Genomic DNA, 53,846 nt, shown 5'->3' with positions numbered 1-53,846 from the left:
CACAGTCAGACTTTGCGACCAATCCACGAATACAATAACGTCTTCGCCTCCTCCGGGTGATGCGTCCTTCGGCGGTAGCTGGCGAACATCGTTGAAGTGCAGTAGGTACACACCTCACTCACCTCGATCTGTTCCCGTCCAACCCCGACCGCTTGCAGCAGCATGAGCCCATATCGGCTCAAGTCAAACCAGGCACTTCGTGCTTGCCGCGCATGCGGTGGGGGGATCTGCGGTGACAACAACGGCTGGGGTTGCGCAACGCTCCATGGCGCTTCGCCGTTACGCCACACGTGCCCTTGATCCACCTGGAACTCGGAGATAAACCCTTCGCTCACTTCATAGCAGCAGGGCTTGATCGACGGCCCGATTGCGACGTGCAGCTGGTCGGCCGCAACCCCCAAATCGGCAAAACGTTGCAGCGCATTCGCCACGATCCCGCGTTGCAGTCCCTTCCAGCCGCCATGAATCGCCGCCACATGCTGACCGTCTTGCGATGCGAGCAGAATGGGCAGGCAATCTGCGGTAATCACTGCGATCGGCTGATGCGTGTGCGTAAGCACCCCATCGGCTTCGACCGTATTGGCCACCAGCCCTGCCTGCCACTCAATCACTGCGGCACTGTGCACCTGCTTGCAAATGAACAGGTCATCCGGACGCAGCGGATCGTTGATCGAACAGAAACCGTGATCGACGCCTGCAATGGCGCCGAGATTTTTTGCCTGGTGCAAGGGATTGCCTCCGCTCGATAACCTCAGTCGCCGACCGCTTCGCCTTCACGTCGTGGGTCGGCACCACCGCTCAACGATACTTTCCCCAGCGCATCCTGCGTACGAACAATCGCCTGGATACCGCTGGTCATCTCAATTTCGCTCATTGCGTGGCCTTTATCCTTGAGCGCCTGTTTCAACCCTGGGCTGAACAAACCGGCCTCCAGCTCCGTAGCCCCATTGCGGCTGCCGAAGTTGGGCAGGCTGATAGCGGCTTGTGGGTCGAGGTGCCAGTCGAGCATCGCCACCAGGGATTTGCTCACGTACTCGATGATCTGGGAGCCGCCGGGCGAGCCGACTGTCGCCAGCAATTCACCGCTCTGACGGTCGAACACCAGGGTCGGCGCCATGGCCGAGCGCGGGCGTTTGCCGGGTTGGACACGGTTGGCCACGGGTTGGCCGTTTTCTTCAGGGATGAACGAAAAGTCGGTCATCTGGTTGTTCAGCAAGAAACCCTGGACCATTACATGGGCGCCAAATGCAGCTTCCACCGTGGTGGTCATCGACACGGCGCCACCCTGGTCATCCACCGCCACCACTTGCGAGGTGGAGATGCGCAGTGGCGAACGGTCCGGCGCATACGCCACTTGGATGCCGGCCGGCTGGCCGGGTTTGGCAATGCCCATGCTGCGCTCGCCAATCAAGGTGGCTCGCTGGGCCAGGTAATCCGGCGCGACCAGACCGGCGACCGGCACTGGCGTGAAGTCCGAATCGGCCACATACAGCGCACGGTCGGCGAAGGCCAGGCGACCGGCTTCGGCAATCAGATGCACCGCTTCGGGGGTAGGTTCCAGCCCGGCTGGGGAGGCGTTCTTCAGCGGTGTCATTGGCGCAATGGCCAGGCGTGGGTCGCGGGCTTCCAGCGCCTGCAACGTCCCCAGGATCTGCGCCACCGCAATCCCACCCGACGACGGCGGCGGCATGCCGCAGACTTTCCACTGTTTGTAATCGGTGCACAGCGGCGCGCGCTCCTTGGCGACGTAGCCCTTGAGGTCCGCCTGGGACAGGCTGCCCGTATTGCGGTGGCCCTGCACTTTGCGGGCGATCTCATCGGCAATCGCACCCTGGTACAGCGCGTCCGGACCTTCCTTGGCGATGCGCTTGAACACGGCGGCCAGCGCCGGGTTTTTCAACAGGGTACCGGTGGCCTTGGGCGTGCCATCGGCCTTCAGGAAGTAGGCGGCCATCTCTGGCGACTGTGCGATATAACGGTCTGCGGCGATCAAGCTGTGCAGGCGCGGGGAGATCGCAAAGCCCTGCTCGGACAAGCGAATCGCCGGCTCGAACAGCGTGGCCCATTGCAGGCGGCCGGTCTTCCTGTGCGCCATTTCCAACGCGCGCAACACCCCGGGCGTGCCCACCGAGCGCCCGCCAATCTGCGCATCGCTGAAGGCCATCGGCGTGCCGTCGGCGTTCAGGAACAACCGCTCAGTCGCCCCGGCCGGGGCCGTTTCGCGGCCGTCATAAGCGTGCACTTGGTTCCCATCCCACAGCATGATGAACGCGCCGCCGCCGATGCCGGAGGACTGCGGCTCCACCAGCGTCAACACCGCTTGCATCGCAATGGCCGCATCGATCGCCGACCCGCCTTGGCGCAACATCTCACGCCCGGCTTCGGCTGCCAGCGGGTTTGCGGCGGCGCCATATGGCGTGTGGCGTGCTGGGTGGTCAGATCGGTGCGATAGCCTGAGCCCAGCTCCGGTGCCGGTGGCTGTTTGTTGACCGGGGTGTGGCAGGCGGCAAGGGCCAGGGCTGTGGCAGCGATGGACAAGTGACGGCGGGAAATCGAAAACACGCGCTGAACTCCGTTCATTTTTAGAATGATCTGTTGTCCTTGGGGAGCTGCTTTTACAGGTATATCTGGCCTTGCAGATACAGCACGGCCTTGCCGGAAATGATCACGCGGTCGCCCTTGAGCTCGCAGCGCAACTGGCCACGCCGTTTGCCGCCTTGCTCGGCCGTGAGTGTTGTCTTGCCCAGGCGTTCGGCCCAGAACGGCGCCAGCGAGGTGTGTGCCGAACCGGTGACCGGGTCTTCATCGATGCCCACATTCGGCCCGAACCAGCGCGAAACAAAATCAAACTGTGTGCCTTTGGTTGTCACCGCAATGCCGCGTTTAGGCAGGCCTTTGAGGCGCGAAAAATCCGGCTTCAGCGCCGCAAGCCGGGCTTCGCTGTCCACCACCACAAGGTAGTCATCGGTGCCGAACACTTCGGCGTGTTCAATCCCCAGGGCGTCGAGCATCCCGGCCGGCGGCTCGCAGCGCTCGGGCTGCCTGGCCGGGAAATCCATCGCCAGTTCATCGCCATCGCGCGTGACCCGCAGCTCACCGCTGCGCGTGGCGAAACGCAGCACTTCAGGCGCATTCTGCAACCGGTGAATCAACACCCACGCTGCCGCCAAGGTGGCATGACCGCACAGATCGACCTCGACTTGCGGGGTAAACCAGCGCAACTCATAGAACCCGTCACGAGGCACGAAGTAAGCGGTTTCGGAGAGGTTGTTTTCAGCGGCGATGTTTTGCAGCTGATCGTCGGGCAGCCACTCGGTAAGCGGGCACACCGCCGCGGGGTTGCCGCCGAAGGGGTGTTGGCTGAAGGCGTCGACTTGGTAGATGTCCAGGTTCACCGTGGTGCACTCCGTGTGTGGGGAGGCTGGACACTAACAGCGGGGTCAAGCGAGCGTCAAAATACAGATGGGCGGTTTTTTTGAGCGCTTCTGTCACATTGAGGTTCATGCGGGCGTAGGGCGTGAGTCGATGGTGGTGGGGCGTAACGATGCGAGTATGTCCCAGCCTTTTCTGCGGGCATAAAAAAACGGCCTACCTTTCGGTAAGCCGTTTTTAGTACTTGGTGGCTACACAGGGACTTGAACCCCGGACCCCAGCATTATGAATGCTATGCTCTAACCAACTGAGCTATGTAGCCAAGTGGCGCGCATTATTCGCTTCGGGCGCCGATGCGTCAAGTGTTTTGTTGAGAATTTTTTCTACGCTTTCAATTGTTTAACCCAAACCTGGCTAAACGGCGACGAGAGGCGGGGTGGACGTCGGTTCCATAGGGGTATCGATTGATGTCGGCGCGATGGAGCCTGATCGAGTTGGGCAGATATCCCTGCCGCCCAACACGTGGCTTGCCTTACGAATGCAGCGAGGTGTGAGTGACGCGCTTGAGCTGTTCACGCGCCCGAGACAGGCGTGAGCGAACCGTGCCGATAGGAATGTCCAGTACGTCGGCCGTGTCCTGGTAACTGCCGTCGGTTTCCAGCGAGGCATACAGCGTTTTGCGCATCTCCATCGGCAGATGGTCGATGGCGCTCAGGGTTTTTTCCAGGCGGCGGTTTATCTCGAACTCCCAGTCGAGGTTGCGGTTGTCTTCCTGGCCATGCCACAGCGACTCGTCAAACTCGCAATGCACCGGCTTGGCGTACATGCGCCGGAAGTGATTGCGGATCAGATTCTGCGCAATACCGCACATCCAGGTGCTGAGGGTGGCAGTGCCGCTGAAACGCTCGCGGTTGCGCCAGGCTTCAAGGTAGGTCAATTGCAGAAGATCGTCCGCATCTTCCGGGTTGAGAACACGCTTGTGAATGAAGCGTCGTAGTTTTTTTTGCTGGTCGTCTGTCAGGTGAAGCATGAATTGAGGCGAGCTGCCAACCAGGTGCGCTAAAGCTTCAATAGGGATATTCATGATTTTTTCCTTAGGGTAGACGCAGTCGAAATGGTTTCGACGGAAAGCCCTTTTGCACTGGTTGTGCCAAATGAAAAAATCATTCAACTTATTGATTTATAAAGTTAAATATCTTGAATTGAGCATTTTTTGCGCAACGCTTTGCAAAGTTTGCCGTGAGTTTGTGCGGGTATTTTCACAGGCGGTGAATTTGTTGATTTCGATGGAACCGCATGGGCACGGCTTGCCACACAGAGACACACTCTTCCTGTTCTGGCTTAACCATGAAAGTCGAATCCAGCAACGATATGGAGCGGATCCAGCGCCTGGACCCGTCTCGTGTCGGCCCTGTCGAAGCGCCAACTTCTGCGAAGGGGAGCGAGGACATTGCGCTGAGCTTCAGTCAGGACGTGGCGGTCGACGCTAATGCTTTACCCAAGCGGTTCACGCCGGTACGGGTCCCTCCCGTTGAGCAACTCGCGCAGCTCTATGACATGCTCGGACATCCGGCCCAGGCGAGCCTGGCGGCGGTTGCTCGGCGCATGCGCATTCAATTACTGCAACAACCGGCCCTGGACAAGTTGCTGGACCTTGGCGGGAGCGATCCGGCGCGTACCTTCGTGGTACTCAAGCAGGTGGCCGCGCAGGCGCAGGACGAAACCCGCAGTGCGCAAGCGGCACTGGCGCGGGATGCCATTGCCAGGCTGGAGATGCGTTTCAAACGGGAAATCCAGGCCGGCCTGAACATTGCCGCGGCGCTGCAACTGGCCACTGATGACCCACAGGAACGCCAGGCCTTACGCACGTTGTATTACGCCAGTGTGGTCACTCGCCAATCCCTATCGACCATGCTGCACGCGCTGCTGGGCATGTATGGAGGCGAGCGGTTCGTCGACGGCCTCAACTTGATGCGCCGCGCCCTGGCCGATGACGTCGCGGCACATACACCGTCGGTGCCTAACGCGCGCTTGCGTGCGCTTCTCAGAGGGCTGCAGAGCTGCGGTCAGTTGGGTGCGGTGTTGGCCAATTGCCGGGCACTGCTCCTGCGCCTGGGCGCGCAGGAGGAAGCGGTCGGTTTGCTGCAGCGCCTGCTGGGCTACGCCGGCAGCGGTATCGAGTCAGCTGAAGTGCAGCGTCTGGCCTACGACCTGGGCGGCGCTTTGCCGGTCGATCAACTGGTTTGCCTCAACAGCCTGTACCCGGTCATCCAACGGTTGCCCCTGGCGTTGTGGGACGATAGCCGCATTCGTCAGGAGGCTCTGCATAGCTTTCTGCTGGTGATGGACGAGTTTGCCCGCGTCGAGCGTGGCCGCCTGCAATTTGTCGACAAGACGAGGGTCGACGGGTGAGTGCGTTGGCCGCCGTCAACGGTGTGCTGCTCAAGATAGCGCGGCGTGCCGAGGTGCTGGGTGCCGTGGTGGTCATGGCCATCGTGTTCATCTTTATCGTGCCGCTGCCCACCTGGCTGGTGGATATCCTGATTGCGCTGAACATCTGTATTTCCTGCCTGTTGATCGTGCTGGCGCTCTACCTGCCCGGGCCGTTGGCGTTTTCTTCCTTCCCCTCGATTCTGCTGCTGACCACCATGTTTCGCCTGGCACTGTCGATCGCGACCACGCGTCTTATTCTGCTGGAGCAGGACGCCGGTGACATCGTCGAAGCCTTCGGCAACTTTGTGGTCGGGGGCAACCTGGCGGTGGGGATGGTGATCTTCCTGATCCTGACCCTGGTCAATTTCCTGGTGATTACCAAGGGCTCGGAGCGGGTCGCCGAAGTGGCGGCGCGTTTCAGCCTGGATGCGATGCCGGGCAAGCAGATGTCCATCGACAGCGACCTGCGCGCCGGGCTGATCGACGGCGCGCAAGCGCGGGACAAGCGTGAGCAGTTGTCGCGTGAAAGCCAGTTATTCGGGGCCATGGACGGCGCCATGAAGTTCGTCAAGGGCGATGCCATTGCCGGTTTGATCATCGTGGTGGTCAACCTGTTGGGCGGTTTCTCCACTGGCATGTTCCAGCATGGTTTGAGCGCCGGTGAGTCCATGGCGCTGTATTCGGTGCTGACCATCGGTGACGGCCTGATTGCACAGATACCCGCGCTGCTGATCTCCCTGACCGCCGGCATGATCATCACCCGTGTGGCGCCGGACGGGCGCAAAGGCATCAGTAACATGGGGGCTGAAATTGCCCGGCAAATGACCAGCGAACCCAAGAGCTGGATAATTGCCTCGGTGGGGATGCTCGCGTTTGCGGCCGTGCCCGGCATGCCGACAACGGTGTTCATTTTTATCTCAATGATGACCGGAGGCCTGGGTTACTACCTGGCCCGGCAGCGTGAGCGCCAGGAAAATCCGTCAGCCGAAGCCCCTGCTGCGGTGCGGCCGGAGGAGAACGGTGAAGAAGACCTGCGTGGCTTTGATCCGTCGCGGCCGTATGTGTTGCAGTTTCATCCTTCTGCGTATGCAACGCCTCAGGTCATTGAGATCGTCCAAAAAATTCGCCAGGCGCGCAATACGCTGGTAGCCAATATCGGCTTGACGTTGCCACCGTTTGAAGCCGAGTTCATCGAGTTGCTGGCGCCGGACGAGATGCGTTTTTGCGTCCATGAGGTACCGGTGATGCAAGCCACCTTGAGCGACCGCATCGCCGTAGCGCACGACGCGTTGGCGTCACCGCCCGACGATGCCGTGCACGGGCTGGCTGAGCGCGATGAGAAAGACTGGCTATGGCTGGCGCCCGAACATCCCTTGCTTGACGATCCGCAGGTGGAGCGCTTCACCGCGCAAAGCCTGGTCGTCGAGCGAATGACACGCGCGATGATGCTCAGCGGGCCGCGTTTTCTCGGGATACAGGAGAGCAAGGCCATTCTCAGTTGGCTGGAGCACAACCAGCCGGAACTGGTGCAGGAGCTGCAGCGGATCATGCCGCTTTCGCGGTTTTCGGCGGTGCTGCAGCGCTTGGCCGGTGAAGGGGTGCCGTTGCGTGCCGTACGCTTGATTGTCGAGTCGTTGATCGAATACGGCCAGCATGAGCGCGAGCCTGAGGCCTTGGCTGACTACGCGCGCATCGCGCTCAAGTCGCAGATCTACCACCAGTACAGCGAAGCCGATGGACTGCATGCCTGGCTGCTCTCGCCGCAAACCGAAAGTATCCTGCGCGATGCATTGCGCCAGACCCAGACCGGGGTGTTCTTTGCCCTCGATAATGATCACAGCGCGGCGTTGGCCAACTTGCTCAACCAGGCGTTCACCGCGCGCCCCAAAAGCAGGAGCGTGATATTGGTTGCGCAGGATCTACGCAGCCCCTTGCGCACCTTATTGGTGGACGAATTCAACCATGTGCCGGTGTTGTCCTTTGCCGAATTGGGCAGCAGTTCCAAGGTCAAGGTGCTGGGGCGCATTGACCTTGACCAGGATGAACCGATGCGGGGTACGGCGGCATGAGCCGTCGGGTATCGCGTGTGCCTGGGAGCGGATGATGATGTTCGAACTACGAGTCTTGAGCGGCTTGCACCAGGGCGCCGCATTGCCCTTGTTTGGTGAACAATGGAGCATTGGCTCGCAGGCGGATGCGGATCTGTTGCTGAGCGATCCGGGCATTGCCGAGCATCATGCGCAACTGCGGCTCGATGGCGCTAACTGGTCGGTGCAGGCCGAAGCCGGACTCTTGCACGGCGCAGAAGGCCAGGCGCTGGCCCAGATCCCGAGCTTGCCCATGGGTGTGGTGTTTTCGATAGGAAGTGTTCGCTTGTGCGTCGCCCTGGCGGATCAGCCTTGGCTCCAGGTGCCTGCGCCTGAACCCGCCTCTGTGGCGCCCGTGCATGAGCCGTTGCCGACGTTGGTGTTGTCGTCTATCTCGCATTCACAGCAAAAACGCCTGATCAGTGTGGTGCTGGTCGTTGCGGTGGTGATTGTGTTGATCGGCATGGTCTCCAGCGGAGAGCCTGAGGCGCAGGCGTCCTTGAGGCCTCCCGAGGTACGCAAGCACGAACTGGCTTCGCCTTATGAGGTCCGCCAGCAGTTGTTGAAGATGCTTACTGAGCGTGAGTTGACCCAGAGGGTCAGCGTGCAGGTCGTCAACAACCAGGTGGCCCTCAGCGGCGACGTGTCCCCGGATGAGGTGGAATTGGTGGCGCGCATGCTCAGCCGGTTTGGCGAGCGGTTCGACAGCGAAGTGCCGGTGATCAGCCGAGTCCGCGCGCGGGACAGTGCGTTGCCGTTCAAGATTGTGCAGATTGTCGGCGGGCCGAACGGACATGTTGTGCTGGAGGAGGGCAGCCGCTTGTTCCTGGGCGACGAGGTGGATGGTCTGCGTCTGGTACTGATCGATAACAGCAAGGTGGTTTTTGATGGCGAGCGCCGCTACGAGGTGCGCTGGTGACCGCGGACCTTCAGGCGCGCTTGGAGGCCTGGCAGGCCCGGCAGACGCAGGCGCTGATGAATTTTGCGCCGGTAACGATGCGTGGGCGTATCCAACGTGTCAACGGCATGCTGTTGCAATGCAGGCTGCCCCAGGCGCGTATCGGCGACCTGTGCCAGGTGGAAAAAACACCGGGCGATAGCATGCTCGCCGAGATCATCGGCTTTGACCAGCAGGATGCGGTGCTCAGTGCGTTGGGCAACCTGGAGGGCGTGCGTGTCGGTGCCAGTGTGGAGCGCCTGGGAGTGCCGCACCGAGTGCAGGTCAGTGACGAACTGCTGGGCCAGGTGCTGGATGGGTTTGGGCGTCCGATTGCGGGCGACGGCCCCAGTGCGTTTGCCGATTCACAGGACTGCGATGCAACCCCAGTGCTGTGCGAGGCGCCTTTACCCACGGAGCGGCCGCGAATCAACCGCGCGTTGGCCACCGGTGTCCGTTCGATCGATGGCCTGATCACGTTGGGGGAGGGTCAGCGCGTCGGGCTGTTTGCCGGCGCCGGTTGTGGCAAGACCACCTTGCTGGCCGAGATCGCGCGTAACGTGGAGTGCGATGTGATCGTGTTCGGCCTGATTGGTGAACGGGGCCGGGAGTTACGCGAGTTTCTTGATCACGAACTGGATGATCAGCTGCGTGCCAAAGCCGTGCTGGTGTGCGCCACCTCCGATCGCTCGAGCATGGAGCGGGCGCGCGCCGCGTTCACGGCAACGGCCTTGGCCGAAGGTTTCCGGCGCAAGGGCCAGCGAGTGTTGTTGCTGATCGACTCCTTGACCCGTTTTGCCAGGGCCCAGCGCGAAATCGGCCTGGCCGCCGGTGAGCCCCTGGGGCGCGGCGGCTTGCCGCCTTCGGTCTACAGCCTGTTGCCGCGGTTGGTGGAACGTGCCGGATTGACGCGTGAAGGCGTAATCACGGCGATCTATACGGTGCTGATTGAGCAGGACTCGATGAACGACCCGGTGGCCGATGAAGTTCGTTCGCTGCTTGACGGTCATATCGTGCTGTCGCGCAAGCTGGCCGAGCGTGGGCACTACCCGGCCGTGGATGTACTGGCGAGCCTTTCACGGATCTTGAGCAACGTCGCGCAATCGGCCGACATCCAGGCGGGTACGGCGCTGCGACGTTTGTTGTCGGCGTATCAGCAGATCGAGCTGATGCTCAAGCTGGGGGAGTATCAGCCTGGCAGCGATGCCTTGACCGACCTGGCGGTGGACAGCCGTCAGGCGGTCGATGGTTTCCTGCGCCAGGACTTGCGTGAGCCGTCGCCGATGGTGGCGACGCTGGACCAGCTCAAGGCGCTGACTGCCCATGTCCCATTCTGAAGAACTACTGGGGGAGATCGAGACCCTGCGACGTTTGCGCCGGCATCGCGCGGATCGTGCCGAGCGTGCCTTGCGCGAGGCCAAGCGCGCCCAGCAGACGCTGGTCGTCCATATCCAGCAGGCCGAGCAAGCGCTGGACGAAGCCCGGCAGGAAGAAATTCGACAAAGTGCCCAACTGCTCGATCAGTACCAGGGTCAGGTCCTGAGCCTGCAGGCCCTCAAATCCTGGGGGGCGCAGGAGCGCTCGTTATCGGCCAGTACCCAGCGAGACCAGGGCCAGCTGGAGGCGTTGCAACGCCAGCAGGTGGAAAAACAGGCCCAGGTGGGCAGTGCGCAAAAACAGGCTACCGAATGCCTGCGACAAGTGGAAAAACTTCAGGAGTTGTCCCTGATGCTGGCTGAGGAGCCCGTATGACTCAGGTTTCAAATAAACCTACTGAACGAGCACGTCTGCGTGACTTGCACGACGAGCGCGAGCCGGGCGCCCGGGTCAGGTGCCTTGGGAGCAGGGACGATTGTTCGCGCAGCTGTTTACCCTTGGCGATGAAGGCGCAGGCACCCAGTCCTTTGCGTCGGGAGAGATGGCTTCGGCCAGTATCGCGATGATTGAGGCGCTCACCGAGCAATTGGCGCCGCGCGTGCTGGCAGGTGCTCAGTGGCCGCTTCACGCGGTGTTGTACCTGCCGCGGTTGGGGCGAATCAACAGCGTTGTGCGGCGTGAGCAAGGCGCATGGTCCATCGACCTGGACGCCGAACTCGAGGCAACGTCGCGCTGGCTCAGCGGTGTGCGGCAACCGTGCCAGGAGCGATTGGCCGCAGCGCTGGGGCAGTCGGTCAGTCTGCATGTGCCTGTCTTCGGCTCGGCATGATGATGCCGCCGCTGACAGTACCCCGGGTCAGGGAAGACCGGGTCGCCGCGCTTCGTCGACTGGGGCGCGGTTTGTGCCTGCCCTTTCGCGTGGCCGGGCAAGCAGGAGAGATGCGTCTGGAACCCGGCCGTGCGCCGACAGGGACCGAGGTGATGTGTTTCGAAACGGCGTGCGGTGTGCTCGCGTTGGCGGAGGCCGGGCCATTACTCAGTCTGATGGGGGAATGCCCGGTGACGTTGGCCCAGGCCGGTAACGATCCGAATTCCTGGTTCTGGGCGTTATTCCAGCACTATCTGAGCCCCGAGGTGCGAACCCTGTTCGGTTATTTGCGCCTGTTGGAGACCGATTGCCCGGCAGGGTTTGGTTGCCGGCTCAGCGTGAGTCTGGATGCCTCTCGGGTCATGGGTTACGTGTGGCTGACGCCCGAGAGCTTCCTGGCGGTGTGCGAGGCCGCTGCGTGGCGCTCCATTGCCGCTCCCCTGCCGGCGCAATTTCAATTGGCAATTGCCGTAACGCTGGGGCACCTGCGACTGACGATTGCACAGGTATTCAGCCTGCGCCCAGGTGATGTGCTGGTGCTGGAACAGGCGCTTTTCCAGGTGCAGGGCCGCGGTCATGTGCAAGTTGGCAGGCGTCGGCTGCATGGCGACATTGACGATGACACCGGCACGGCGTGCCTGACCCTTACTTCTATAGAGGAAACGTTTGTGGACGAGCATTTTACGGCGCCCGATTACTCGGAGCCTGTGGAGGATGAACCCGTGGCCGATGTATTCGGGCACGAGCCGTTCGACGAGTTGAGCATGGCGCTGACGGTTCGCTGTGGAACACTGAACCTTACCCTGGGCGAGTTACGCAACCTGGGGCCTGGTTCGGTACTGGGCATCACGGGCTACGCGCCCGGCGTGGCCGGTCTTTATTACGGCGACCGGCCCATTGGTCAGGGGCAGTTGGTTGAAGTCGACGGCCGCCTGGGGTTGCAGGTGTCCCGCGTGTTGTTCAGTCGATGATACTTCAGGGGCTTGATCCCCTTGTTCTCGCGATGTTTCTGGGGGCACTCTCGTTGATGCCCATGCTGTTGATCATCTGCACATCGTTCCTGAAAATTGTGATTGTGCTGATGATTACGCGTAATGCCATCGGTGTGCAGCAGGTGCCGCCCAGCATGGCCATCAACGGCATCGCGTTGGCGGCGACGCTGTTTATCATGGCGCCGGTGGGCTATGAAATCGCCGAGAGCATCAAGATTTCGCCGCTCGACCTGAGCAATGTGCAAACGGTGTTGCAAACGGGGGGCGAAGCCATCATGCCGCTGCGCGCATTCATGCTGCGCAATGTCGACCCGGATGTGCTGACGCATCTGCTGGAGAACACTGCGCGTCTTTGGCCGGCGCAAATGGCCGAGGAAGTTCAGCGCGAAGACCTGATCCTGCTGATTCCTGCTTTTGTACTGTCGCAACTGCAGGCAGGGTTCGAGATCGGTTTCCTGATCTACATCCCGTTCATCGTGATCGACTTGATCGTCTCCAACCTGCTGCTGGCGCTGGGCATGCAGATGGTCTCGCCGATGACCATTTCCCTGCCGCTCAAATTGCTCCTGTTCGTTCTGGTGTCCGGGTGGTCGCGGTTGCTCGACAGCCTGTTCCTTTCCTATCTCTGAGTGGCTTATGGAACCGATCGTGCTGTTCAAGCAGGGCATGTTGCTGGTGGTTGTACTGTCGGCGCCGCCGCTGATCGTGGCCGTGGTGGTCGGCGTGCTGACCTCGCTGGTGCAGGCGCTGATGCAGGTGCAGGACCAGACGCTGCCCTTTGGCATCAAGCTGGTGGCGGTGGGCGTCACGCTGATCATGACCGGTCGCTGGATTGGCGTGGAGTTGATTCAACTGATCAACCTGACCTTCGAAATGATCGGCCGCTCGGGCCTGAACTGAGGGCTTGCCTGTGCTGTTGTATCTTGAGTTCCTGCCTAGCCTGGTCATTGGCATGGCGCGTATCTATCCCTGCGCCTTTCTGGTGGCCGCGTTTTGTTTTCAGCATATACGCGGCATGCCCAGGCATACGATTGTGATGGTCATGGCGCTAATGCCCGCCCCCGGAATCCACACGGCGCTGGAAGGCCTGGACTACTCGGCACTGATGCTCAGTGCCCTGGTGCTCAAGGAGATAGCCCTGGGCTTGCTGCTGGGGGTGCTGCTGTCGATGCCGTTCTGGATGTTCGAGTCGGTGGGGGCATTGCTGGATAACCAGCGCGGAGCCTTGGCCGGCGGGCAGCTTAATCCCTCACTGGGGCCGGACGCGACACCGGTCGGGCACTTGTTCAAGCAGTTGGCGATCTTTCTGTTGATGGTCACCCTGGGCTTGGGGGCGTTGACCCAAGTGATCTGGGACAGCTACCGGATATGGCCGCCCACGGTGTGGTTTCCGCTTCCGGCGGCCAATGGAATGAGCCTGTTTGTCGACCTGCTGGGTGACACCTTCACGCATATGATGCTCTACGCAGCGCCCTTCATCGCGGTCCTGCTGTTGCTGGAGTTCGGCATTGCGCTGCTGGGGGTCTACAGCCAACAGTTACAGGTGAGTACGCTGGCGCCACCGGTCAAGTGCCTGGCGGGCATCGGGATTCTATTGCTCTACTTTGCGCTGCTGCAGGATTTGATCGTCGGCAGGATGAGCCAACTGAGCGACCTTAAACACTCACTGGGACTGTTGTTCCGGGCGGCGATGCCATGAGTGACTCCGGCGAGAAAAAACACCCGGCGTCTGCCAAGAAGCTGCGTGACCAACGCAAGAAAGGCCAAGTCGCTCAAAGCCAGGATGTGGGCAAGTTGTTGGTGCTCACGGCCATCAGCGAAATTGCGTTATTCACCGCCGAGACGAGTTTGCAGCGTTTCCAGCAACTGATAGTGCTACCGATGTCGCGCCTGACTCAGCCCTTTGTAAGAACGCTGGAAGAAGTGCTGTTGGAGGGCCTGCTGGTATTTTTCTCATTTGCGCTGCTGATGGTGGGGGTGGCGATCACGGTTAAGCTGATCAGCAGTTGGATGCAGTTCGGAATCTTATTTGCCCCAGAGACCTTGAAGCTCGATTTCAAACGCCTTAATCCGCTCAGCCAACTCAAGCAAATGTTCTCTGCCCAGTCGCTGATGAACCTGCTGATGAGCATCTTCAAAGCGTTTCTGCTGGGGTTGGTTGTTTACCTGGTGGTCTGGCCTTCCTTGGGAGCGCTGATCAACCTGGCGACCAGCGATCTGCAAAGCTACCTGTTGGCGCTGATCGTGCTGTTCCGCTATCTGCTGCATGCCTGCCTTGGGCTGTTACTGGTGCTGGCGCTGATCGACCTGGCGTTGCAGAAACATTTCTTCGCCAAGCGCATGCGCATGACCCAAGTCGAGGTCATCAAAGAGTACAAGGACATGGAGGGCGATCCGAACGTGAAAGGCCAGCGCCGCGCGTTGGCTTATCAGTTGGCGCAGGAGGAACCGAAGGTCAAGCTGCCCAAGCTGGAGGAGGCGGACATGCTGGTGGTCAACCCGACGCACTTTGCCGTGGCCTTGTATTACCGCCCCGGTAAAACGCCACTGCCTTTACTGGTGGACAAGGGGACCGACGCCGACGCGCGTCGGTTGATTGCCCGTGCAAAAGCGGCTGACGTGCCCGTGATCCAGTGTGTGTGGCTCGCCCGGACGCTGTATACGAAAAAACTGGGTGCCAACATTCCCCGTGAAACCTTGCAGGCCGTGGCGTTGATCTACCGGACCTTGCGTGAGCTGGATGATGAAGCCAAGCGTGATACCCTCCAATTGCCGGAGCTTGACCAGCGTTAGTCACCCCAAGCAGCAGTCTGCCAGGCACGCGCCTTGGGTGAGCGGCAGCGCCGCCCACCCGGCGTTCTCAACGTTCCAGCGACACCGTCTGATAATCCGCCCGCTCCCCGGCGGGGCCAGGCTCGACGCGCATCTGCGGCGGCCACCAGATCACCAGCTTGTCCTTGTTCGACTGCGGGCGAGAGCAGGAGTCGCCCTTACAGGTCGGTGTACAGCCGGCGGCAAGCAGCGCTGCGCCGATCAGGGTGACGTAAAGCAAACGGTGTTTCATCGTACGGCCTTCTGGGGTGGAGTGATCAGGGAAGGGCGGGGCACGCCGAGGTGTTCATCCTTCGACACCGGACGCATGGCGATAAATACCTCCGCTTCCTCTCCCGGCTTGAGCCAGGCATTTGGCCAGACGGCAACTGCCAGCGTCTGGGAATTGCTGCATTCCTTTTCATCAATACGCACATTGCGCGTGAACTGGTTACGCACTACCACCACCGCTACGTTGTACTGCGGGCCGGCATACCATTGGCCGCGTTCGCTGTTCAGCGCCAGCAAATCGCGGGTGTTGCACAAGGTGCCCAGCGCCAGAGGCATCGGCGAGGCCTTGAAGGCCTTGGGTATTTCGCCACTGACCAGGTGCGCCAGGGTGCTGGTGATATCGCTGCGGTTGATGACCGGCTGGTGCGGCGCCAGGCGCCTGGCCAAGGGCTTGAGCGCTGCCTGCAGCTCGACTTGATCGTCCGCCGGCAAGTAGCGCGAAGGATCGGACTGATCGCCGATGACGCGCGGGGTAAGAATAAACAGCCGTTCGCGTCGGTTGTTCTGGCGTTCGGTCGAGGAGAACAGAGCCTTGCCCAGCAGCGGTATATCTCCCAGCAGCGGGACCTTGTTTTGTTTGTCGGTACTTTCCGTGACGTGGAACCCTCCGACGACCAGCGAGCGCTTTTCCGCCATGACGGCCTGGGTGCTGACCTTGCCTCGACGGACATCCGGGCCCAGGCGGTCCGGATTGGATTCGTCAAAGTTACCGTCCTCGATATCCACCGCCAGATGGATCTGGTGGCCGCCGCGGCTGGTGATGACCCTGGGCACTACCTGAAAACTGGTACCCACGATAATGGGCAAAATGGTTGCGTTCTCGCGGCCAGCCGTCAGGTACTGGGTCCGGTTGAAATCAATGACCGCGGGTTGGTTTTCCAAGGTCAGTACAGAGGGATTGGACACCATGGTTGCCAGCCCGCGGGATTCCAGTGCACGCACGTCGGCGTAGAAACGGTCGCGGTGCTTGATCGACAATTGCGAAGAGGTGCCGGGCTCCATGTTGACGCCGCCACGGAAGCGACTGTTCTGGAAGCCCCACTTGATACCGAATTCGTGCAATTGCGTGCGCTCGATGTCGAGGATGATTGCATCGATTTCCACTAGCTTTCGTGCGATGTCGAGCTGACTGATCAGTTCGCGGTACATGGCCTGGCGTTCCGGCACGTCATAAATCAGCACCGCATTGTTGTGCACATCGGCCTCTACGCGGATTCGGCTGGTGTTGACCTGTGCCCGAGGCGTGATCGCCATGCCGGTGTCGACAGGCGCGGTGCCGGCGTTTGTGCCGAGCATCTGCCCCAGCAACGGGTTGCCCAGGCGTGGAAAAGCGGGCATCACAGGTGCAGGCTGGGACTGGGCGGTGGAACGTTGTGCCAGCCCCGAGAGCGTCGAGCTTGAGCGTGGCTCCAGCAGGCCGCGCAGCATGGTGGCAACGCCTGGGAGGGTGATTTTTTCGCTGCGGTACTCTATTTGACGGTCCGTGGCGTTGGCGAACTTCAGTGGGTAGCTCAGCACGCTTTGTTTTTCATCCGCGGTACGGCGCTGGCTGCTGAATTGCCTGATCTGTTCGATATAGCGCCGCGGGCCGGAGACCAGCACGACACCGTCCTCAGGCAGTTCGCCCCAACCGAAACGACTGTCCAGCAGGCCGATATCGGTCAATGCCTGCTTGAGGTCGGCAAGGGTTTCGGAAGAGACCTCCAGGCGTGCCGATTCTTGCTGGTCCAGGGTGCTGATATACAGAGTGTTGTTGTACAGGTACCACTGAAAACGGTGCTCTACGCCCAGCCGATCGAGCATCGACTGCGGAGTATTGGCGCGTATCTTACCGTTGACGTTACCTTCCAGCAGACCCTCCACCTGCAGTTGCGTGCCAAAGGTCTGGGCAAAGTCTTCAAGCACTTCGCGCAAGGGTTTGTGTTCGGCTTCATAGGCGTAGGCGGTGTTTTTCCATTCGGGTGGGATCGCGGCGAAGCTGCCCGCCGTGGGCGCCAGCAACCAGGGCAGTATCAAGAGGCCGCGCCAGGGTGTTGGTCTGGACAGGTTTATGGGCAAGGGGCGGCACAAGCCCAAATGCTTGTCAGTCTTGTTGTACATGTTGAGTTCTCTGTTTAGAGCGCCACCGAGCATAGCGGCGAGGAGGGGCGTTTCAGGGCTTGAGCGGCCTGGTGCGTCACTGTTGCGCGCCAGATATCACGTTGATTCAGCAACGGTGTGACGCCGTTGGACTGGAGACTCGCGTCTCGTCCGTCCCGCAGGCCGCGAACCCGGCATAATTCGCCAGTGGCCGGGGCCTGGGCGCAAGTGTCCTGAAAAGAGCTGAGGCTGAACTCCCTGGGAGGCCTCCAACCTGCAATCAGCTCATTCAAATTACTGAACGCCATCAAGCGCAGTTTTGAGCAGCATATGTTCCGCACGGACTTGCTCGTTATAAGCAAACAAGGCCATGCGTTGGTTCCTGACCTGTTCAAAAAAAGAGACGTCCCCATCCAGGGTTCTCGGTTCCTCTAAAAGCTTATCCAGCCGGTCCGATTTAAGGGTGGCTTGTCTAAACAGGTGGTTTCTCTGGGCACCGAAATTTTCCATGGATATTTACTCAAGATGTGTGTGTGCTGTGTGGCATATGGATTGCCACCAGTTCCACCTGAGCCCGACTTTTTGAAACGTCGGTCGCGAGAGGCTACGGACTTGACTGCGGTGCTTCACGTATCAACAGCATGTCACGCAGCAAATACCAGTCGATGTGAAAATCACCTTCAGCCGTTTCCAACACCAGCGTCTGCTGTTTGATCCTTTCGTCAGGCCGTAGAGCCCAAAGCGTGATGTCCAGGGCGATAAGGCAGTGTTCCAGGTCATTGCGCTCAGCGGGATGGCACAGCAAGGTGGCCTGGACCACGGGCAGTTGATTGGCTGCCAGTTGCCTGACCAGCGCGGTGAGGCGTGCAGTGGGTGGGACGTCGTCCAACAAACAGCGATACGCTTGGCTGGCGATTGCCGCCGCGTACCGTTCCAGTTGTTCGCACATACTGTTTCGCTGCTGTTCCCATTGTCCCAGCACGAGGTTGGCTCGTTGCCAAAAGGCTATGTGCGCCTGTTCCGCGAGAGCGTCACGGTGCTGCACGGCCTCGCTGACCAATTGATCGGCGTGTGCCTTGGCATGTTCCACCAGTTCGTTGGCTCGCGTACTCTGGTCAAGCAATTCGCGCTTTACCAGCACTTGCGTGGAGTCAGAGGCACCTTCGTATAATTCAATCTTGCGTCGTCTGAGCATGATCGCGCCTTGCTTTATGGGGTTCGGTAGTCTTCGTCAATGGGCGACGTGACCCGCCAGACCAGTGCTTTCCATAACGTATCCAATCGCCCGTGTGTCTCGTGCAGAGCAGGGCGTTGTGCTTCCAGCTGCAATACGCGCTGTGGGGCAAATCGCAGCCGAAGACGCTGCCAAACGGCCGGGTCCACCCAGACCAGCATCAGCTGCAAGGGATCGGCATGGCTGGGTAGCAGGGTGTCGACCGTTATCGCCTTGGAAAGGCGCATGCACCATAAGTGCTGGGCTTCGCTCACAGCCCCATCGAAGGAGCTGTGGCAAATATGTCCCAGCAGTGCCAGCATCTGCTGCAATTGCTCGTTGGAGGCAAGCGCCAGTCGAAGAATCGTGAGATGAGGGGGAGGCGGCGGAGAAGGGGCGATGTTCAAGGCGATGCTTGCCCGAACATGCTCAGCGCGGCACAGGGCATCCACCCGGACCGATTTAAGTTCTTCCCACCCGTCATGGGCGTGGTTCCAAGGGTAAAACCACCAGCGCGCCCATGCCAGTGGCTCACTCATTGGTTACCGCCTGCGTACGCTGCCTGCGTCTGTACCAGAACACCACAGCCAAGACGGTCATTGCGCCGGCGAGGAGGGTCAGTAGTGCAGTGACGCGCCAAAACATGAGGTCCTGCTCGGGAAGCAGGAACGGGCCGAAATAGCTCAGCCGTTGCTGCTCCTGATAAGCCGCTGCCGGAACAAAGATGACTGTCAGTTTTTGTGAGTTTTCGGTTGCGCTCGTCATGCCGGGGATGCTGCTGGCAACCATTCGGCGCACACGTGCCCGGATGTTATCAGGTTCAAGCCTCGGGTCGTGTTTGATAAACACCGAAGCGGACGCGGGTTGGACGGGTTCACCCGGTGCAACACGTTCGGGCAGCACCACGTGCACCCGGGCGACGATAACGCCATCGATATTGGACAGGGTGGCCTCCAACTCTTGAGACAGTGCGTAGATGTAGCGAGCGCGCTCCTCCATTGGTGTGGAAATAACGCCTTCTTTACGAAAGGTATCTCCCATTGTCGTGCGGGCCATCCGAGGAAGTCCCGCAGCTTCCAGCGTGCGAACGGCGCGACTGATGTCAGGTGCATTGACACGAACAACGACACCGTCCTTGGCAGGAACCTTTTGCGCACGTATGTGCTTGTCTGCCAGCTCCGCGATGACCTCATTGGCTTCCTGTTCGGAAAGTTGTCGATGAAGTTCAACACTTTCAGAGCAGCCCGAGAGCCATAACATCAGCGATAAAACCAACCCCGTGGACAAAATGCGAATCATGGTGACCTACTGCAAATTGCTGATTTTTTCGATGAGTTGGGCACCTTTTCCCACGCTCTTGACCAGCATTTGCGTCATCAGCATCGTGTTTGACAGGTGAGATGAATAGCTGAGTCGGTGTTTTTCGCTGAGTTCGGAGTTGAAGGCTTTCAGGCTTTTTTTCATTTCACTCGACGATTTGTCTAAATAGTTCAGGGCGGCAGCCGTGACACCACTTGATGCTGGCGCTGGGTTGATCGGCCTCGTGGAAGGCTCCAGCAGTGAAGCAAAGAAATTCGTGTCTTCGTAATGGGAGGATGACGGGTTCTGATCATTGTGACGTGTAAGGCTGTCTGTATTTTCCTGATGAAGTGGACGTTCTATTTTCATACAGGACCTCAGGCTGGGGATGGAGGGAGGCCGTCCTTGTCTATAAACAAGGACGGCTTTTCACTTAGCGTATGGCGTCGATGTTTTTTTTCTGTTCGCTGATCTTGAAGGCCTCGATACCTTCTTTCAGCGACTTACGAGCCTCCATCTTCCTCTCTTGCTTCAAGTCTTCGTTATTGTCACCGATACCACCGTAGTAGGGTGGTGGAGTATATAGGCTGTTGCTAACTGGACCGGACATAGTGGCTCTCCGTTATTAGAGTTTTGACTTTTTGGCCTGGTGGATGCCTTGTTGCACACCGAAACGCACGGCCTGCGCTAAAGGCCCAAGCTCGTAGTTTGTGTGGTCGTGACGCTCTATGGAGTTCCATGTTTTGTAGCCGATCTGGATATTTAGTTTTTTCGTGGCAGTGCACCCAGAGGTATGCTCAGTTGTTTCATTCGGTAGTAAAGCGTTCTCTTGGCCATGCCCAATTCCTCTGCGGCTTCATCTACGCATTGAGCGTGACGACGCAATGACTCCTCAATCAATGCTTTTTCAAACTGTTGAAGGCGTGTTTTCAAATTCAATTGGGTGTCGGGGTGGGTTGTCACCGAGGCGGAAGATAGCGGCGAAATCCCCAGGGCGAAACGTTTGGCCGTGGAGCGTAGCTCGCGAACGTTACCCATCCAGGGGTGGCAAAGCAGTTGTTGTATCAGCGCTCCGGAAGGGCGTGTGAAGGTGCACTTGAAGTATTCGGCTTCCTCTCGAACCATATTCAGGAACAAGGGAATGATTCGTTCAGGACGGTTGCGCAGTGCGGGCAGATGAATGCTGACGACGTTCAGGCGAAAGTAAAGATCGCGTCTGAAAGCGCCTTGTTCGACCATGTCGTGCAGCGATTGCTGGGCTGAGGCGATGACACGCATGTCTACGGGAATGAAGCGCGTCGAGCCTAGTCGCTCCACGCCTCGGGACTCCAGGACCCGCAGCAGCTTGGCCTGCAGGGTCAGGGGCATACTGTCGATTTCATCCAAGTACAGCGTGCCCAGGTGCGCGGCTTCGATGAAGCCTGCCCGGGATTGTACGGCGCCGGTGTAAGCTCCACTGTTTACACCAAAAAGTTGGCTTTCTGCGAGGCTGTCGGGGATCGCGGCGCAGTTTACGGCGACAAAGTGCCCGCGCCGGCCCGACAACCGATGAATCCGTTGTGCCAGGGTGTCTTTGCCCGTGCCGGTCTCGCCCATTAACAGAACGTCAATATTTCGTGTGGCGGTAGTATTCAGCATTACTTCAATATAAGGGTCTTCAGTGATTGCTATATCCGTTTGGTGTTCATGAGAATAAAAAGCCGACATAGCTACTGTTCCATAATCGCTTGAGGTTACGGGACTCAGGAAGAGGCAGTAAAGCGTATTTTTGAGTTCTTGTCATCGCGAATCGCATATCTAAAGTTGAAGAGTGTTGTACGAAAAGTGAGTGGGGTGTGTGAGTGAGAACCTTAATAGGGTTTTTATTGTGGTTGTACTTTTTTATGTAGGAAAGTGCTTAATTTTTTAGTCTTTATATGGACGTTACTGCATTAGGCAGCGACGCACTGTAAAACCTTCAGCCACAAAAAAGCCGATGCAGAGCATCGGCTTTTTGTTTGCGAACGAGACCGTCAATAAAGCTTAGACGTTAAAGCGGAAATGCATCACATCGCCATCTTTAACAATATATTCCTTACCTTCCAAGCGCCACTTACCGGCTTCCTTGGCACCTGCTTCACCCTTGAACTGGATAAAGTCGTTGTAGGCAATCACCTCGGCACGGATAAAGCCCTTTTCGAAGTCAGTGTGAATCACACCGGCAGCCTGCGGTGCGGTGGCACCCACCTTGACGGTCCAGGCGCGGACTTCTTCGACACCGGCGGTGAAGTAGGTCTGCAGGTTGAGCATTTCGTAACCGGCGCGGATCACGCGGTTCAGCCCAGGTTCTTCCAGGCCCAGGGCCTCGAGGAACATGTCTTTCTCTTCGCCGTCATCGAGTTCGGCGATTTCCGCTTCGATCTTGTTGCACACCGGAACCACGATGGCGCCTTCTTCGTCGGCGATGGCCTTGACCACATCCAACAGTGGGTTGTTCTCAAAGCCGTCTTCAGCGACGTTGGCGATGTACATTACCGGCTTGGTGGTCAGCAGGTGGAAACCTTTGATCACGGCCTTCTCATCAGTGCCCATGTTCTTCATCAAGCTGCGCGCAGGCTTGCCTTCGGTGAAGTGAGCGATCAACTGCTCCAGCAGGCCCTTTTGGACCACTGCATCCTTGTCACCGCCCTTGGCGTTGCGCGCGACTTTCTGCAGTTGTTTTTCGCAGCTGTCGAGGTCGGCGAAGATCAGTTCAAGGTCGATGATTTCGATGTCGCGTTTCGGATCGACGCTGTTGGAGACGTGGATCACGTTCTCGTCTTCAAAGCAGCGGACCACGTGGGCGATGGCATCGGTTTCGCGGATGTTGGCCAGGAATTTGTTGCCCAGGCCTTCACCTTTCGATGCCCCGGCCACCAGGCCGGCGATGTCGACGAATTCCATGGTGGTCGGCAGGATGCGCTTGGGATTGACGATGACCGCCAGCGCGTCAAGGCGCGGGTCCGGCATCGGCACGATACCGCTGTTGGGTTCGATGGTGCAGAAGGGGAAGTTCTCCGCCGCAATACCGGACTTGGTCAAAGCGTTGAACAAGGTGGATTTGCCGACGTTGGGCAGGCCGACGATGCCGCAATTGAATCCCATGGTGTTTCCCCTCGGTAAGAGTCAGGCCTTCTGGCTGTGCAGGTTTTTCATCGCACGGTTCCATTCACCGGCGAAGATATCCGGCAGCACGCCGAGGGCAAAGTCGATGCTGGCATCGAGTTTTTCCTGTTCGGCGCGTGGCGCACGACCCAGGACGAAATTTGAAACCATACTGGCAACGCCTGGGTGGCCAATGCCGAGCCGCAGGCGGTAGAAATTATTCTGATTACCCAACTGCGCGATGATGTCGCGCAGGCCGTTGTGCCCACCGTGCCCGCCGCCCAGCTTGAGCTTGGCAACGCCGGGTGGCAGGTCCAGTTCGTCATGGGCCACCAGGATTTCTTCGGGTTTGATCCGGAAGAAGCCCGCAAGCGCCGCGACAGCCTGGCCACTGCGGTTCATGTAGGTGGTGGGAATCAGCAGACGAACATCCTGACCCTGGTGCGAGAAGCGCCCGGTCAGGCCAAAATACTTGCGATCGGCCACAAGGTTCACGCCTTGTGCGTGGGCGATACGCTCAACAAAAAGGGCCCCCGCGTTATGCCGGGTCTGTTCGTATTCGGCGCCTGGATTTCCCAGGCCAACGATCAGTTTAATGGCAGTCACGACAGGGGCCCTTCCTTTGGAGTTGTGGATAACATCGCCGACCTGGGTGCGGCGAAAGTGGGTGACAGGAGCTCACTTATCCAGAGATAAACTTCGCGTTGTCGCCCGCTTTCTCGCTACGTTCCGGTCCGCGATGTTGCCTCAAGCTCCGGCAAAACAGAGTGAATTACTCTGCAGCGCCTTCTTCAGCTTCTGGTGCAACGCGTGGAGCGTGTACGTTTGCAACAGCTTTGTCGTCACCGTGAGCCAGTGCAACGAACTCAACGCCTTTAGGGGCTTTGAGGTCGGACAGGTGAACGATTGCGCCGATTTCCAGAGCCGACAGGTCGACTTCGATGAACTCAGGCAGATCTTTCGGCAGGCAGGTCACTTCGATTTCGTTCAGGACGTGAGAGATCTCGCCGCCTTTCTTGACCGGAGCTTCTTCACCCACAAAGTGTACTGGAACGATAGCGGTCAGTTTCTGACCTGCTACGACGCGTACGAAGTCAGCGTGCAGTACGTGACCTTTGGACGGGTGACGTTGCAGTGCCTTGATGATGACGTTCTGCTTGGTGCCGCCAACGTTCAGTTCGATAACGTGGCTGTAGGCAGCATCGTTTTCGAGCAGTTTGGCAACTTCTTTGGCCAGCATGCTGATGGATTCAGGGGCTTTTTCGCCACCGTAAACTACAGCTGGAACCAGGCTTGCGAGACGACGCAGGCGGCGGCTCGCACCTTTCCCCAGGTCGGAACGCAGTTCAGCATTCAAAGTAAAATTGTTCATGTTGTATCTCCAAATTAACCACATTCGCCCCAGCGTTTGCGACCAGCGCTAAAGGCGATATGGGCAAAAAAGCCCCGCCCCAACAGAGTGCTGGGGCGAGGCGCTTTTCGTCAGGTTGATGTCGCTAAGGTTTGACCCTTAACGGAACATCGCGCTGATCGATTCTTCATTGCTGATACGGCGAACCGCCTCGGCAACGACCGGTGCGATATCCAGTTGACGGATACGCGCACAGGCTTGAGCGGCGGCGGACAACGGGATGGTGTTAGTCACCACCAGTTCGTCCAGCACGGAATTCTCGATGTTCTCGATCGCTCGGCCCGACAGCACAGGGTGTGTGCAGTAGGCGAAGACTTTAGCCGCACCGTGCTCTTTCAAGGCTTTAGCCGCGTGGCACAGGGTGCCGGCGGTGTCGACCATGTCATCAACCAGAATACAGGTACGCCCTTCGACATCACCGATGATATGCATCACTTCAGAGTGATTGGCTTTCTCGCGGCGTTTGTCGATGATCCCGAGATCCACGCCCAGGGATTTGGCAACGGCCCGTGCACGCACGACGCCACCAATGTCCGGGGACACGATCATCAGGTTTTCAAAGCGCTGATCTTCGATGTCATCCACCAATACGGGGGAGCCGTAGATGTTATCTACCGGAATATCGAAGAACCCCTGGATCTGGTCAGCGTGCAGGTCAACCGTGAGAACACGGTCGATGCCTACCACGGTGAGCATGTCAGCCACGACTTTCGCGCTGATAGCTACACGTGCGGAACGCGGACGGCGATCCTGACGGGCATAACCAAAGTAAGGGATTACAGCTGTGATTCGAGTCGCTGAGGAGCGGCGGAAGGCATCAGCCATCACGACGAGTTCCATCAGGTTATCGTTGGTCGGAGCGCAGGTCGGCTGAATAATGAAGACGTCTTTACCGCGAACGTTTTCATTGATCTCGGCTGTAATTTCGCCATCGGAAAATTTACCGACAGAGATGTCACCGAGAGGGATATGCAGCTGACGTACGACACGTCGAGCCAGATCGGGGTTGGCGTTCCCCGTAAAGACCATCATCTTGGACACGCGCAGTACCTAGAGGCTGAGGGTAACCTGGATGAGTAGAGAAAATGGCAGGGGCGGCTGGATTCGAACCAACGCATGGCAGGATCAAAACCTGCTGCCTTACCGCTTGGCGACGCCCCTGTATCTGTTGCAACGAGTACCCAGTACTCGATTCCTTTTAGAGCAGACTTTGCAGCTTGCGATGCAACATCGAAACGTTGCTTCCCTTTGCTACAAACCCTGTAAGGGTCTCTGTAAGAAGGGCCGAGACTTTATCAGCTTCAGCTTTGCTTGGGAAGCCCCCAAACACACAACTTCCAGTTCCGGTTAATTTTGCTTCGGTAAATTTACCTAACAAATTCAAAGCGTTACGTACTTCTGGATAACGCCTTGCTACAACCGGTAAGCAGTCATTTCGACTGTTTCCCTTGGGAACGGGGCGCACTTTAATGGGAGAAGAGTTACGTGTCAACAACGGATCTGAAAAAATTTCTGCTGTACTTACAGATACTTGCGGGACAAGCACGACATACCACGGCTCTTCGGGGAATTCCGGGGACAGTTTCTCCCCGACGCCCTCGGCAAAAGCCGCGTGTCCGTGCACGAAAACCGGGACGTCGCGCCCAGGGTAAGGCCCAGCGCGGCCAGGCGATCCTGGTCCCAGGCCAGTTGCCACAAGTGATTCAAGCCCAGCAATGTGGTCGCGGCATTCGAACTGCCACCACCGATCCCGCCCCCCATGGGCAGGATTTTATCGATCCAGATGTCGATGCCGAGCGGGCAGCCGGATTGTTCCTGGAGTTTTCTTGCTGCCCGCACGATCAGATTGCTGTCGTGGGGCACGCCTGCGAATTCGGTGTGCAACCGGATCACGCCATCATCGCGCACGGCGAACGTCAGCTCATCGCCATAGTCGAGAAATTGAAACAGCGTCTGCAACTCGTGGTAGCCGTCTTCACGGCGTCCGAGGATGTGCAGCATCAGGTTCAATTTGGCCGGGGAGGGCAGGGTCAGTGCTTCTACGCTCACGTCATTGCCCCAGCTTGCGCGGTTGCCAGTCCTTGATCACCAGCGTGACGTCCAGGTCGGTGCCATGCAATTTGATGCGCTCAGGCAGCCAATAACCGCTTTGCTGCACATAACTGAGGTATTCGACCTGCCAGCCATCCTGTTCCAGAGTGGCCAGGCGGCTGTCGCCATTGAGGCTCAGGCGACTCTTGCTGTCTGGCGCGGGCAGGCCGCGCACCCACCACACCAGGTGCGAGACGGGCAGTTTCCAGCCGATCTGTTCTTCCAGCAGTGCTTCCGGCGAAGTCGCTTCATAGCGGCCCTGATTGGCCACCTCCAGGCTGACTTGCCCCGGGCGACCGGTCAGGCGGGCCGCGCCACGGCCCAGCGGGCCCGATAAGCGAATATCGTAGTAGTCCTGGCGTTGCAGCCAGAACAAGGTGCCGCTGCCGGAGTCCTTGGGGGCGCGAACCCCGACTTTGCCTTCGATCTGCCAGCCGTCGATGCTGGCGAGTTGATCCTTGTGCTGCTTCCATTGCGCCGGGTTGCCCTGGCCTTCAACGGATTCACGGCTGCCGATGCCCGCGCAACCGGCGAGCAGGGCGATAAGGCTGAATACTGCAATGTGGCGAAAGAACATAAGCTTAAAGAGTCTCGGAACCGGTCAGGCGCTTGATGGTGCCGCGCAGGATGGGGCTTTCGGGTTGTTCCTTGAGGAACTTCTCCCAGATTTGGCGTGCTTCGCGCTGCTTGCCATTGGCCCACAGCACTTCGCCCAGGTGAGCGGCGACTTCCTGGTCGGGGAAACGCTCCAGCGCCTGGCGCAGCAAGCGTTCCGCTTCATCCAGGTTACCCAGGCGGTAATTCACCCAGCCCAGGCTGTCGAGCACGGCCGGGTCTTCGGGGTTGAGCTTGTGCGCCTGTTCGATCAGCACCTTGGCTTCGTCGTAGCGCGTGGTGCGGTCGGACAGGGTGTAGCCCAAGGCATTGAGCGCCATGGCGTTGTCCGGGTCGCGCTTGATGATCAGGCGCAGGTCTTTTTCCATCTGCGCCAGGTCATTGCGTTTTTCCGCCTGCATGGCGCGGGTGTACAGCAGGTTCAAATCGTCGGGGAATTGCAGCAAGGCTTGCTGCAGCAGTTTCCAGGCGCGCTCGCCCTGATTGTTGGCCGACAGGGTTTCGGCCTGGATCAGGTACAACTGGATTGCGTAATCCGGCTCGGCGTCGCGGGCCGCGGCCAGGCGTTTTTCGGCCTCGTCGGTGCGGCCGTTGCTCATCAGGATATCGGCCTGGCGCAATTGGGCCGGCAGATAGTCGTTGCCGGGGCCGACCTGAGCGTATTCGAGCAGCGCGGCCTGCGGGTCGTTGCGCTCTTCGGCGATACGGCCGAGGTTCAGGTGCGCCGAGTCCACATGGCTTTCGCGTTCGATCAGCTCTTGCAGGTAACCCTTGGCCTCGTCCCAGGCCTTGGCTTCCAGGCACACCAGCGCCAGGGAGTAACGCAGTTCGTCGTCGTCCGGGTACTGCTGGACCAGATTGGCGAACTGCACTTTGGCGTCCTCCATGCGGTCCTGTTCGACCAGCATGCGCGCATAAGTCAGGCGCAGGCGCTTGTCGTCCGGGTACTTCTTGATGCTTTTTTCCAGCAGCGGAATGGCTTCCTTGCCGCGATTGAGGTTCTGCAGCAGGCGCGCGCGCAGCAGGATCGGTGCGATCTCGCCTTCGTCCGGAGGGTTTTGCTCCAGCAGCTTCAAGGCTGCTTCGGCTTCGTCATCCTGCTGCAGCAGCAGTGCCTTGCCGAAAATCAGCTGGCTGTTCTTCGGATGCTTTTGCAGCAGGCGGTCGAAACTCTTCATCAGCCCGTTGCGGGTGTCTTGGTCGGTGTCGGCGGCCGACAGCGCGAGGAAGTCGAAATGCGTGTCGCCCTTGCCCTGCAGGACCTTCTCCATATAAACCATGGAGTCGTCGTAACGCCCGGCCCGCGCCAGTTGAATGGCCGCCGCGCGCTGCGCTTCCAGATCGTCCGGCGCGTTCTTCGCCCAGATCAGCGAGGTGTCCAGCGCGGCCTGATCGGCGCCCAGGTATTCGGCGATGCGAAACGCCCGCTCGGAAATCCCCGGGTCCTGGGTGTTGATGGCCTGGGTCACGTAGTTGTCCAGCGCAATATCGAAGCGATTGCGCTGGCCAGCCAGTTCCGCACTCAGCAGGCTGAACACCGTTTCTTCAGTAAACGAGGAGTAAACCTTGGGCTTTTCAGGGGCGGGGGTGCTGTCTTCTACCGGCGGCGTACCGTCCGGCGACACGGGGGCCATGGCCTGGCAGCCGCTGAGAAAGACAAAAGCAAGGAGCAACGCGGAAGATCTATTCATATAGGAAGAGGACGACTAACCTGCGGTCGGATCATCATGACACAAGCCTTCGGCCAAACATAACCGAGACTCAGTGGATACCTTTCATAGGCACAAGGTATAGGGACAATAGACGACGGTGGTTGTTCTGAATCTATCGAAGTAGGACAATTGTCGGCTTCCCGACATCATCAGCGATATTGAATGGCCTTCCTCGCACTCGGTATTAACCACAAGACTGCCTCCGTAGACGTGCGCGAGCGCGTGGCGTTTACGCCAGAGCAGTTGGTTGAGGCCTTGCAGCAGCTCTGCCGGCTCACCGACAGCCGCGAAGCTGCGATCCTTTCAACCTGCAATCGCAGTGAGCTTTATATAGAGCAGGAACATCTTTCGCCGGATGTCGTGCTGCGTTGGCTGGCCGATTACCACCATTTGAGCCTCGATGACCTGCGCGCGAGCGCTTACGTGCACGAAGACGATGCGGCAGTTCGTCACATGATGCGTGTGGCCGCCGGTCTCGATTCGCTGGTACTTGGCGAGCCGCAGATCCTTGGCCAGATGAAATCCGCCTACGCCGTAGCGCGCGAGGCCGGGACCGTCGGCCCGCTGTTGGGGCGCCTGTTCCAGGCCACGTTCAATTCGGCCAAGCAGGTGCGCACCGACACTGCCATTGGTGAAAACCCGGTGTCCGTGGCGTTTGCCGCGGTGAGCCTGGCCAAACAGATTTTCAGCGACTTGCAGCGCAGCCAGGCCTTGCTGATCGGCGCCGGCGAAACCATCACCCTGGTTGCCCGCCATCTGCATGATTTGGGGGTCAAGCGCATCGTGGTCGCCAACCGCACCCTGGAGCGCGCGAGCATCCTGGCCGAACAGTTTGGCGCCCACGCCGTGCTGCTGGCAGATATTCCGGCTGAACTGGTGCGCAGCGATATCGTGATCAGCTCCACCGCCAGCCAGTTGCCTATCCTTGGCAAGGGCGCGGTGGAAAGCGCGTTGAAGCTGCGCAAACACAAACCGATCTTTATGGTGGATATCGCCGTTCCGCGGGATATCGAGCCCGAAGTCGGCGAGTTGGACGACGTTTACCTCTATAGCGTCGATGATTTGCACGAAGTGGTCGCCGAAAACCTCAAGAGCCGCCAGGGCGCAGCCCAGGCCGCCGAGGAGATGGTCAGTACCGGCGCCGAAGACTTCATGGTGCGCTTGCGTGAACTGGCGGCGGTGGACGTGCTCAAGGCGTATCGTCAACAGGGCGAACGCCTGCGTGACGAGGAGCTGATCAAGGCCCAGCGCTTGCTGGCCAACGGCAGCAGCGCCGAAGAAGTGCTGATGCAACTGGCCCGGGGCCTCACCAACAAGCTGCTCCACGCGCCCAGCGTACAATTAAAAAAGCTTACCGCCGAAGGCCGCCTCGATGCGCTGGCCATGGCCCAGGAACTCTTTGCCCTCGGTGAGGGCGCGTCAGAAAGCTCTTCGGATAAAAAATCGCAATGAAAGCGTCACTGCTCAATAAACTGGACGTGCTCCAGGACCGTTTCGAAGAACTGACCGCCTTGCTCGGCGACGGCGAAGTCATCTCCGATCAGGCCAAGTTCCGCACCTATTCCAAGGAGTACGCGGAAGTTGAGCCTATCGTGACCACCTACGGGCAATGGCTGAAAACCCACGCCGACCTTGAAGGCGCCCAGGCGCTGCTCAAGGACAGCGACCCGGACATGCGCGAAATGGCCGTGGAGGAAGTCCGCGAAGCCAAGGACAAGCTGATAGCGCTGGAAAGCGACCTGCAACGTATGCTCTTGCCCAAAGACCCCAACGACGGGCGCAACGTGTTCCTCGAAATCCGCGCCGGTACCGGTGGCGACGAGGCGGCGATTTTTTCCGGCGATCTGTTCCGCATGTATTCGCGCTATGCCGAGCGGCGTGGCTGGCGGGTGGAGATCCTGTCGGAGAACGAAGGCGAGCATGGCGGCTATAAAGAAGTCATCGCGCGGGTCGAAGGCGAGAACGTCTACGGCAAGCTGAAGTTCGAATCCGGCGCCCACCGCGTACAGCGAGTACCGGCGACCGAATCCCAAGGGCGTATCCACACCTCGGCGTGCACCGTGGCGGTGTTGCCCGAGCCGGACGAGCAGGAAGCTATCGAGATCAACCCGGCGGACTTGCGTGTCGACACCTACCGCTCGTCGGGCGCCGGTGGTCAGCACGTCAACAAGACCGACTCGGCGATCCGCATCACCCACTTGCCATCGGGCATCGTGGTGGAATGCCAGGAAGAGCGTTCCCAGCACAAGAACCGTGCGCGGGCCATGTCCTGGTTGTCGGCCAAGCTCAACGACCAGCAGACCAGCGCCGCCGCCAATGCGATTGCCAGCGAGCGTAAATTGCTGGTCGGCTCGGGCGACCGTTCCGAGCGTATTCGTACCTACAACTTCGCCCAGGGCCGGGTCACCGACCACCGGGTCAACCTGACCCTGTACTCCCTCGACGAAATTCTCGCCGGCGGTGTGGATGCGGTCATCGAGCCGTTGCTCGCCGAATACCAGGCCGATCAGCTGGCGGCGATAGGTGAATAAATGACCATCATTGCCAGCCTGTTGCGCGCCGCTGACCTGCCGGACTCGCCCAGCGCGCGCCTGGATGCCGAACTGTTGCTGGCCGCTGCCCTGGGCAAGTCGCGCAGCTATCTGCACACCTGGCCCGAGAAAATCGTCAGCAGTGAAGACGCGCTGACCTTTGCCGGCTACCTGCAACGCCGTCGCGTCGGTGAACCGGTGGCTTACATTCTCGGTCAGCAAGGCTTCTGGAAACTCGACCTGGAGGTCGCGCCGCACACGCTGATCCCGCGCCCGGACACCGAATTGCTGGTGGAGGCCGCGCTGGAGTTGTTGCCGGCCACGCCGACTCGGGTCCTCGACCTGGGCACCGGCAGCGGCGCCATCGCCCTGGCCCTGGCCAGCGAGCGCCCGGCCTGGCACGTTACCGCCGTCGATCGCGTGCTCGAAGCCGTGGCCCTGGCCGAACGCAATCGCCAGCGCCTGCACCTGCATAACGCCACGGTGCTGAACAGCCATTGGTTCAGCGCCCTGCAAGGTCATCGCTACGACCTGATCATCAGCAACCCGCCGTATATCGCCGAGAACGACCCGCATCTGGTGGCGGGCGATGTGCGTTTCGAGCCGGCCAGTGCGCTGGTGGCAGGCCATGATGGTCTGGACGATCTGCGCTTGATCATCAACGAGGCCCCGGCGCACTTGAATGCCGGCGGTTGGTTGCTGCTCGAACACGGTTATGACCAGGCTGAGGCCGTGCGTGACCTGCTGCTGACCCAAGGCTTTGAGGACGTTCACAGCCGCATCGACCTGGGCGGTCACGAACGCATCACTCTGGGACGCCGGCCGTGCTGACCGATCAGGAGCTGTTGCGCTACAGCCGCCAGATTCTGTTGCAGTATGTCGACATCGACGGCCAGTTGCGCCTGAAAAATGCCCGCGCGCTGATCGTCGGCCTGGGTGGCCTCGGCGCGCCGGTGGCGCTGTATCTGGCGGCCGCCGGCGTGGGCGAGCTGCATTTGGCTGACTTCGATACCGTCGACCTGACCAACCTGCAACGCCAGATCATCCATGACACCGACAGTGTCGGGCAGACCAAGGTCGATTCGGCCGTGCGCCGCCTGACGGCGATCAACCCTGATATCAGCCTGATTCCTCATCGCCGTGCACTGGACGCTGACTCCCTGGCGGCGGCCGTGGCGGCGGTGGACGTGGTGCTCGATTGCAGCGACAACTTCGCCACCCGCGAAGCGGTCAACGCCGCCTGTGTCGCAGGTGCCAAGCCGTTGATCAGCGGCGCGGCGATTCGCCTTGAGGGGCAATTGTCGGTGTTCGACCCGCGCCGCGCCGATAGCCCGTGCTACCACTGTTTATATGGGCATGGCAGCGACACCGAACTCACCTGCAGCGAAGCCGGCGTGGTCGGTCCGTTGGTGGGCCTGGTGGGTAGCCTGCAGGCGCTGGAGGCCTTGAAGTTGCTGGCCGGTTTCGGCGAACCGCTGGTGGGCCGCCTGCTGCTGATCGATGCCTTGACCACGCGGTTTCGCGAATTACGCGTCAAACGTGACCCCGGCTGCAGTGTCTGCGGGACGCCACATGGTTAAGGACGCGCCGATCGGTGTGTTCGATTCCGGTGTCGGCGGCGTGTCGGTGCTCGATGAAATCCAGCGGCTATTGCCTCACGAATCGCTGTTGTATGTCGCCGATGGCGGGCATATTCCCTACGGCGAGAAAACCCCAGCCTTTATTCTTGAACGCTCCCGGCGGGTTGCCGAGTTTTTCCGCGAAAAAGGCGCCAAGGCATTTGTGATCGCCTGCAACACGGCGACCGTCGCGGCGGTTGCGACCTGCGCCAGGATTTCCCCGACTGGCCGCTGGTTGGAATGGAACCCGCCGTCAAACCCGCCGCCGCCGCCACCCGCAGTGGCGTCGTTGGAGTGCTGGCCACCACCGGCACCCTGCAAAGCGCCAAGTTCGCGGCCTTGCTCGACCGTTTCGCCACCGATGTGCGGGTGATCACCCAGCCGTGCCCCGGCCTGGTTGAATTGATTGAAACCGGCGACCTCACCAGCCCTGCCTTGCGCACGCTGTTACAGGGTTACATCGACCCGCTGCTCAGCGCCGGCTGCGACACCATCATCCTCGGTTGCACCCACTATCCCTTCCTCAAGCCCCTCCTGGCGCAAATGCTGCCCCCCAGCATCACTCTCATCGACACCGGCGCCGCCGTGGCCCGCCAACTCAAGCGTTTGCTGGGTGAGCGCGACCTGTTGGCCGTCGGAAATCCAGCGCCTGCGCAGTTCTGGACCAGCGGTGATGTGTGTCATCTCAGAAATATCCTACCGACACTATGGAAACATCCCGGAGTTGTGCGAAGCTTTGGCTCGTGAAAATTTCGTGAAAATTCGCTGAACTTCTGGTTGTGAGTCAGCTTCTATAGCGAGATTGCCTGTAAAAAATCACACCTTTTCCGTTTTCAAAGGACTGTTTCTTATGAAGCGCTTGTTCTGTTTGGCCGCGTTTGCGGCGTCGTGGTGGGACACTCGGTTTCGGCCCAGGCTGCCGGCCTGGAATTTGGCGTGGGAAGCACCAGCGACTCCACCATGACGTACCGGCTTGGCTTGACTTCAGACTGGGATAAAAGCTGGTGGCAGAGCGACGTGGGCCGTTTGACCGGCTATTGGAGCGGCGCCTACACCTACTGGGAGGGCGACGAGCGCGCCGGCGCCAGCAGCCTGTCCTTCTCGCCGGTCTTTGTGTATGAGTTTGCCGGCCAGTCGGTCAAACCCTACATCGAGGCCGGGATCGGGGTGGCGGTGTTCTCCCGCACCAAACTGGAAGACAACAACATCGGCCAGGCCTTCCAGTTCGAAGACCGCTTGGGTTTCGGCCTGCGGTTTACTGGGGGACATGAAGTGGGCATTCGCGCCACGCATTACTCCAACGCCGGGATCAGCAGCAACAACGATGGGGTAGAGAGCTACTCGCTGCACTACACCATGCCGCTGTAATTCCCAGGCACGCTGAAAAACGGTGTGGGAGAGCGGTACGACGATTCTCGGGAGCAAGTCGAATCGTCGCACCGCCCCTCTCACATTTTGATCAGCGATACGCCGTCGCAATCCCCTGGCGCTCGTCCAGGCATTCCGGCGCCCCCATCTCGAATTCCCGGCAAATCAGCGGTCGCCGTTCATAAATCGTGCACATCATCGTGTCTCGATCCAGCGCCGCGCACCAGCCGTCGTCCAGGCGCAGCATCACTTCGCCGCCCCAATCATCCGTGTCGATATAGCGCTCCGGCACGCCGGTGTCGGTGATCAGCATCACTTCCAGCTGGCAGCAGCAGGCCGCGCACGTTGAGCAGGTGACGGCGGGTTCGGTGATTTGGGTGTGGGGTATGGTGGTCATGGGCGCCAGCTTCAAGCTTTAAGCGGCAAGCTGCAAGGAGAAGCCGACCGCTTTCATCTTTTACTTGTCGCTGCCGCGGTCAGCAGCGTAAACACCCCGGCCCACAGCACGGCCAGCAAGGCCATCGTCGGCCCCAGCCCGTAGCCGAACTGTACGCCAGCCAACTGGCTCCCGGCGTAATAGGACAATGGCCCGCCGACAGCGCCCAACAACGCCGCGCGCCACCAGGGCCTGGCGCTCCAGGCCAGACAATGGTGCAGCGTGGTCGCCAGCAACGCCCACAGCAACATCAACCAGAAAGGAATCAACGGCCCCGGTTCGCTGAAGTGGAAGACGCCCAGGCTGCGCAGCAGCGTATCCAACAGCGTGCCTGCCAGCGTGACGCCGATGATCAATACACCGTCCTCGGCGGCCGAACTTATCCACAGCAGGTGGATGATCAGCACGCCCACTCCGACCAGCAGCCATGGGCTGTCACCGCCGAGTACACAGGCAAACCAGCCGCACTGGAACAGCGCGGCATTGGCCAGGGTTTTAAGCACTGAAACGCCCCAGCAGCGGCGGGGTGATCGCCGAGGGCTTGGCCAGCAATAACTGCGCGGTGCCAATGGTGCGCTCCATGAAGCCGCCTTCGCAGTAGCACAGGTAGAACTCCCACAAGCGCAGGAAGTATTCGTCGTAGCCCAATTGGGCGAGGCGGCCGTGGGCGCGGCGAAAGTTCTCGTGCCACAGACGCAGGGTGCGTGCGTAGTGCAGGCCGAAGTCTTCCATGTGCAGCAGGTTCATGTCGGTGTCGCGGCTGACGATGTGCAACATATTCTGCACACTGGGCAGGGCGCCGCCGGGGAAGATATAGCGCTGGATGAAGTCGACGTTGTTTTTGGCCTGTTCGAAGCGTTGCTCACGGATGGTGATGGCCTGCAGCAGCATCAGGCCATCGTTCTTGAGCAGATGCGCGCATTGCTTGAAGTAGGTCGGCAGAAAGCGATGGCCCACCGCTTCGATCATCTCGATGGACACCAACTTGTCGTACTGGCCGGTCAGATCGCGATAGTCCTGCAGCAACAGCGTGACCTGGCCCTGCAAGCCCAAGGCTTGGATGCGCCGCTCGGTGTAGGCGAATTGCTCCCTGGACAGGGTCGTGGTGGTGACCTTGCAGCCGTAATGCTGCGCCGCATACAGCGCCATGCTGCCCCAGCCGGTGCCGATTTCCAGCAGATGGTCGGTGGGTTTGAGGGCGAGCTTCTGGCAGATGCGCTCCAGCTTGTTCAGTTGCGCTTGTTCCAGGGTGTCGTCGGCGTTTAAGAATTGCGCGGCCGAATACATCATCGTCGGGTCGAGGAACTCTTCGAACAGATCGTTACCCAGGTCGTAATGGGCGGCGATGTTTTTTTGCGAGCCCTTGCGCGTGTTGCGGTTCAGCCAGTGCAGCCCTTGGGTGAGTGGCCGAGCCAGGCGCGCCAGGCCACCCTCCATCGCGTCGAGTACGTCGAGGTTGCTGACCATCACGCGGACCACGGCGGTCAGGTCCGGGCTGCTCCAGTACCCATGGATAAACGCCTCGCCGGCGCCGATGGAGCCGTTGGCCGCCACCAGCCCCCAGACTGCCGAATCGACGATCTGGATTTCTCCCAGCAACTGCGCTTCCCGTGCGCCGAAAACTTGCCGTTCGCCGTCCTCGATCACCACCAACTGCCCGTGGCGCAATTGGCTGAGTTGACGCAGCACGCCCTTGCGCAGCAGCGCGGTGGTCATACTGTTGACGTTCAGGCGGTTGGCCTTGACCGATAAGCTAGGGGATTTCATGGCGGCGATCCTTGGTGTAACCGACGGCTGTGCGAGAGGCGCCATCGGCGGCCCGGTGGGAAAAAATCGGTGTGCGCTTGAGCAGCAGACGCAGGGCCTGCCAGTAGATCGCCAGGCAGGTCTTGGCGGTCATCCACGGAAAATGCCGCAGATAGCGATGCAGGCTGGCGCGATTCAATGCTTCTTTTTGCAGGCTCAGGGTGGCGTCGAAGACTTTCAGTTCGCCCTGCCAGTCGGCCATGTGCACGCCAAGTCGCGCAGCGGGCGGGCTGAAACTCATGCGGTATTCCAGGTCGCGGGGTAAAAACGGCGACACATGAAAGGCCTTGGCCACGGCGAAGTGCTGGTGCTCGTCGGTGCCCAGGGCTTGGGCCGGCAGCACGTAGTGGTAGCGCTCGCGCCAGGGGGTGTTGGTCACTTCACACAGGATCGCGGCCAGTTGCCCATCGGCCTCGAAGCAGTAGAAGAAACTCACCGGATTAAAAGCCAGGCCCCAACTGCGGGCCTGGGTCAGCAGGCAGATAACGCCCTGGGGCGTATGGCCCAGGGCCTTGCCGACTTCCTGGCGCACGGCATCGCTCAAACTCATGCCATGGCGCGTCAATTCACGCAGGTAATCCTGCTGGCGAAAGCCGAAAGGTGCGAACAGGCTGCGTCCGGCCAGGGGGGACAGCCCAAGCACGGCGTCTTCTTCGCTCAAATCCAGGTACAGCAGGCCGATTCGGTAGCGAAAGGCGTGAGCCCTGGGCGCAAACCGACGATGGGCGATCCAGCCGCTGTACAAGGCGCTGTTCACAGGGCTTCCCCAAATGCCTGGGCCACGCGCAAGGCGCTGACCACGCCGTCTTCATGGAAACCGTTGGCCCAATACGCGCCGCAATAAAAGGTGTGTTGTGCGCCGGCCAATTCTTCCCAACGGTTTTGCGCGGCCACCGCCGCCAGGCTGTATTGCGGGTGGGCGTAGGTATAGCGCGCCAGGACTTTCAGCGGGTTGATCATCGCCGTCTGGTTGAGGCTGACGCAAAACGTGGTGGCGCTGTCGATGCCTTGCAGGATGTTCATGTCGTAGGTCACGGCCGCCTGGGTCTGCGTATGGCTGCCCAGTCGGTAATTCCAGCTGGCCCAGGCCAGTTTGCGGTCGGGCAACAGGCGGGTGTCGGTGTGCAGCACCACGTCGTTGTCGGCGTAGGGCAGGGCACCGAGGATTTCCTGTTCGGCCTGGCTCGGGTCGACGAGCAACGCCAGTGCCTGGTCGCTATGGCAGGCGAACACCACCTTGTCGAAGGCCTCGGTGCCGGTGGCGCTGTGGATAATCGCGCCGTCGGCGTTGCGCTCCACCCGATGTACGGGACAATTGAGGCGGATGTGCTGGCGAAAGCTGCGTGTCAGCGGCTCGATATAGCGGGAGGAACCTCCTTCGATCACGCACCATTGCGGGCGATTGTTCACCGACAGCAAACCGTGGTTCTTGAAAAAACGCACAAAAAACTGCAACGGGAAACCCAGCATGTCCGCCAGGGACATCGACCAGATCGCCGCGCCCATCGGCACGATGTAATGCCGCACAAACCGCTCGCCGTAACCGCCGGCGGCGAGGTAGTCGCCCAGAGTCATCTCGGCGTTGATGCGTTGCTCCTGCAAGTCCCTTGGCGCCTCGCGGTTAAAACGCAGTATGTCGCGCAACATGCCCCAGAACCCTGGCGACAGAATATTGCGCCGCTGGGCGAACAGGCTGTTGAGGTTATTGCCGTTGTACTCGAAGCGCGTGCTTTCGTCGCACACCGAAAAGCTCATCTCGGTAGGTTTGAATCGCACGCCAATCTGCCCCAGCAGGCGGATAAAGTTGGGGTAGTCCAGTCGTTGAATACGATAAAACCGGTGTCCACCGCGTAGCTTTTGCCTTCCACCGTGACATTGACCGTATGGGTATGCCCGCCGATGCGGTCACCCGCTTCAAACAGCGTGATGTCGTGCTGGCGATCAAGCAGATAGGCGCTGGTCAGCCCGGCAATGCCGCTGCCGATGATGGCGATCTTCACAGGTCGTCCTTCTTCGGCGGCGGGCTGCGCAGCATGCGTTTGCCGATGATCAGTTGGGCGCGGTTGGGCAGTTTCGACAGCGGCCACAGGGTGGCGATGAACATCGCGGGGAAGGCGATTTCCAGCGGACGTTTCTCCAGTTTGGCGAAGATGTGCCGAGCGGCTTTTTCGGCCGGCCAGCTCAGGGGCATCGGGAAATCATTGCGTTCGGTCAGCGGGGTGTCGACAAAGCCTGGGCTGATCACGGTGACGTCGATGTTCTCCGGTGACAAGCTGATGCGCAGGGATTCGAACAGGTAGCGCAGGCCGGCTTTGGACGCGCCATAAGCTTCAGCGCGGGGCATCGGCAGGTAGGTCACCGCGCTGGCGACCCCCACCAGATGCGGGGTAAGCCCTGCGCGTAACAACGGCAGCGCCGCTTCGATGCAATAACTGCTGGCCAGCAGGTTGGTGCGCACCACATGCTCGATGATCGAGGAGTCGAATTGCCGCGCATCCACGTATTCGCAGGTGCCGGCATTCAGGATCACCGTGTCCAGCGCGCTCCAGGCGCTCTGGATCTGCTCGCCGATTTCACGCACGGTCTGGCTGTTGGTCAGGTCGCCGGCCACCACCAGCACTTGGCCGGGGTAGCGTTGAGCGAGGGCTTCCAGCGGCTCCCGCGACCGCGAGCTCAGCGCCACATGGGCACCGCTGTCGAGCAATTCCACGGCCAGCGCGGCACCGATGCCACTGCTGGCGCCGGTCAGCCAATAACGGCGGGGCGACGTTGTGTTCATCCCATTCTCCTTTTCAGCCAACGGACGACCCGGCCCAATACCGGCAAATGTTCGTAGAGCAGGGCGCCCGCATCGAAGTAGTCGCGATGGTGGAACACCTTGTTGTCGCGCCACATCAGGTGCGAGCAGCCCTCCACCCGGATGACTTGGCCGTTGGCCAGGCGTGGGTGGCAAAAACTCATTTTCCAGCGCAGGTAGCCTTCGCCTTCGGCAACCTGATCGAAGCCATGAAAATCGAAACGTAGCTGTGTGACGTTGCTGTACAACGATTCGAAATAACCGTGCAGCGCGTTCAGGCCGTGTAACGCGTGCAGCGGGTCGGTGAAAGCGATGTCCTTGCTGTAGAGGCTGTCGAGCAGGTGCAGGTTGTGCTTGTCCAGCGTGGCGAAGGTGTGCGCGAAGCGCTGCAGGAAATCACTCATGTTCGGCCACCTCCTGGCGTGAAGGCAGGCTGCGGAAGGCGGCCAACGCGCGCTCGCGGGATTTTTTCAAGTCGACGATGGCGCGTGGGTAATCCGCCACGCCAAACAGCCCGCCGACCGCTTCGGGGTTGTGGACGTCCTTTTTATTCAACGCGGCCAGCTCCGGTAGCCAGTGCCTGATGAACACGCCGTCGCTGTCGAATTTTTCCGATTGGCTCAAGGGGCTGAAAATCCGGAAGTACGGCGCCGAATCGGTGCCGGTGGACGAACTCCACTGCCAGCCACCGTTGTTGGCCGCCAGATCGCCGTCGATCAGGTGGCGCATGAAAAAGCGCTCGCCTTCGCGCCAGTCGATCAGCAGGTTCTTGGTGAGGAACATCGCCACCACCATGCGCAGGCGGTTGTGCATCCAGCCGGTTTCCAGCAATTGGCGCATTGCGGCATCGATGATCGGCAGACCGGTGCGCGCTTCTTGCCAGGCCGCCAGGTCCTTGGGCGCATGGCGCCAGGCCACGGCCTCGGTTTCGGGGCGGAACGCACGGTGGCGCGACACCCGTGGGTAGCCCACCAGAATGTGTTTGTAGAACTCGCGCCAGAGCAGTTCGTTGATCCAGGTGATAGCGCCGATATCGCCGCTTTCGAACTCACCCTGGTTGCTTTGCAGCGCGGCATGCAGGCACTGGCGCGGCGAAACCACGCCGGCGGCGAGGTACGCCGACAGCTGGCTGGTGCCGGGCTTGGCGGGGAAGTCGCGTTCGTCTTTGTAGTAGCTGATCTGCTGGTCGGCAAACGCGTCCAGGCGCCGCCGGGCTTCGTCTTCACCTGCGGGCCACAGCGCGCGCAGGCTGTCGCTCGGTGGTTCGAAGCCGTCGACGGTTTGCGGTACAGGGTCACTGTTGAAGGCCAGCTTTTGCTGGGCCTTGGGCGTGGCCACGATGCGCGGCAAGGCGCTGTGCAGGCGCGAATAACAGACCTTGCGGAACTGGCTGAATACCTGGAAATAGGTGCCGGTCTTGGTCAGCACGCTGCCCGGCTGGAAAAACAGTTGGTCCAGGTAGCGGTGGAAAGTCACGCCGCAGGCTTCCAATTGCTGGGCCACCGCCGCATCGCGACGGCTTTCGTGGATGCCGTATTCCTCGTTGACGTGCACCGACTTCACCGACAGTTCCCGGCACAGTTCGCTGAGTACGGCGGGCGCCTGCTGCCAGGTTGCAGCGCTGCGGATCAGCAGGGGAATGTTCAACTCGCCGAGGGTCAGGCTCAGTCGTTGCAGGTTGCGCAGCCAGAAATCCACTTTGCACGGCGCATCGTCATGGGCCCGCCACTGCTCGGGCGTGATCAGGTACACGGCCGCCACCGCGCCGCGCTGGCTTGCGGCGGCCAGGGCGGTGTTGTCGTGAAGGCGCAGGTCGGTGCGCAGCCAGATCAGATGCATTACAGGAGTCCACGCTGGATCAGTTGCTGGTGGGCCGCCAACGCATCTTCGGCGACGAACAATTGCGGGATGTCATGGGTTAACACGCCCAACTCGGTCTGGTGGATGCACACCGCGGGGCCGACCAGCACGGTTGGGCAGTCGATGCCGCCCAGCAGTTTGTTCAGCGCCGGCAGGTTCAGGGCCTTGCTCGAATACAGCAGCACCGCGCGCGGTTGCAGGTGCTCCACCGCCAGGGCGAGTTCGCCGGCGGGCAATGGCCAGTCGAAGACTTCCACCGGGCAATCGGCGCTGCTGGCCAGCCAGGCGCTGAGCCACAGGTGCGGCTCCAGGGGCAGGTCGGACTGGTTGACCAGCAGCAACGGCGTGCCCTGCAATTGGCGATTGTTGTGGTAAATGCGCGCACCGAACTTGCTGCGCAGCCAGGACAGGAAAAACACCCGTTCCATTTGCGCACCGAACTGGCCTTGCCAACGCTGTTCAAGCTCATTGATCAGCGGCAGCAGCAGTTGCTCGCAGAGGGTGCGCGGCGGATACAGCGCCATGGCCTGGTTGAAGGCGTCGTCGACCCGGCGCTCGGCCAGTTCGCTGATGGCGGTGACCAAGGTCTGGCGCAGGGCATGCCATTCATTTTCGACGGCGTCGGGGCTGGCCTGGGCCGAGTCGATCAAGGCCCTGACCTGGCTGACCGGCACGCCACGGTTGAGCCAAGTGAGGATGGCATGGATACGTTGCACATGTTCGGCGCTGAACAGCCGATGGCCCTTGGGCGTGCGCTGCGGCACGACCAGGCCATAGCGGCGTTCCCATGCGCGCAGGGTCACGGCGTTGACGCCGGTCTGGCGCGCCACTTCACGGATCGGCAGCCAGCCATCCTGGAGGGCTTGGGCGATGTCTTCGCCGGGTTCGTCTTGCGGGGCAGGCTTCATGGTCTAGATCGCATTGCGCAGGCTGAGGTTTTCCGGGTGCGGCTGCAGGTACGCCTGCTGCGCGATGTAGCGGTCCGGGTGTTGGCGAAAGTGATGCTTGAGCAGCGTCAGCGGCACCACCAGCGGCACGATACCGTGGCGGTACTGGTCGATGACGGTTTGCATTTCCTGCTTGTCGTCGGCGCTGATGGCTTGCTTGAGGTAGCCGCTTATGTGTTGCAGCACGTTGGTGTGAGTGCCGCGTGTGGCGCACTTTTTAAGGCCGGTCATCAAGTCGCTGAAGTAGCCGGAGGCCAGCGCATCAAGGTCGGTGGTTTTATCCATGCTGCCCAACACGTGGCCGAGGCTCTTATAGTGCGCCGGGCTGTGGGCCATCAGCAGGTACTTGTAGCGGGAATGAAAGGCCAGCAGGCGCTGACGGCTGAGCCCATCTGCCAACAATTGCTGCCAGGCGGCATACACAAATACGCGGGCCAGGAAGTTTTCCCGCAGCACGGGGTCATTCAGACGACCGTCTTCTTCCACCGGCAGGTTGGGGTGACGCGCGCAAAACGCCTGGGCGTAGATGCCGCGCCCACCGCCATCCACAGGGGCGCCGTTTTCGCGGTAGACCTTGACCCGCTCCAGGCCGCACGACGGCGACTTCTGCATGAAGATGTAACCGCACAGGTCGGTGTGCTCAAGTGCCATCTGTTGGCCGTATTCATCCAGCGGCTGGGTGACGTTGAGTTCACGGTGCACTGTGCCGACCGCCTGCGGTTGGGCGGGGTCGCCCACCAGGCGGATGGTTTCGCGAGGGATGCCCAGGCCGATGGCGACTTCGGGACACAGTGGCACGAAGTCGAAATACTCGGCGAGCGTCTGGCTGCACAACAGCGATTGTTTGTGCCCGCCATTGAACCGCACGTTCTCACCCAGCAGGCAGGCGCTGATACCGATCTTGGGTTTTGCGGCGCTGGACATGGGCAAACCTCTGCAAAAATTCCTGTACAGATTGAAGTGGCTGTACAACTAATTGCATCATAGGTTTGATGCTGTACAAGTCAAATTATTTGTACAGGTATTTGCGGCCAGACTATTTCCAGCCCATTTTCCAGCAGTCGGGGTTTTGCAGGGTTTGCCACGTCATGCGCTCACTGCGCAGGGTCATGACGGCCTGCAGTTCGATTTCCACTACGGTGTTTTCCTCGTCACGAAACAGTTCCGTGACGAGAAAGTGTTTTTCTTTGTTTTGCGGTGACGTGGCTGTCCATTTCGACAGCAGCAGCTTGGCCGGGTTGATGCGATTCATTGCAGGTGCTCGATCAAGCGTCGCGCCGCTTCCTGGCCGCTGAGCCACGCGCCTTCGACTCGCCCGGACAGGCACCAGTCGCCGCACACATACAGGCCCAGGTCGGCGTCGGCGAGTACGCCAAACTCATGGGCGTTGGCCGGTCGCGCATAGAGCCAGCGGTGCGCCAGGCTGAACGACGGCGCGGGCATGGCGCTGTGCAGCAGCTCGGCGAAGGCGCCGTGCAGGTGTTCGATCACGGCCTCCTTGGACAGGTCCAGGTGCGCCTTGCTCCAGGTGCTGGTGGCGTGCAGTACCCATGTGTCCAGAGCAGTGTCGCGCCCGGGCTTGCTGCGGTTGCGCGCCAGCCAGTCGAGCGGGCTGTCTTGCACGAAGCAGCCCTCCATGGGCGTGTCCAGCGGTTTGTCGAAGGCCAGCGCGATGGCCCAGGTGGGGTCCATTTTCACCCCGGCGGCGGCGCTCGCCAGTTTCGGCGCGGCGGCCAGCAGCGTGGTGGCCTGCGGCGCCGGCGTGGCAATGACCACATGGCTGAAGGGCCCGTGATGCCCGCCGTCGGCATCGAGCAGGTTCCAATGTTGCGTGCCTTGGAATACGTCTGTGATGCGGCAGCCGAACTCGACCGGCAGGTCGTCGAGCAGGGCGCGGGTGATGGCGCTCATGCGCGGCGTGCCGACCCAGCGGATCTGCTCATCGGGAGAGGGGGTGAGTTGGCCGGATTTGAAATTGTACAGCTGGGGCTTCCATTGCTCGGCCCAGCCGTTGCTTTGCCAGCGTTGCACCTCGTTGACGAAGCGCCGGTCGCGGGCAGTGAAATATTGCGCGCCCATGTCCAGTGCGCCGGCATCACTGCGTTTGCTGGACATGCGGCCACCACTGCCGCGGCTTTTATCGAAGAGTTGTACGACGTGCCCGGCTTCTTGTAACGCTCGGGCGGCGGAGAGACCGGCGATGCCGGTACCGATGATCGCGATGGGGACAGTCATGGGAGGCCTCGTTTACCGTTGGGTACAGACTACGCCGACACCAATAGCTGTACAATATCGTTTTTTGGTATAAGTTTTGGCGTACCTGATCGTGTGGCGTGACCTATGGTTAAAGCTAAGGCTAAAACCAACGTTACGCCCGATTATTAAATTGATCCCTGCTTATTAAAATAGACCAGTGATCGGCGGCGAACGTTACATGAGGAGTGTCCCATGCATATTTTGCTGACCGGCGGTACCGGCTTGATCGGTCGCCAGCTCTGCCAACACTGGCTCGCCCAGGGCCATCGCCTGACGGTCTGGAGCCGCCGCCCCGAAACAGTCGCCAGGCTCTGCGGTGCCCAGGTACTTGGCGTCGGCGAGTTGCGCGAAGTGATCGGGACGGTGGATGCGGTGGTCAACCTCGCCGGCGCGCCGATTGCCGACCGCCCCTGGACGCACAAACGCAAGGCGTTGTTGTGGAGCAGCCGTATCGGGCTCACCGAAACCCTGTTGGCATGGCTGGAAGGCCTTGCGCAAAAACCGGCGGTGTTGATCTCCGGTTCTGCGGTGGGTTGGTATGGCGACGGCGGCGAGCGTGAATTGACCGAAGCCAGCGGCCCGGTGCTGGACGATTTCCCCAGCCAGCTCTGCATCGCCTGGGAAGAAACCGCCCAGCGCGCCGAAGCCCTTGGGATGCGTGTGGTGATGGTGCGCACGGCCTGGTGCTGGCGGCCGAGGGCGGCTTTTTGTCGCGGCTGTTGCTGCCGTTCAAACTGGCGCTGGGCGGGCCGATCGGCACGGGTCGGCAGTGGATGCCGTGGGTGCATATCAAGGATCAAATCGCCCTGATTGATTTTCTTCTGCACAAGGATGACGCCAGCGGTCCTTATAATGCCTGCGCGCCACACCCGGTGCGTAACCGCGAGTTCGCCAAGACCCTGGGCCAGGTGTTGCACCGCCCCGCGTTCATGCCCATGCCGGCGTTTGCGCTGAAGGTTGGCTTGGGGGAGTTGTCCGGTTTATTGCTGGGCGGGCAGAAGGCGGTGCCCGAGCGCTTGCTGGCTGCCGGTTTCACTTTCCAGTTCACTGAGTTGCGTGCGGCCTTGGACGACTTGTCCGGCCGCCTTTAGCCATAGGATGTTGCATGACGGATCACGCGTTGTTACTGGTCAACCTGGGTTCACCGGCGTCCACTTCGGTGGCCGATGTACGCAGCTACCTGAATCAGTTTTTGATGGACCCCTACGTGATTGACCTGCCATGGCCGGTGCGGCGCCTGCTGGTGTCGCTGATTCTGATCAAGCGCCCCGAGCAGTCGGCCCATGCCTATGCATCGATCTGGTGGGACGAGGGCTCGCCGCTGGTGGTGCTCAGTCGCCGCTTGCAACAGCAGATGACCACTCGATGGACCCAGGGGCCCGTGGAGTTGGCGATGCGTTACGGCGAGCCGTCGCTGGAAACCACGCTCACCCGCCTGGCCGCACAGGGTATTGAGAAAGTCACTTTGGCGCCGTTGTACCCGCAGTTTGCCGACAGCACCGTGACCACGGTGATCGAAGAGGCGCGCCGCGTGGTGCAAGAGAAAAAACTGCCTGTGCAGTTCTCGATCCTGCAGCCGTTCTACGACCAGCCGGAATACCTCGATGCCCTGGCGGCGAGCGCACGGTCGTACGTCGAGCAGGATTACGATCATTTGCTGCTGAGTTTCCACGGCTTGCCCGAGCGCCATCTGACGAAGCTCGACCCGACCGGCCAGCATTGTTTCAAGGACGCCGACTGCTGCAAGAACGCCTCTGCCGAGGTGCTTGCCAAATGCTACCGGGCGCAATGCTTCAGCGTTGCGCGTGACGTTGCCAAGCGTCTGGGCTTGCCGGACGGTAAATGGTCGGTGGCCTTCCAATCGCGCCTGGGCCGTGCGAAGTGGATCGAACCCTACACCGAGGCGCGCCTGGACGCACTGGCCCGACAAGGCGTGAAAAAGTTGCTGGTAATGTGCCCGGCGTTTGTTGCCGACTGCATCGAGACCCTGGAAGAAATCGGCGATCGTGGTCGTGAGCAGTTCCGTGAAGCGGGGGGCGAGGAGTTGGTGCTGGTGCCGTGCTTGAATGATGACCCGCAGTGGGCGGTGGCGCTCAATACGCTGTGTGAAAGAGCGCCTCTTTCACTGTAATTGAGCTTGGCGCCCCTCCCACATTTTTGATCTGTGTTACAGATTGAGGGTCAGGCTGACCGTGAAGTTACGCGGTTCACCGGGGTTGACCCAGTAATTGCTGTAGGACCGCTCGTAGTATTTTTCATTAAACAGGTTGTTGAGGTTCAGGCCCACGGTCACGTTTTCGGTGGCCTTGTAATGAGCCAGTAAGTCCACGGTGTGGTAGGCCGGCAGTTCAAAGCTGCCGCCTGCTTCGCCCGAGCGGTCGCCCACATAGGTGAACGCCGCGCCCAGGTCTGAACCGCGCAACGCGCCATCCTGGAATTCATACACGCCCAACAGACTGCCGCTGCGCTTGGCCACGCCGAGAATGCGGCTGCCCGTTGGAATGGTTTTGTCACCCTTGGTCACTTCGGCGTCGATGTAGGCGAAGGCGCCGATTACACGCACTGCATCGGTGAGTTGCCCGGTTAGTTGCAGGTCAACGCCCTGGCTGCGCGCCTTGCCCATGGCACGGTTGGTGTTGGTGGCCGGATCCAGGGCCAGTACGTTTTCCTTTTCGATATGGAACGCGGCGAGGGTGGTGCTGAGGCGGTCGTCGAACAGCTCGCTCTTGATCCCCACCTCATAACCCACGCCTTCTTCGGGCTTGAAGGTGTTGCCGGTCGCGTCCAGGCCACTGTTGGGCTTGAACGAGGTCGAAGCATTGGCGAACACGCCGATTTCGGGCGTGAGCTGGTAAAGCAAGCCGGCGCGCTGAGTGAGGGCGTCGTGGGTTTGTCGGCTCTTGGCGTGGTTGCGGGTGAAATCATCGGTGCTTTGTTCGAAATGCTCCAGGCGCACGCCGACCATGCCACGCAGGCGCTCGGTGAAGACAATCTGGTCCTGCAGGTTCAGCGCGTGGCTTTTGGTCTGCTCAAAGAAGTCGGTGCCGGAGCGTGCGCCGTTGGGCTTGGGCTGGCCGTAGACTGGGTTGTAGAGGTCAATGGGGTAGCTGCCCGCGATCGCGGTTACGCGTTCCTTCTTACGGTAATCCTCGTATTCGGTACCCACCAGCAGTTCGTGCTGCCAACTGCCGATATCAAACAGGCCGCGCAGTTCCAGTTGCGTGATGCTGTCATGCCAGCCCGTGGAGCGTTCGCGATAGCGGCGGTTGAGGGTGTGGTCGTCTGCGTTCAGTGCACGGTTTTCCGAAGCGTCGCCCCACAGGCTGCCCTGTTTGTAGTGGCTGGCCAGGCGCAGTTTCCAGGCGTCGTTGAGGTGATGTTCCAGCGTGGCCTGGATGCGGTTGTTGTGGTTGTCGATGTCGCCGTCGTTGGGTTCGCCAAGGAAGGTGGCGCGTGATACGCCGGGGGCGTCGACGATGCCACGATCAAAGGTGGAGCTATGGCGCACGAATTCGCTTTCCACCAGCAGGTGAGTGTCCGGGTCCAGTTGCCAACTGAACGAGGGCGCGACGAACACACGTTTGCTCTGCACGTGATCGCGGAAGCTGTGGTTGTCTTCCACGGCCAGGTTGACCCGTGACAGCACATTGCCCTCGGCGTCCAGCGGTGTGTTGACGTCGAGGGCGGTGCGATAGCGGTCCCAACTGCCGGCACTGGTTTGCAGGGTGGTGAAGGCTTGCGGCTGGGGCTTCTTGGTGACGATATTCACCGTGCCGCCCGGATCGCCACGCCCATACAAGCTGGCGGCGGGGCCTTTGAGCACTTCGATGCGCTCGATATTGGCCACATCCGGCGTGCTCGGGTAGCCCCGGTTGGCGCTGAAACCGTCCTGGTAGAATTCCGAGGTGGTGAAGCCACGCACGCTGTATTCGTAGAGTGTCAGGCCGCCGAAGTTGTTTTGCTTGGACACGCCGCCGGCAAATTCCAGGGCGCGCTCTACATGGGTGCTGCCCAGGTCCTTGAGGACCGTGGCGGGAATCACGCTGATGGATTGTGGGATATCGCGCAGAGCCGTGTCGGTTTTTGTCGCGCTGGCCGAGCGAGTGGCGCGGTAGCCGTTGACCGGGCCTGTCGCGGACTCATAAGCGTCGGAGGTGACGCTGATGGTATCGAGTTCCAGGGTGTTTTCTTCGGCGAAGGCGGGGTCCAGCAGCAAACCCAGGGCAAGGCCAGCCAAGGGGGCAATTCTTCGAGACGGCATGATAGAGCGTTCCAATGTCGATATTGAAACAATATAACATGTCCAATGAGAATGAATTGCCTTGAAATATCAGGTGCCCGCACAGGAGCACCTGGAACCGCGGCTTATTCCTCTTCTTTCACCGGTGCCGGCGGCGGACGCAGGCCGATTTCCGCTGACAATTTGATCTCCTTACCGTTGCGCATCACCAGGATCGCCACCTTGTCGCTTGGCTTGATCCGTGCCACCTGGTTCATTGACTTGCGTCCGTCGCCGGCCGGTTCGCCGTTGATGTTGAGGATCACATCCCCCAGTTGCAAACCGGCTTTCTGCGCCGGACCGTCGCGGAAGATCCCGGCGACCACGATGCCAGGACGCCCGGTCAGGCCAAACGACTCGGCCAATTCCTTGGTCAACGGTTGGACTTCGATCCCCAGCCAGCCGCGAATCACCTGGCCGTGCTCGATGATCGACTTCATCACCTCCATCGCCAGTTTCACCGGGATCGCAAAACCGATGCCCTGGGAGCCGCCGGACTTGGAAAAAATCGCCGTATTGATGCCGGTCAGGTTGCCATTGGCATCCACCAGCGCGCCGCCGGAGTTGCCGGGGTTGATCGCGGCGTCGGTCTGGATGAAGTCTTCGTAGCTATTGAGCCCCAGCTGATTACGCCCGGTGGCGCTGATGATGCCCATGGTGACGGTCTGGCCCACTCCGAATGGGTTGCCGATGGCCAGCGCTACGTCACCTACCCGCAAGCCATCGGAGCGGCCGAGAGTAATGGATGGCAGATTCTTCAAGTCGATTTTCAACACGGCCAGGTCGGTTTCCGGATCGCTGCCCACCACGCGGGCCAGGGTTTCGCGGCCGTCGCGCAGGGCCACCACGATCTGGTCGGCGCCGGTGGTTACGTGGTTGTTGGTGAGGATGTAGCCTTCCGGGCTCATGATCACGCCGGAACCCAGGCTGGACTCCATGCGTCGCTGCTTGGGACCGTTGTCGCCGAAATAGCGGCGGAACTGCGGGTCTTCAAACAACGGGTGCGCCGGTTTGTTGATAACTTTGGTGGTGTACAGGTTGACCACGGCCGGCGCGGCGATGACCACCGCATCCGCGTAGGTCACCGGGCCTTGTACCACCGTATTGGTTTGCGGGGCCTGTTGCAGGTATACATCAAGGCTTGGTAAGCCCACCCACTGTGGGAAACGCTGAATAATCAGCATCGCGATCAGCACGCCAGCCAACAATGGCCATCCAAAAAAACGCAGTGCCTTGAGCATCAAGTAAGTCCTGACAGGTTGCAGGGGGCGGGAGAGCGCCCATAATGTCGCGCATTATACGAGGCTGCGAGCACCTCGGAACCGGATATTTAGGAGTCTTTTATGGCCGTCCCCCTGACCACCCTCGTTGAGGAAGCGGACCGCTACCTCGCCAGCGCAAAAATTGCCGATTACTGCCCCAATGGCCTGCAGGTCGAAGGTCGTCCGCAGGTGATGCGCATCGTCAGCGGCGTGACCGCAAGCCAGGCCCTGCTGGACGCCGCTGTCGAAGCCGAGGCCGATCTGATCCTGGTGCACCATGGCTATTTCTGGAAAGGCGAAAACCCCTGCATCACCGGCATGAAGCAACGCCGCCTGAAAACGTTGCTCAAGCACGACATCAGTTTGCTGGCCTACCACCTGCCGCTGGACCTGCACCCCGACGTCGGCAATAACGTGCAACTGGCCCGCCAATTGGATATCACCGTCGAAGGCCCGCTGGACCCAGGCAACCCCAAGATCGTCGGCCTGGTTGGCTCGCTCGCCGAGCCCCTGTCGCCGCGCGATTTTGCCCGCCGTGTACAGGACGTCATGGGGCGTGAGCCGCTGTTGATCGAAGGCAGCGAGATGATCCGCCGCGTCGGCTGGTGCACCGGCGGTGGCCAGGGTTATATCGACGACGCGATTGCCGCCGGCGTCGACCTGTTCCTCAGCGGCGAAGCCTCCGAGCAAACCTTCCACAGTGCCCGCGAAAATGACATCAGCTTTATCGCCGCCGGCCATCACGCCACCGAGCGCTACGGTGTGCAGGCGCTGGGCGATTACCTGGCGCGGCGCTTTGCCCTGGAGCATTTATTCATCGACTGCCCCAACCCGATCTAACTACCTCCCCTCCCTCAGAAAGCCCAAACCTGGCGGCATATTCATATACCGTTTCGATCTAGCCGGCGCCCTGAATAGAAGCAGGTGCTGTGCTAGCATGCCCCGCTCGAACACGGCCCGCTTGGCCGTCCATAAGATCGTTTTTCCGTGAGTAACCATGGTCGACAAACTGACGCATCTGAAACAGCTGGAGGCGGAAAGCATCCACATCATCCGCGAGGTCGCCGCCGAGTTCGACAACCCGGTGATGCTCTACTCGATCGGTAAAGACTCCGCCGTGATGCTGCATCTGGCACGCAAGGCCTTCTTCCCGGGCAAGTTGCCATTCCCGGTGATGCACGTCGACACCCGCTGGAAATTCCAGGAGATGTACCGGTTCCGCGACAAGATGGTCGAGGAACTGGGCCTGGACCTGATCACCCACGTCAACCCGGATGGGATTGCGCAGGGCATCAACCCGTTCACCCACGGCAGCGCCAAGCACACCGACATCATGAAAACCGAAGGCCTCAAACAGGCCTTGGACAAACATGGTTTCGACGCCGCGTTCGGCGGTGCCCGTCGTGACGAAGAGAAGTCCCGCGCCAAAGAGCGCGTGTACTCGTTCCGCGACAGCAAGCACCGCTGGGACCCGAAAAACCAGCGGCCCGAGCTGTGGAACGTCTACAACGGCAACGTCAACAAGGGCGAGTCGATTCGTGTGTTCCCGCTGTCCAACTGGACCGAGCTGGACATCTGGCAGTACATCTATCTGGAAGGCATCCCGATCGTGCCACTGTACTTCGCCGCCGAACGCGATGTGATCGAGAAAAACGGCACGTTGATCATGATCGACGACGACCGCATCCTCGAACACCTGTCCGACGAAGACAAAGCCCGTATCGTCAAAAAGAAAGTACGTTTCCGCACCCTTGGCTGCTACCCGTTGACCGGCGCGGTGGAGTCCGAAGCCGAGACGCTGACGGACATCATTCAGGAAATGCTCCTGACGCGAACTTCCGAGCGCCAGGGCCGCGTCATCGATCACGATGGTGCAGGCTCGATGGAAGACAAAAAACGTCAAGGTTATTTCTAAGGGGCTGTCATGTCGCATCAATCTGATTTGATCAGCGAGGACATCCTCGCCTACCTGGGCCAGCACGAGCGCAAAGAAATGCTGCGCTTCCTGACCTGCGGCAACGTCGACGACGGCAAGAGCACCCTGATCGGGCGCCTGCTGCACGACTCCAAGATGATCTACGAAGATCACCTGGAAGCCATCACCCGTGATTCGAAAAAATCCGGCACCACGGGCGATGATATCGACCTGGCCTTGCTGGTCGACGGTCTGCAGGCCGAGCGGGAGCAGGGCATCACCATCGATGTTGCCTACCGCTACTTCTCCACAGCCAAGCGTAAATTCATCATCGCCGACACACCCGGCCATGAGCAGTACACCCGCAACATGGCCACCGGTGCGTCCACCTGTGACCTGGCGATCATCCTGATCGACGCCCGCTACGGCGTGCAGACCCAGACCCGTCGCCACAGCTTCATCGCTTCGTTGTTGGGCATCAAACACATCGTGGTGGCTGTCAACAAGATGGACATCAACGGTTTTGACCAAAGCGTATTCGAGTCGATCAAGGCCGATTACCTGAAGTTCGCCGACGGTATCGCGTTCAAGCCGAGCACCCTGGCCTTCGTGCCGATGTCGGCGCTCAAGGGCGACAACGTGGTGAACAAGAGCGAGCGTTCGCCCTGGTACACCGGCCAGTCGCTGATGGAGATCCTCGAAACCGTCGAGATCGCCAACGACCGCAACTACACCGACCTGCGTTTCCCGGTGCAGTACGTCAACCGTCCGAACCTGAACTTCCGTGGTTTTGCCGGCACCCTGGCCAGCGGCATCGTGCACAAGGGCGACGAAGTCGTGGTATTGCCGTCGGGCAAGAGTAGCCGCGTCAAATCCATCGTCACCTTCGACGGTGAGCTGGAGCACGCCGGCCCAGGCCAGGCCGTGACCCTGACCATGGAAGACGAGATCGATATCTCCCGTGGCGACCTGCTGGTACATGCCGACAACGTGCCGCAAGTGACTGACGCCTTTGACGCCATGCTGGTGTGGATGGCCGAAGAACCGATGCTGCCGGGCAAGAAATACGACATCAAGCGCGCCACCAGCTACGTGCCGGGCTCCATCACCAGCATCGTGCATCGCGTGGACGTGAATACCCTGGCCGAAGGCCCGGCGAGTTCGCTGCAGTTGAACGAGATCGGCCGGGTCAAGGTCAGCCTCGACGCCGCCATCGCCCTGGACGGTTATGACAGCAACCGCACCACCGGTGCGTTTATCGTCATCGATCGTTTGACCAATGGCACCGTGGCCGCCGGCATGATCATCGCGTCGCCAGTGTCCCATGGCAGCGCGGCGCATCACGGTCAGTTGGCCCATGTCGCCACCGAAGAGCGCGCCCAGCGTTTCGGTCAGCAGCCGGCCACCGTGTTGTTCAGCGGCTTGTCGGGTGCCGGCAAGAGCACCTTGGCCTATGCGGTCGAGCGCAAGCTGTTCGACATGGGCCGCGCGGTGTTCGTACTGGATGGCCAGAACCTGCGACACGACCTGAACAAGGGCCTGGCCCAGGACCGTGCCGGCCGCACCGAGAACTGGCGTCGTGCCGCTCACGTCGCGCGTCAGTTCAACGAAGCGGGCCTGCTGACCCTGGCCGCGTTCGTCGCCCCGGATGCCGAAGGCCGTGAGCAGGCCAAGGCGCTGATTGGTGCCGATCGTCTGCTGACCGTGTATGTGCAGGCGTCGCCGCTGGTGTGTGCCGAGCGTGATCCGCAAGGTCTGTACGCTGCCGGCGGGGATAACATCCCGGGTGAATCCTTCCCGTACGACGTGCCGTTGAATGCCGATCTGGTAATCGACACCCAGGCCCTGTCGCTGGAAGAGAGCGTCAAGCAAGTGCTGGAGCTGTTGCGTCAGCGCGGCGCGATCTAAACCTCGCGGCCACAAAAAAGCCCACCACCGAGTGATCGGTGGCGGGCTTTTTCACATCTTCAAGATCGGGCGCGGTCAAATGTGGGAGGGGCTTGCCCGATAGCGTGGGTCAGCTACAACTGCATCAACTGATGCTCCGTCATCGGGGCAA

At 60.4% G+C, this 53,846-nt stretch carries 50 protein-coding genes, 2 tRNA genes and 6 pseudogenes; 22 read left to right on the top strand and 36 right to left on the bottom strand.

The features are described 5' to 3' along the window. Positions 1-5 precede the first annotated feature (5 nt). The 5 genes and pseudogenes from JWR98_RS17515 to JWR98_RS17495 all read right to left on the bottom strand — a co-directional run bounded on the left by JWR98_RS17515 (position 6) and on the right by JWR98_RS17495 (position 4,456). Positions 6-728: a purine nucleoside phosphorylase YfiH/LACC1 family protein gene (locus JWR98_RS17515; RefSeq protein WP_205490664.1), complete on the bottom strand. Its 723-nt coding sequence runs from the start codon at positions 726-728 to the stop codon at positions 6-8. Between the two features lie 23 nt (positions 729-751). Then, a pseudogene (gene ggt / locus JWR98_RS17510) lies at positions 752-2,580 on the bottom strand (gamma-glutamyltransferase). A gap of 35 nt (positions 2,581-2,615) precedes the next feature. Next, positions 2,616-3,395, bottom strand: coding sequence for a PhzF family phenazine biosynthesis isomerase (locus JWR98_RS17505; RefSeq protein ID WP_205490663.1), 780 nt, complete (start codon positions 3,393-3,395; stop codon positions 2,616-2,618). 222 nt (positions 3,396-3,617) lie between these two features. Then, a tRNA-Met gene (locus tag JWR98_RS17500) sits at positions 3,618-3,694 on the bottom strand. 210 nt (positions 3,695-3,904) lie between these two features. Then, positions 3,905-4,456, bottom strand: a complete 552-nt coding sequence (locus JWR98_RS17495) for an RNA polymerase sigma factor (RefSeq protein ID WP_078731445.1) — start codon at positions 4,454-4,456, stop codon at positions 3,905-3,907. Between the two features lie 263 nt (positions 4,457-4,719). On the opposite strand from JWR98_RS17495, the gene sctW reads away from it, so the two are divergent. The 11 genes from sctW (at position 4,720) to sctU (ending at position 14,859) form a co-directional block, all read left to right on the top strand. Next, positions 4,720-5,784: a type III secretion system gatekeeper subunit SctW gene (sctW, locus tag JWR98_RS17490; RefSeq protein ID WP_205490660.1), complete on the top strand. Its 1,065-nt coding sequence runs from the start codon at positions 4,720-4,722 to the stop codon at positions 5,782-5,784. Beyond that, the gene (sctV, locus tag JWR98_RS17485; RefSeq protein WP_078731447.1) at positions 5,781-7,874 is read left to right on the top strand and encodes a type III secretion system export apparatus subunit SctV; all 2,094 of its coding nucleotides are present in this window, start codon (positions 5,781-5,783) and stop codon (positions 7,872-7,874) included. Before sctW ends, sctV begins: the two co-directional genes overlap by 4 nt. Positions 7,875-7,911: 37 nt before the next feature. Then, positions 7,912-8,811: an FHA domain-containing protein gene (locus JWR98_RS17480; RefSeq protein ID WP_078731519.1), complete on the top strand. Its 900-nt coding sequence runs from the start codon at positions 7,912-7,914 to the stop codon at positions 8,809-8,811. Then, positions 8,808-10,166, top strand: a complete 1,359-nt coding sequence (locus JWR98_RS17475) for a FliI/YscN family ATPase (RefSeq protein WP_341869697.1) — start codon at positions 8,808-8,810, stop codon at positions 10,164-10,166. Before JWR98_RS17480 ends, JWR98_RS17475 begins: the two co-directional genes overlap by 4 nt. Continuing rightward, positions 10,153-10,581, top strand: a complete 429-nt coding sequence (gene sctO, locus JWR98_RS17470) for a type III secretion system stalk subunit SctO (protein ID WP_078731449.1) — start codon at positions 10,153-10,155, stop codon at positions 10,579-10,581. The genes JWR98_RS17475 and sctO overlap by 14 nt, the downstream gene beginning before the upstream one ends. A gap of 100 nt (positions 10,582-10,681) precedes the next feature. Continuing rightward, positions 10,682-11,035, top strand: coding sequence for a type III secretion system HrpP C-terminal domain-containing protein (locus tag JWR98_RS17465; protein ID WP_225908755.1), 354 nt, complete (start codon positions 10,682-10,684; stop codon positions 11,033-11,035). Beyond that, positions 11,032-12,045 carry a FliM/FliN family flagellar motor switch protein gene (locus JWR98_RS17460; RefSeq protein WP_078731451.1) on the top strand — a complete coding sequence of 338 codons (1,014 nt, stop codon included), beginning with the start codon at positions 11,032-11,034 and terminating at the stop codon, positions 12,043-12,045. Before JWR98_RS17465 ends, JWR98_RS17460 begins: the two co-directional genes overlap by 4 nt. Continuing rightward, a complete protein-coding gene (sctR, locus tag JWR98_RS17455; protein WP_078731452.1) occupies positions 12,042-12,695 on the top strand; it encodes a type III secretion system export apparatus subunit SctR in 654 nt (217 codons plus the stop codon). Before JWR98_RS17460 ends, sctR begins: the two co-directional genes overlap by 4 nt. Positions 12,696-12,702: 7 nt before the next feature. Then, on the top strand, positions 12,703-12,966 hold the full coding sequence (gene sctS, locus JWR98_RS17450; RefSeq protein WP_078731453.1) for a type III secretion system export apparatus subunit SctS: 264 nt from the start codon (positions 12,703-12,705) through the stop codon (positions 12,964-12,966). 10 nt (positions 12,967-12,976) lie between these two features. Beyond that, entirely contained in the window at positions 12,977-13,765 is a 789-nt protein-coding gene (sctT, locus tag JWR98_RS17445) for a type III secretion system export apparatus subunit SctT (RefSeq protein WP_078731454.1), read from the top strand. Then, positions 13,762-14,859, top strand: a complete 1,098-nt coding sequence (sctU, locus tag JWR98_RS17440; RefSeq protein WP_205490657.1) for a type III secretion system export apparatus subunit SctU — start codon at positions 13,762-13,764, stop codon at positions 14,857-14,859. The genes sctT and sctU overlap by 4 nt, the downstream gene beginning before the upstream one ends. A gap of 67 nt (positions 14,860-14,926) precedes the next feature. Here the strand turns inward: sctU and hrpT are convergent, their stop codons facing one another. The 17 genes and pseudogenes from hrpT to JWR98_RS17355 all read right to left on the bottom strand — a co-directional run bounded on the left by hrpT (position 14,927) and on the right by JWR98_RS17355 (position 28,690). Next, complete coding sequence (gene hrpT, locus JWR98_RS17435) at positions 14,927-15,130, bottom strand: HrpT family type III secretion system protein (RefSeq protein ID WP_003171582.1); 204 nt, start codon at positions 15,128-15,130, stop codon at positions 14,927-14,929. Further along, the gene (gene sctC, locus JWR98_RS17430) at positions 15,127-17,268 is read right to left on the bottom strand and encodes a type III secretion system outer membrane ring subunit SctC (RefSeq protein ID WP_078731456.1); all 2,142 of its coding nucleotides are present in this window, start codon (positions 17,266-17,268) and stop codon (positions 15,127-15,129) included. The genes hrpT and sctC overlap by 4 nt, the downstream gene beginning before the upstream one ends. Before the next feature lie 273 nt (positions 17,269-17,541). Next, entirely contained in the window at positions 17,542-17,757 is a 216-nt protein-coding gene (locus tag JWR98_RS17425; RefSeq protein ID WP_078731457.1) for a hypothetical protein, read from the bottom strand. A gap of 94 nt (positions 17,758-17,851) precedes the next feature. Beyond that, entirely contained in the window at positions 17,852-18,442 is a 591-nt protein-coding gene (gene sctL, locus JWR98_RS17420; protein ID WP_078731458.1) for a type III secretion system stator protein SctL, read from the bottom strand. 14 nt (positions 18,443-18,456) lie between these two features. After that, positions 18,457-18,999 (bottom strand): type III secretion protein, encoded by a 543-nt coding sequence (locus JWR98_RS17415; protein ID WP_205490654.1) that lies wholly within the window; start codon positions 18,997-18,999, stop codon positions 18,457-18,459. Continuing rightward, positions 18,992-19,759, bottom strand: coding sequence for a type III secretion system inner membrane ring lipoprotein SctJ (gene sctJ, locus JWR98_RS17410; RefSeq protein WP_205490651.1), 768 nt, complete (start codon positions 19,757-19,759; stop codon positions 18,992-18,994). Before sctJ ends, JWR98_RS17415 begins: the two co-directional genes overlap by 8 nt. Before the next feature lie 6 nt (positions 19,760-19,765). Next, the gene (locus tag JWR98_RS29505) at positions 19,766-20,128 is read right to left on the bottom strand and encodes a hypothetical protein (RefSeq protein ID WP_225908754.1); all 363 of its coding nucleotides are present in this window, start codon (positions 20,126-20,128) and stop codon (positions 19,766-19,768) included. 64 nt (positions 20,129-20,192) lie between these two features. After that, complete coding sequence (locus tag JWR98_RS17400) at positions 20,193-20,369, bottom strand: type III secretion effector protein (RefSeq protein ID WP_205490648.1); 177 nt, start codon at positions 20,367-20,369, stop codon at positions 20,193-20,195. A 152-nt stretch (positions 20,370-20,521) separates the two neighbouring features. Beyond that, positions 20,522-21,466, bottom strand: coding sequence for a sigma 54-interacting transcriptional regulator (locus tag JWR98_RS17395; protein WP_078731462.1), 945 nt, complete (start codon positions 21,464-21,466; stop codon positions 20,522-20,524). A gap of 315 nt (positions 21,467-21,781) precedes the next feature. Then, entirely contained in the window at positions 21,782-22,882 is a 1,101-nt protein-coding gene (ychF, locus tag JWR98_RS17390; protein ID WP_078731463.1) for a redox-regulated ATPase YchF, read from the bottom strand. Between the two features lie 21 nt (positions 22,883-22,903). Further along, on the bottom strand, positions 22,904-23,488 hold the full coding sequence (gene pth, locus JWR98_RS17385; protein WP_010213318.1) for an aminoacyl-tRNA hydrolase: 585 nt from the start codon (positions 23,486-23,488) through the stop codon (positions 22,904-22,906). Positions 23,489-23,654: 166 nt separating this feature from the next. After that, complete coding sequence (locus JWR98_RS17380; RefSeq protein ID WP_078731465.1) at positions 23,655-24,254, bottom strand: 50S ribosomal protein L25/general stress protein Ctc; 600 nt, start codon at positions 24,252-24,254, stop codon at positions 23,655-23,657. Between the two features lie 138 nt (positions 24,255-24,392). Beyond that, entirely contained in the window at positions 24,393-25,334 is a 942-nt protein-coding gene (locus JWR98_RS17375; RefSeq protein ID WP_003171603.1) for a ribose-phosphate pyrophosphokinase, read from the bottom strand. Positions 25,335-25,379: 45 nt separating this feature from the next. Next, positions 25,380-25,454 (bottom strand) — tRNA-Gln (locus JWR98_RS17370). Positions 25,455-25,491: 37 nt separating this feature from the next. Then, positions 25,492-26,342 (bottom strand): annotated as a pseudogene (ispE, locus tag JWR98_RS17365) (4-(cytidine 5'-diphospho)-2-C-methyl-D-erythritol kinase). A gap of 1 nt (position 26,343) precedes the next feature. Next, positions 26,344-26,961, bottom strand: coding sequence for a lipoprotein insertase outer membrane protein LolB (lolB, locus tag JWR98_RS17360; protein WP_003171605.1), 618 nt, complete (start codon positions 26,959-26,961; stop codon positions 26,344-26,346). Between the two features lie 4 nt (positions 26,962-26,965). Then, entirely contained in the window at positions 26,966-28,690 is a 1,725-nt protein-coding gene (locus JWR98_RS17355; RefSeq protein ID WP_078731468.1) for a tetratricopeptide repeat protein, read from the bottom strand. Between the two features lie 183 nt (positions 28,691-28,873). Between JWR98_RS17355 and hemA the strand changes: the two genes are divergently transcribed. The 6 genes and pseudogenes from hemA (at position 28,874) to JWR98_RS17325 (ending at position 34,229) form a co-directional block, all read left to right on the top strand. Further along, positions 28,874-30,163, top strand: coding sequence for a glutamyl-tRNA reductase (gene hemA / locus JWR98_RS17350; RefSeq protein WP_078731469.1), 1,290 nt, complete (start codon positions 28,874-28,876; stop codon positions 30,161-30,163). Then, complete coding sequence (prfA, locus tag JWR98_RS17345) at positions 30,160-31,242, top strand: peptide chain release factor 1 (protein ID WP_078731470.1); 1,083 nt, start codon at positions 30,160-30,162, stop codon at positions 31,240-31,242. The genes hemA and prfA overlap by 4 nt, the downstream gene beginning before the upstream one ends. Continuing rightward, positions 31,243-32,073, top strand: coding sequence for a peptide chain release factor N(5)-glutamine methyltransferase (prmC, locus tag JWR98_RS17340; RefSeq protein WP_078731472.1), 831 nt, complete (start codon positions 31,243-31,245; stop codon positions 32,071-32,073). It begins immediately after the preceding gene. Continuing rightward, a complete protein-coding gene (locus JWR98_RS17335) occupies positions 32,067-32,822 on the top strand; it encodes a molybdopterin-synthase adenylyltransferase MoeB (protein ID WP_078731474.1) in 756 nt (251 codons plus the stop codon). The genes prmC and JWR98_RS17335 overlap by 7 nt, the downstream gene beginning before the upstream one ends. Then, positions 32,815-33,608 (top strand): annotated as a pseudogene (gene murI / locus JWR98_RS17330) (glutamate racemase). Before JWR98_RS17335 ends, murI begins: the two are co-directional and overlap by 8 nt. Before the next feature lie 103 nt (positions 33,609-33,711). Beyond that, positions 33,712-34,229, top strand: a pseudogene (locus JWR98_RS17325) (acyloxyacyl hydrolase). Positions 34,230-34,320: 91 nt separating this feature from the next. On the opposite strand, the gene JWR98_RS17320 reads toward JWR98_RS17325, so the two are convergent. The 12 genes and pseudogenes from JWR98_RS17320 to JWR98_RS17265 form a co-directional block, all read right to left on the bottom strand. Continuing rightward, the gene (locus JWR98_RS17320) at positions 34,321-34,626 is read right to left on the bottom strand and encodes a YkgJ family cysteine cluster protein (protein WP_078731476.1); all 306 of its coding nucleotides are present in this window, start codon (positions 34,624-34,626) and stop codon (positions 34,321-34,323) included. Between the two features lie 53 nt (positions 34,627-34,679). Beyond that, positions 34,680-35,168: a DUF2878 domain-containing protein gene (locus tag JWR98_RS17315; protein ID WP_078731477.1), complete on the bottom strand. Its 489-nt coding sequence runs from the start codon at positions 35,166-35,168 to the stop codon at positions 34,680-34,682. Beyond that, complete coding sequence (locus tag JWR98_RS17310) at positions 35,161-36,432, bottom strand: SAM-dependent methyltransferase (RefSeq protein WP_078731478.1); 1,272 nt, start codon at positions 36,430-36,432, stop codon at positions 35,161-35,163. The genes JWR98_RS17315 and JWR98_RS17310 overlap by 8 nt, the downstream gene beginning before the upstream one ends. Then, a complete protein-coding gene (locus JWR98_RS17305; RefSeq protein WP_205490645.1) occupies positions 36,419-37,228 on the bottom strand; it encodes a DUF1365 family protein in 810 nt (269 codons plus the stop codon). The genes JWR98_RS17310 and JWR98_RS17305 overlap by 14 nt, the downstream gene beginning before the upstream one ends. Beyond that, positions 37,225-38,471 (bottom strand): annotated as a pseudogene (locus JWR98_RS30000) (NAD(P)/FAD-dependent oxidoreductase). Before JWR98_RS30000 ends, JWR98_RS17305 begins: the two are co-directional and overlap by 4 nt. Continuing rightward, complete coding sequence (locus JWR98_RS17295; protein ID WP_205490641.1) at positions 38,468-39,250, bottom strand: SDR family NAD(P)-dependent oxidoreductase; 783 nt, start codon at positions 39,248-39,250, stop codon at positions 38,468-38,470. Before JWR98_RS17295 ends, JWR98_RS30000 begins: the two are co-directional and overlap by 4 nt. After that, entirely contained in the window at positions 39,247-39,672 is a 426-nt protein-coding gene (locus JWR98_RS17290; protein WP_078731482.1) for a nuclear transport factor 2 family protein, read from the bottom strand. Before JWR98_RS17290 ends, JWR98_RS17295 begins: the two co-directional genes overlap by 4 nt. Continuing rightward, positions 39,665-41,107, bottom strand: a complete 1,443-nt coding sequence (phrB, locus tag JWR98_RS17285; protein WP_205490639.1) for a deoxyribodipyrimidine photo-lyase — start codon at positions 41,105-41,107, stop codon at positions 39,665-39,667. Before phrB ends, JWR98_RS17290 begins: the two co-directional genes overlap by 8 nt. After that, on the bottom strand, positions 41,107-42,036 hold the full coding sequence (locus JWR98_RS17280; RefSeq protein WP_078731484.1) for a MerR family transcriptional regulator: 930 nt from the start codon (positions 42,034-42,036) through the stop codon (positions 41,107-41,109). The genes phrB and JWR98_RS17280 overlap by 1 nt, the downstream gene beginning before the upstream one ends. Positions 42,037-42,039: 3 nt before the next feature. Further along, positions 42,040-42,999 (bottom strand): YbgA family protein, encoded by a 960-nt coding sequence (locus JWR98_RS17275; RefSeq protein ID WP_078731485.1) that lies wholly within the window; start codon positions 42,997-42,999, stop codon positions 42,040-42,042. A 112-nt stretch (positions 43,000-43,111) separates the two neighbouring features. Next, on the bottom strand, positions 43,112-43,327 hold the full coding sequence (locus JWR98_RS17270; protein WP_078731486.1) for a TIGR02450 family Trp-rich protein: 216 nt from the start codon (positions 43,325-43,327) through the stop codon (positions 43,112-43,114). Then, positions 43,324-44,310 carry an NAD(P)/FAD-dependent oxidoreductase gene (locus JWR98_RS17265; RefSeq protein WP_078731487.1) on the bottom strand — a complete coding sequence of 329 codons (987 nt, stop codon included), beginning with the start codon at positions 44,308-44,310 and terminating at the stop codon, positions 43,324-43,326. The genes JWR98_RS17270 and JWR98_RS17265 overlap by 4 nt, the downstream gene beginning before the upstream one ends. Before the next feature lie 213 nt (positions 44,311-44,523). On the opposite strand from JWR98_RS17265, the pseudogene JWR98_RS17260 reads away from it, so the two are divergent. After that, positions 44,524-45,422: pseudogene (locus JWR98_RS17260) on the top strand (TIGR01777 family oxidoreductase). 14 nt (positions 45,423-45,436) lie between these two features. Beyond that, a complete protein-coding gene (gene hemH, locus JWR98_RS17255) occupies positions 45,437-46,462 on the top strand; it encodes a ferrochelatase (protein WP_078731489.1) in 1,026 nt (341 codons plus the stop codon). A gap of 36 nt (positions 46,463-46,498) precedes the next feature. Here hemH and JWR98_RS17250 read toward each other — a convergent pair whose 3' ends face one another. Then, positions 46,499-48,592, bottom strand: a complete 2,094-nt coding sequence (locus JWR98_RS17250; protein WP_205490636.1) for a TonB-dependent siderophore receptor — start codon at positions 48,590-48,592, stop codon at positions 46,499-46,501. Between the two features lie 104 nt (positions 48,593-48,696). Next, entirely contained in the window at positions 48,697-49,851 is a 1,155-nt protein-coding gene (gene algW / locus JWR98_RS17245) for a Do family serine endopeptidase AlgW (protein ID WP_078731491.1), read from the bottom strand. 102 nt (positions 49,852-49,953) lie between these two features. On the opposite strand from algW, the gene JWR98_RS17240 reads away from it, so the two are divergent. The 3 genes from JWR98_RS17240 (at position 49,954) to cysN (ending at position 53,695) form a co-directional block, all read left to right on the top strand. After that, positions 49,954-50,712 carry a Nif3-like dinuclear metal center hexameric protein gene (locus tag JWR98_RS17240; protein ID WP_003171638.1) on the top strand — a complete coding sequence of 253 codons (759 nt, stop codon included), beginning with the start codon at positions 49,954-49,956 and terminating at the stop codon, positions 50,710-50,712. A 157-nt stretch (positions 50,713-50,869) separates the two neighbouring features. After that, on the top strand, positions 50,870-51,787 hold the full coding sequence (gene cysD, locus JWR98_RS17235) for a sulfate adenylyltransferase subunit CysD (protein ID WP_078731493.1): 918 nt from the start codon (positions 50,870-50,872) through the stop codon (positions 51,785-51,787). Positions 51,788-51,796: 9 nt separating this feature from the next. Next, positions 51,797-53,695, top strand: coding sequence for a sulfate adenylyltransferase subunit CysN (cysN, locus tag JWR98_RS17230; protein WP_078731494.1), 1,899 nt, complete (start codon positions 51,797-51,799; stop codon positions 53,693-53,695). Positions 53,696-53,846 lie beyond the last annotated feature (151 nt).

Origin of the sequence: Pseudomonas lactucae (assembly GCF_016937615.1) — a bacterium.
GTDB classification, from domain to species: domain Bacteria; phylum Pseudomonadota; class Gammaproteobacteria; order Pseudomonadales; family Pseudomonadaceae; genus Aquipseudomonas; species Aquipseudomonas lactucae.
This window is presented reverse-complemented; position numbering and strand designations above follow the sequence as displayed.

Coding starts and splice junctions, on each gene's coding strand:
- JWR98_RS17425 (WP_078731457.1), bottom strand. CDS start 17,757: ATGGAAAATTTCGGTGCCCAGAGAAACCACCTGTTTAGACAAGCCACC.
- sctW (WP_205490660.1), top strand. CDS start 4,720: ATGAAAGTCGAATCCAGCAACGATATGGAGCGGATCCAGCGCCTGGAC.
- JWR98_RS17460 (WP_078731451.1), top strand. CDS start 11,032: ATGATGATGCCGCCGCTGACAGTACCCCGGGTCAGGGAAGACCGGGTC.
- ychF (WP_078731463.1), bottom strand. CDS start 22,882: ATGGGATTCAATTGCGGCATCGTCGGCCTGCCCAACGTCGGCAAATCC.
- JWR98_RS17250 (WP_205490636.1), bottom strand. CDS start 48,592: ATGCCGTCTCGAAGAATTGCCCCCTTGGCTGGCCTTGCCCTGGGTTTG.
- JWR98_RS17395 (WP_078731462.1), bottom strand. CDS start 21,466: ATGTCGGCTTTTTATTCTCATGAACACCAAACGGATATAGCAATCACT.
- JWR98_RS17380 (WP_078731465.1), bottom strand. CDS start 24,254: ATGAACAATTTTACTTTGAATGCTGAACTGCGTTCCGACCTGGGGAAA.
- JWR98_RS17310 (WP_078731478.1), bottom strand. CDS start 36,432: ATGAAATCCCCTAGCTTATCGGTCAAGGCCAACCGCCTGAACGTCAAC.
- hrpT (WP_003171582.1), bottom strand. CDS start 15,130: ATGAAACACCGTTTGCTTTACGTCACCCTGATCGGCGCAGCGCTGCTT.
- lolB (WP_003171605.1), bottom strand. CDS start 26,961: ATGTTCTTTCGCCACATTGCAGTATTCAGCCTTATCGCCCTGCTCGCC.
- JWR98_RS17415 (WP_205490654.1), bottom strand. CDS start 18,999: ATGAGTGAGCCACTGGCATGGGCGCGCTGGTGGTTTTACCCTTGGAAC.
- sctR (WP_078731452.1), top strand. CDS start 12,042: ATGATACTTCAGGGGCTTGATCCCCTTGTTCTCGCGATGTTTCTGGGG.
- phrB (WP_205490639.1), bottom strand. CDS start 41,107: ATGCATCTGATCTGGCTGCGCACCGACCTGCGCCTTCACGACAACACC.
- JWR98_RS17240 (WP_003171638.1), top strand. CDS start 49,954: ATGGCCGTCCCCCTGACCACCCTCGTTGAGGAAGCGGACCGCTACCTC.
- prfA (WP_078731470.1), top strand. CDS start 30,160: ATGAAAGCGTCACTGCTCAATAAACTGGACGTGCTCCAGGACCGTTTC.
- sctS (WP_078731453.1), top strand. CDS start 12,703: ATGGAACCGATCGTGCTGTTCAAGCAGGGCATGTTGCTGGTGGTTGTA.
- JWR98_RS17400 (WP_205490648.1), bottom strand. CDS start 20,369: ATGTCCGGTCCAGTTAGCAACAGCCTATATACTCCACCACCCTACTAC.
- JWR98_RS17295 (WP_205490641.1), bottom strand. CDS start 39,250: ATGAACACAACGTCGCCCCGCCGTTATTGGCTGACCGGCGCCAGCAGT.
- sctL (WP_078731458.1), bottom strand. CDS start 18,442: ATGCTCAGACGACGCAAGATTGAATTATACGAAGGTGCCTCTGACTCC.
- JWR98_RS17290 (WP_078731482.1), bottom strand. CDS start 39,672: ATGAGTGATTTCCTGCAGCGCTTCGCGCACACCTTCGCCACGCTGGAC.
- cysD (WP_078731493.1), top strand. CDS start 50,870: ATGGTCGACAAACTGACGCATCTGAAACAGCTGGAGGCGGAAAGCATC.
- JWR98_RS17270 (WP_078731486.1), bottom strand. CDS start 43,327: ATGAATCGCATCAACCCGGCCAAGCTGCTGCTGTCGAAATGGACAGCC.
- JWR98_RS17480 (WP_078731519.1), top strand. CDS start 7,912: ATGTTCGAACTACGAGTCTTGAGCGGCTTGCACCAGGGCGCCGCATTG.
- JWR98_RS17265 (WP_078731487.1), bottom strand. CDS start 44,310: ATGACTGTCCCCATCGCGATCATCGGTACCGGCATCGCCGGTCTCTCC.
- sctU (WP_205490657.1), top strand. CDS start 13,762: ATGAGTGACTCCGGCGAGAAAAAACACCCGGCGTCTGCCAAGAAGCTG.
- algW (WP_078731491.1), bottom strand. CDS start 49,851: ATGCTCAAGGCACTGCGTTTTTTTGGATGGCCATTGTTGGCTGGCGTG.
- JWR98_RS17275 (WP_078731485.1), bottom strand. CDS start 42,999: ATGTCCAGCGCCGCAAAACCCAAGATCGGTATCAGCGCCTGCCTGCTG.
- JWR98_RS17280 (WP_078731484.1), bottom strand. CDS start 42,036: ATGAAGCCTGCCCCGCAAGACGAACCCGGCGAAGACATCGCCCAAGCC.
- cysN (WP_078731494.1), top strand. CDS start 51,797: ATGTCGCATCAATCTGATTTGATCAGCGAGGACATCCTCGCCTACCTG.
- sctC (WP_078731456.1), bottom strand. CDS start 17,268: ATGTACAACAAGACTGACAAGCATTTGGGCTTGTGCCGCCCCTTGCCC.
- prmC (WP_078731472.1), top strand. CDS start 31,243: ATGACCATCATTGCCAGCCTGTTGCGCGCCGCTGACCTGCCGGACTCG.
- sctO (WP_078731449.1), top strand. CDS start 10,153: ATGTCCCATTCTGAAGAACTACTGGGGGAGATCGAGACCCTGCGACGT.
- hemH (WP_078731489.1), top strand. CDS start 45,437: ATGACGGATCACGCGTTGTTACTGGTCAACCTGGGTTCACCGGCGTCC.
- sctJ (WP_205490651.1), bottom strand. CDS start 19,759: ATGATTCGCATTTTGTCCACGGGGTTGGTTTTATCGCTGATGTTATGG.
- hemA (WP_078731469.1), top strand. CDS start 28,874: ATGGCCTTCCTCGCACTCGGTATTAACCACAAGACTGCCTCCGTAGAC.
- JWR98_RS17320 (WP_078731476.1), bottom strand. CDS start 34,626: ATGACCACCATACCCCACACCCAAATCACCGAACCCGCCGTCACCTGC.
- JWR98_RS17355 (WP_078731468.1), bottom strand. CDS start 28,690: ATGAATAGATCTTCCGCGTTGCTCCTTGCTTTTGTCTTTCTCAGCGGC.
- JWR98_RS29505 (WP_225908754.1), bottom strand. CDS start 20,128: ATGAAAATAGAACGTCCACTTCATCAGGAAAATACAGACAGCCTTACA.
- JWR98_RS17495 (WP_078731445.1), bottom strand. CDS start 4,456: ATGAATATCCCTATTGAAGCTTTAGCGCACCTGGTTGGCAGCTCGCCT.